Annotated in this window: 54 protein-coding genes, 4 tRNA genes and 1 other RNA gene (2 of these 59 cut by a window edge); 21 read left to right on the forward strand and 38 right to left on the reverse strand. The window is 77.5% G+C overall.

Annotation, left to right across the window (positions count from 1 at the left end):
• From AB8M62_RS02130 to AB8M62_RS02185, 12 genes are all read right to left on the reverse strand, one after another.
• Window positions 1-110, reverse strand: the start of a protein-coding gene (locus tag AB8M62_RS02130) for an acylphosphatase (protein ID WP_369068496.1). It extends 187 nt beyond the left edge of the window; 110 of the gene's 297 nt are visible here — the first part of the coding sequence; the start codon lies at window positions 108-110; its stop codon lies beyond the left edge, outside the window.
• Complete coding sequence (gene mutM, locus AB8M62_RS02135; RefSeq protein ID WP_369068497.1) at window positions 107-1,081, reverse strand: bifunctional DNA-formamidopyrimidine glycosylase/DNA-(apurinic or apyrimidinic site) lyase; 975 nt, start codon at window positions 1,079-1,081, stop codon at window positions 107-109. Before mutM ends, AB8M62_RS02130 begins: the two co-directional genes overlap by 4 nt.
• An 18-nt stretch (window positions 1,082-1,099) precedes the next feature.
• Window positions 1,100-1,855 (reverse strand): ribonuclease III, encoded by a 756-nt coding sequence (rnc, locus tag AB8M62_RS02140; protein ID WP_373694830.1) that lies wholly within the window; start codon window positions 1,853-1,855, stop codon window positions 1,100-1,102.
• Between the two features lie 16 nt (window positions 1,856-1,871).
• Window positions 1,872-2,075, reverse strand: coding sequence for a 50S ribosomal protein L32 (gene rpmF, locus AB8M62_RS02145; protein ID WP_369053995.1), 204 nt, complete (start codon window positions 2,073-2,075; stop codon window positions 1,872-1,874).
• A gap of 2 nt (window positions 2,076-2,077) precedes the next feature.
• On the reverse strand, window positions 2,078-2,659 hold the full coding sequence (locus tag AB8M62_RS02150) for a YceD family protein (RefSeq protein WP_373694838.1): 582 nt from the start codon (window positions 2,657-2,659) through the stop codon (window positions 2,078-2,080).
• 187 nt (window positions 2,660-2,846) lie between these two features.
• Entirely contained in the window at window positions 2,847-3,455 is a 609-nt protein-coding gene (locus AB8M62_RS02155; RefSeq protein WP_369053993.1) for an ATP synthase subunit B family protein, read from the reverse strand.
• A 72-nt stretch (window positions 3,456-3,527) separates the two neighbouring features.
• Window positions 3,528-4,055, reverse strand: coding sequence for a pantetheine-phosphate adenylyltransferase (gene coaD / locus AB8M62_RS02160; RefSeq protein ID WP_369068498.1), 528 nt, complete (start codon window positions 4,053-4,055; stop codon window positions 3,528-3,530).
• Window positions 4,056-4,064: 9 nt separating this feature from the next.
• Window positions 4,065-4,670: a 16S rRNA (guanine(966)-N(2))-methyltransferase RsmD gene (rsmD, locus tag AB8M62_RS02165; RefSeq protein ID WP_369068499.1), complete on the reverse strand. Its 606-nt coding sequence runs from the start codon at window positions 4,668-4,670 to the stop codon at window positions 4,065-4,067.
• Window positions 4,667-6,427 carry a DUF6297 family protein gene (locus AB8M62_RS02170; RefSeq protein WP_369068500.1) on the reverse strand — a complete coding sequence of 587 codons (1,761 nt, stop codon included), beginning with the start codon at window positions 6,425-6,427 and terminating at the stop codon, window positions 4,667-4,669. The genes rsmD and AB8M62_RS02170 overlap by 4 nt, the downstream gene beginning before the upstream one ends.
• Window positions 6,424-7,212 (reverse strand): ABC transporter ATP-binding protein, encoded by a 789-nt coding sequence (locus AB8M62_RS02175; protein WP_369068501.1) that lies wholly within the window; start codon window positions 7,210-7,212, stop codon window positions 6,424-6,426. Before AB8M62_RS02175 ends, AB8M62_RS02170 begins: the two co-directional genes overlap by 4 nt.
• Window positions 7,209-9,485: an ATP-dependent DNA helicase RecG gene (locus AB8M62_RS02180; RefSeq protein WP_369053988.1), complete on the reverse strand. Its 2,277-nt coding sequence runs from the start codon at window positions 9,483-9,485 to the stop codon at window positions 7,209-7,211. The genes AB8M62_RS02175 and AB8M62_RS02180 overlap by 4 nt, the downstream gene beginning before the upstream one ends.
• Before the next feature lie 41 nt (window positions 9,486-9,526).
• Entirely contained in the window at window positions 9,527-10,738 is a 1,212-nt protein-coding gene (locus AB8M62_RS02185) for a GGDEF domain-containing protein (protein ID WP_369068502.1), read from the reverse strand.
• A gap of 178 nt (window positions 10,739-10,916) precedes the next feature.
• On the opposite strand from AB8M62_RS02185, the gene rpmB reads away from it, so the two are divergent.
• On the forward strand, window positions 10,917-11,102 hold the full coding sequence (rpmB, locus tag AB8M62_RS02190; protein ID WP_012084282.1) for a 50S ribosomal protein L28: 186 nt from the start codon (window positions 10,917-10,919) through the stop codon (window positions 11,100-11,102).
• Window positions 11,103-11,177: 75 nt separating this feature from the next.
• Here rpmB and AB8M62_RS02195 read toward each other — a convergent pair whose 3' ends face one another.
• Complete coding sequence (locus AB8M62_RS02195) at window positions 11,178-12,182, reverse strand: thiamine-phosphate kinase (RefSeq protein ID WP_369054014.1); 1,005 nt, start codon at window positions 12,180-12,182, stop codon at window positions 11,178-11,180.
• Between the two features lie 8 nt (window positions 12,183-12,190).
• On the opposite strand from AB8M62_RS02195, the gene AB8M62_RS02200 reads away from it, so the two are divergent.
• Window positions 12,191-12,760 carry a DUF3515 family protein gene (locus tag AB8M62_RS02200; protein ID WP_369068503.1) on the forward strand — a complete coding sequence of 190 codons (570 nt, stop codon included), beginning with the start codon at window positions 12,191-12,193 and terminating at the stop codon, window positions 12,758-12,760.
• 9 nt (window positions 12,761-12,769) lie between these two features.
• Here AB8M62_RS02200 and AB8M62_RS02205 read toward each other — a convergent pair whose 3' ends face one another.
• Complete coding sequence (locus AB8M62_RS02205) at window positions 12,770-13,927, reverse strand: D-alanine--D-alanine ligase family protein (protein WP_369068504.1); 1,158 nt, start codon at window positions 13,925-13,927, stop codon at window positions 12,770-12,772.
• A gap of 37 nt (window positions 13,928-13,964) precedes the next feature.
• Here AB8M62_RS02205 and AB8M62_RS02210 point away from each other — a divergent pair, with 37 nt between their 5' ends.
• Window positions 13,965-15,194: a trans-sulfuration enzyme family protein gene (locus AB8M62_RS02210; RefSeq protein WP_373694831.1), complete on the forward strand. Its 1,230-nt coding sequence runs from the start codon at window positions 13,965-13,967 to the stop codon at window positions 15,192-15,194.
• 26 nt (window positions 15,195-15,220) lie between these two features.
• Here AB8M62_RS02210 and AB8M62_RS02215 read toward each other — a convergent pair whose 3' ends face one another.
• On the reverse strand, window positions 15,221-16,264 hold the full coding sequence (locus AB8M62_RS02215) for an NAD(P)H-dependent glycerol-3-phosphate dehydrogenase (RefSeq protein WP_369068505.1): 1,044 nt from the start codon (window positions 16,262-16,264) through the stop codon (window positions 15,221-15,223).
• 142 nt (window positions 16,265-16,406) lie between these two features.
• On the opposite strand from AB8M62_RS02215, the gene AB8M62_RS02220 reads away from it, so the two are divergent.
• Complete coding sequence (locus AB8M62_RS02220) at window positions 16,407-17,951, forward strand: helix-turn-helix domain-containing protein (RefSeq protein ID WP_369053979.1); 1,545 nt, start codon at window positions 16,407-16,409, stop codon at window positions 17,949-17,951.
• A gap of 65 nt (window positions 17,952-18,016) precedes the next feature.
• Here AB8M62_RS02220 and AB8M62_RS02225 read toward each other — a convergent pair whose 3' ends face one another.
• The 3 genes from AB8M62_RS02225 to leuC form a co-directional block, all read right to left on the reverse strand.
• Window positions 18,017-18,709, reverse strand: coding sequence for an HU family DNA-binding protein (locus tag AB8M62_RS02225; RefSeq protein WP_369053978.1), 693 nt, complete (start codon window positions 18,707-18,709; stop codon window positions 18,017-18,019).
• A 409-nt stretch (window positions 18,710-19,118) separates the two neighbouring features.
• On the reverse strand, window positions 19,119-19,724 hold the full coding sequence (gene leuD / locus AB8M62_RS02230; RefSeq protein WP_369053976.1) for a 3-isopropylmalate dehydratase small subunit: 606 nt from the start codon (window positions 19,722-19,724) through the stop codon (window positions 19,119-19,121).
• A 25-nt stretch (window positions 19,725-19,749) separates the two neighbouring features.
• A complete protein-coding gene (gene leuC / locus AB8M62_RS02235; RefSeq protein ID WP_369053975.1) occupies window positions 19,750-21,195 on the reverse strand; it encodes a 3-isopropylmalate dehydratase large subunit in 1,446 nt (481 codons plus the stop codon).
• Window positions 21,196-21,266: 71 nt separating this feature from the next.
• Between leuC and AB8M62_RS02240 the strand changes: the two genes are divergently transcribed.
• The gene (locus AB8M62_RS02240) at window positions 21,267-22,001 is read left to right on the forward strand and encodes an IclR family transcriptional regulator (protein WP_369053973.1); all 735 of its coding nucleotides are present in this window, start codon (window positions 21,267-21,269) and stop codon (window positions 21,999-22,001) included.
• A gap of 51 nt (window positions 22,002-22,052) precedes the next feature.
• Here AB8M62_RS02240 and AB8M62_RS02245 read toward each other — a convergent pair.
• From AB8M62_RS02245 to AB8M62_RS02280, 8 genes are all read right to left on the reverse strand, one after another.
• Window positions 22,053-22,125: transfer RNA gene (locus tag AB8M62_RS02245), tRNA-Glu, on the reverse strand.
• A 65-nt stretch (window positions 22,126-22,190) separates the two neighbouring features.
• Window positions 22,191-22,263, reverse strand: a tRNA-Glu gene (locus AB8M62_RS02250).
• 53 nt (window positions 22,264-22,316) lie between these two features.
• Window positions 22,317-22,388, reverse strand: a tRNA-Gln gene (locus AB8M62_RS02255).
• 142 nt (window positions 22,389-22,530) lie between these two features.
• The gene (gltX, locus tag AB8M62_RS02260; RefSeq protein ID WP_369053972.1) at window positions 22,531-24,036 is read right to left on the reverse strand and encodes a glutamate--tRNA ligase; all 1,506 of its coding nucleotides are present in this window, start codon (window positions 24,034-24,036) and stop codon (window positions 22,531-22,533) included.
• 75 nt (window positions 24,037-24,111) lie between these two features.
• Window positions 24,112-24,912, reverse strand: coding sequence for a fumarylacetoacetate hydrolase family protein (locus AB8M62_RS02265; protein WP_369068506.1), 801 nt, complete (start codon window positions 24,910-24,912; stop codon window positions 24,112-24,114).
• Window positions 24,913-24,952: 40 nt separating this feature from the next.
• Window positions 24,953-26,239 carry an Nramp family divalent metal transporter gene (locus AB8M62_RS02270; protein ID WP_373694832.1) on the reverse strand — a complete coding sequence of 429 codons (1,287 nt, stop codon included), beginning with the start codon at window positions 26,237-26,239 and terminating at the stop codon, window positions 24,953-24,955.
• Between the two features lie 49 nt (window positions 26,240-26,288).
• On the reverse strand, window positions 26,289-27,386 hold the full coding sequence (locus AB8M62_RS02275) for a branched-chain amino acid aminotransferase (protein ID WP_369068508.1): 1,098 nt from the start codon (window positions 27,384-27,386) through the stop codon (window positions 26,289-26,291).
• Between the two features lie 105 nt (window positions 27,387-27,491).
• A complete protein-coding gene (locus AB8M62_RS02280; protein ID WP_369068509.1) occupies window positions 27,492-28,547 on the reverse strand; it encodes a 3-isopropylmalate dehydrogenase in 1,056 nt (351 codons plus the stop codon).
• A gap of 82 nt (window positions 28,548-28,629) precedes the next feature.
• On the opposite strand from AB8M62_RS02280, the gene AB8M62_RS02285 reads away from it, so the two are divergent.
• Entirely contained in the window at window positions 28,630-29,238 is a 609-nt protein-coding gene (locus tag AB8M62_RS02285; protein WP_369068510.1) for a DUF6083 domain-containing protein, read from the forward strand.
• A gap of 10 nt (window positions 29,239-29,248) precedes the next feature.
• Here the strand turns inward: AB8M62_RS02285 and AB8M62_RS02290 are convergent, their stop codons facing one another.
• From AB8M62_RS02290 to rnpB, 3 genes are all read right to left on the reverse strand, one after another.
• Window positions 29,249-29,959, reverse strand: a complete 711-nt coding sequence (locus tag AB8M62_RS02290) for a hypothetical protein (RefSeq protein WP_369068511.1) — start codon at window positions 29,957-29,959, stop codon at window positions 29,249-29,251.
• Window positions 29,943-30,611: a sigma-70 family RNA polymerase sigma factor gene (locus tag AB8M62_RS02295; protein WP_369068512.1), complete on the reverse strand. Its 669-nt coding sequence runs from the start codon at window positions 30,609-30,611 to the stop codon at window positions 29,943-29,945. The genes AB8M62_RS02290 and AB8M62_RS02295 overlap by 17 nt, the downstream gene beginning before the upstream one ends.
• 278 nt (window positions 30,612-30,889) lie before the next feature.
• An RNA gene (rnpB, locus tag AB8M62_RS02300) (RNase P RNA component class A) lies at window positions 30,890-31,277 on the reverse strand.
• Window positions 31,278-31,342: 65 nt separating this feature from the next.
• Between rnpB and AB8M62_RS02305 the strand changes: the two genes are divergently transcribed.
• Together AB8M62_RS02305 and AB8M62_RS02310 are read left to right on the forward strand one after the other, a co-directional pair.
• Window positions 31,343-32,101: a YaaA family protein gene (locus AB8M62_RS02305; protein WP_369068514.1), complete on the forward strand. Its 759-nt coding sequence runs from the start codon at window positions 31,343-31,345 to the stop codon at window positions 32,099-32,101.
• A 19-nt stretch (window positions 32,102-32,120) separates the two neighbouring features.
• The gene (locus AB8M62_RS02310) at window positions 32,121-33,269 is read left to right on the forward strand and encodes an SLC13 family permease (protein WP_369068516.1); all 1,149 of its coding nucleotides are present in this window, start codon (window positions 32,121-32,123) and stop codon (window positions 33,267-33,269) included.
• 18 nt (window positions 33,270-33,287) lie between these two features.
• Here the strand turns inward: AB8M62_RS02310 and AB8M62_RS02315 are convergent, their stop codons facing one another.
• The 6 genes from AB8M62_RS02315 to AB8M62_RS02340 form a co-directional block, all read right to left on the reverse strand.
• Window positions 33,288-34,421 (reverse strand): bifunctional RNase H/acid phosphatase, encoded by a 1,134-nt coding sequence (locus tag AB8M62_RS02315; RefSeq protein ID WP_369068517.1) that lies wholly within the window; start codon window positions 34,419-34,421, stop codon window positions 33,288-33,290.
• On the reverse strand, window positions 34,418-35,161 hold the full coding sequence (locus AB8M62_RS02320; RefSeq protein ID WP_369053956.1) for a zinc ribbon domain-containing protein: 744 nt from the start codon (window positions 35,159-35,161) through the stop codon (window positions 34,418-34,420). The genes AB8M62_RS02315 and AB8M62_RS02320 overlap by 4 nt, the downstream gene beginning before the upstream one ends.
• A 9-nt stretch (window positions 35,162-35,170) precedes the next feature.
• Window positions 35,171-36,076, reverse strand: coding sequence for a Nif3-like dinuclear metal center hexameric protein (locus AB8M62_RS02325; RefSeq protein ID WP_369053954.1), 906 nt, complete (start codon window positions 36,074-36,076; stop codon window positions 35,171-35,173).
• A 74-nt stretch (window positions 36,077-36,150) separates the two neighbouring features.
• Window positions 36,151-36,223, reverse strand: a tRNA-Val gene (locus AB8M62_RS02330).
• Window positions 36,224-36,316: 93 nt separating this feature from the next.
• Window positions 36,317-36,772: a redoxin domain-containing protein gene (locus AB8M62_RS02335; RefSeq protein WP_369053953.1), complete on the reverse strand. Its 456-nt coding sequence runs from the start codon at window positions 36,770-36,772 to the stop codon at window positions 36,317-36,319.
• Between the two features lie 50 nt (window positions 36,773-36,822).
• Window positions 36,823-37,251 (reverse strand): DUF3052 domain-containing protein, encoded by a 429-nt coding sequence (locus AB8M62_RS02340; RefSeq protein WP_373694833.1) that lies wholly within the window; start codon window positions 37,249-37,251, stop codon window positions 36,823-36,825.
• Window positions 37,252-37,398: 147 nt separating this feature from the next.
• Between AB8M62_RS02340 and fdhD the strand changes: the two genes are divergently transcribed.
• From fdhD to AB8M62_RS02355, 3 genes are all read left to right on the forward strand, one after another.
• Complete coding sequence (fdhD, locus tag AB8M62_RS02345) at window positions 37,399-38,229, forward strand: formate dehydrogenase accessory sulfurtransferase FdhD (RefSeq protein ID WP_369053951.1); 831 nt, start codon at window positions 37,399-37,401, stop codon at window positions 38,227-38,229.
• 160 nt (window positions 38,230-38,389) lie between these two features.
• Window positions 38,390-41,095, forward strand: coding sequence for a pyruvate dehydrogenase (acetyl-transferring), homodimeric type (gene aceE, locus AB8M62_RS02350; protein ID WP_369068551.1), 2,706 nt, complete (start codon window positions 38,390-38,392; stop codon window positions 41,093-41,095).
• A 211-nt stretch (window positions 41,096-41,306) separates the two neighbouring features.
• On the forward strand, window positions 41,307-42,839 hold the full coding sequence (locus tag AB8M62_RS02355; RefSeq protein ID WP_369068518.1) for a diguanylate cyclase domain-containing protein: 1,533 nt from the start codon (window positions 41,307-41,309) through the stop codon (window positions 42,837-42,839).
• Between the two features lie 36 nt (window positions 42,840-42,875).
• On the opposite strand, the gene AB8M62_RS02360 is transcribed toward AB8M62_RS02355, so the two are convergent.
• Window positions 42,876-43,529, reverse strand: coding sequence for a hypothetical protein (locus AB8M62_RS02360; protein WP_369053948.1), 654 nt, complete (start codon window positions 43,527-43,529; stop codon window positions 42,876-42,878).
• 217 nt (window positions 43,530-43,746) lie between these two features.
• Here AB8M62_RS02360 and AB8M62_RS02365 point away from each other — a divergent pair, with 217 nt between their 5' ends.
• From AB8M62_RS02365 to AB8M62_RS02385, 5 genes are all read left to right on the forward strand, one after another.
• Entirely contained in the window at window positions 43,747-45,318 is a 1,572-nt protein-coding gene (locus AB8M62_RS02365) for a PucR family transcriptional regulator (protein ID WP_369068519.1), read from the forward strand.
• 78 nt (window positions 45,319-45,396) lie between these two features.
• The gene (locus AB8M62_RS02370; RefSeq protein ID WP_369068520.1) at window positions 45,397-46,398 is read left to right on the forward strand and encodes an ACP S-malonyltransferase; all 1,002 of its coding nucleotides are present in this window, start codon (window positions 45,397-45,399) and stop codon (window positions 46,396-46,398) included.
• Window positions 46,395-47,435, forward strand: a complete 1,041-nt coding sequence (locus AB8M62_RS02375; protein WP_369068521.1) for a beta-ketoacyl-ACP synthase III — start codon at window positions 46,395-46,397, stop codon at window positions 47,433-47,435. The genes AB8M62_RS02370 and AB8M62_RS02375 overlap by 4 nt, the downstream gene beginning before the upstream one ends.
• A gap of 146 nt (window positions 47,436-47,581) precedes the next feature.
• Window positions 47,582-47,827, forward strand: a complete 246-nt coding sequence (locus tag AB8M62_RS02380; RefSeq protein WP_369053942.1) for an acyl carrier protein — start codon at window positions 47,582-47,584, stop codon at window positions 47,825-47,827.
• A gap of 85 nt (window positions 47,828-47,912) precedes the next feature.
• Window positions 47,913-49,163, forward strand: coding sequence for a beta-ketoacyl-[acyl-carrier-protein] synthase family protein (locus AB8M62_RS02385; RefSeq protein ID WP_369068522.1), 1,251 nt, complete (start codon window positions 47,913-47,915; stop codon window positions 49,161-49,163).
• 164 nt (window positions 49,164-49,327) lie between these two features.
• On the opposite strand, the gene AB8M62_RS02390 is transcribed toward AB8M62_RS02385, so the two are convergent.
• On the reverse strand, window positions 49,328-49,840 hold the full coding sequence (locus tag AB8M62_RS02390) for a DUF3145 domain-containing protein (protein WP_369053939.1): 513 nt from the start codon (window positions 49,838-49,840) through the stop codon (window positions 49,328-49,330).
• 281 nt (window positions 49,841-50,121) lie between these two features.
• Here AB8M62_RS02390 and AB8M62_RS02395 point away from each other — a divergent pair, with 281 nt between their 5' ends.
• From AB8M62_RS02395 to ilvA, 4 genes are all read left to right on the forward strand, one after another.
• On the forward strand, window positions 50,122-50,547 hold the full coding sequence (locus AB8M62_RS02395; protein ID WP_369053937.1) for a hypothetical protein: 426 nt from the start codon (window positions 50,122-50,124) through the stop codon (window positions 50,545-50,547).
• Between the two features lie 79 nt (window positions 50,548-50,626).
• Window positions 50,627-51,271: a hypothetical protein gene (locus AB8M62_RS02400; protein ID WP_369068523.1), complete on the forward strand. Its 645-nt coding sequence runs from the start codon at window positions 50,627-50,629 to the stop codon at window positions 51,269-51,271.
• Window positions 51,272-51,501: 230 nt separating this feature from the next.
• Complete coding sequence (locus AB8M62_RS02405) at window positions 51,502-52,341, forward strand: aldo/keto reductase (protein WP_369053935.1); 840 nt, start codon at window positions 51,502-51,504, stop codon at window positions 52,339-52,341.
• A gap of 143 nt (window positions 52,342-52,484) precedes the next feature.
• A complete protein-coding gene (gene ilvA, locus AB8M62_RS02410; protein ID WP_369068524.1) occupies window positions 52,485-53,795 on the forward strand; it encodes a threonine ammonia-lyase IlvA in 1,311 nt (436 codons plus the stop codon).
• Window positions 53,796-53,891: 96 nt separating this feature from the next.
• Here ilvA and AB8M62_RS02415 read toward each other — a convergent pair whose 3' ends face one another.
• Window positions 53,892-55,382 carry an AAA-type ATPase lid domain-containing protein gene (locus AB8M62_RS02415; RefSeq protein ID WP_369068525.1) on the reverse strand — a complete coding sequence of 497 codons (1,491 nt, stop codon included), beginning with the start codon at window positions 55,380-55,382 and terminating at the stop codon, window positions 53,892-53,894.
• Between the two features lie 163 nt (window positions 55,383-55,545).
• Between AB8M62_RS02415 and AB8M62_RS02420 the strand changes: the two genes are divergently transcribed.
• A protein-coding gene (locus AB8M62_RS02420) for an amidohydrolase family protein (RefSeq protein WP_369068526.1) crosses the window boundary here: on the forward strand, window positions 55,546-56,108 show its 5' portion. The gene runs 463 nt beyond the window's last position; the window shows 563 of its 1,026 coding nt (coding positions 1-563); its start codon is at window positions 55,546-55,548; the stop codon falls past the right edge of the window.

A 56,108-nucleotide genomic window follows, 5' to 3' on the forward strand; every position in this document is an offset into this window, starting at 1 on the left:
GCCAGGCCGAGCTCCAGCGCCTGCGAGCGCACCCACCAGCGGAAGCCGACGCCCTGCACGGTCCCGGAGACGAAGACCGTCACGCGCTCGGCCGCGCCGTCGCCGCTCACGCGGTCCTGGCCCGGGCGCCGGTGCCGCGCGGGCGCGGCTGGCAGCCCGGGCAGGTGAAGGACGAGCGGTTCATGAAGGTGTCGCGGCGCACCGTCGACCCGCACCGCGGGCAGGGGCGGCCCGCCTGCCCGTAGACGGCCAGGGAGCGGTCGAAGTAGCCGCTGGCGCCGTTGACGTTGACGTACAGGGAGTCGAAGCTCGTGCCGCCCGCCGCCAGGGCGGCGCTCATCACCTCGCGCAGCCCGGCCAGCAGCAGGTCCACCTGGGCGCGGCGCAGGGTGCGGGTGGGCCGGGCGCCGTGCAGGCGGGCCCGCCACAGCGCCTCGTCGGCGTAGATGTTGCCCACGCCCGACAGCAGCGTCTGGTCCAGCAGGGCGCGCTTGACCTCGGTGGTGCGCGCGCGCAGCCGCCGGGCCAGGTCGGCGTCGTCGAAGGCCGGGTCCAGCGGGTCGCGGGCGATGTGCGTCACCGGCTGCGGCACCAGCGCCGCCCAGGGGGCGTCCGGGTGCTCGCAGCGGCCCGCGGGCGCCCCCGCCACGGCGGACGGGTCCTCGGCCAGCGGCACGACGGCGACACCGCCGAAGGTGCGCTGGTCCACGAAGCGCAGCTCGGGGCCGCCGTCGGTGAAGCGCCAGCGGGCGCGCAGGTGCTTCTCCTCGGGGGCGTCCTCGGCCTCCACGAGCAGCTGACCGCTCATGCCCAGGTGCACGACGAGGGCCTCCCCCGTCGGCCCGGCGCCGCCCGGCTCCCCCGGCCGCCCGGGCACGGCCAGGGGCAGCCACAGGTACTTGCCGCGCCGCGCGGCGTCGGCGAGGACGGTGCCCTCCAGGCGGGCGGCGGCGTCGGCGGGCCCGGCGGTGTGCCGGCGCACCACCCGCTCGCCCCGGAACTCCACGGAGCGGACCTCGCGGCCGGCGACCCAGCGGGCCACGCCCCGGCGCACGACCTCGACCTCGGGCAGCTCGGGCACGGCGCGTCGTCGGGCGCCTCAGCGCTCGGCGGGCTCGTCGCGCACGGAGCGCGCGGCCCCGGCCTCGCGCAGGCTGCTCACCGCGGCCGCGGCGGCCTGCTGCTCGGCCTCCTTCTTGCTGCGCCCGGCGCCCTCGCCCAGCGGGGTGCCGGCGACGACGGCCTCGGCGCGGAAGCTCTTGGCGTGGTCCGGACCGGAGTCGGTGACCACGTACGAGGGGGCGCCCAGGCCCGAGGACGCCGTCAGCTCCTGCAGGGCCGTCTTCCAGTCGGTGCCGGCCGCGCCCAGCCGCTCGGAGGCCTCCACGAGCGGGGTCACCAGCCGCAGCACGAACGCGCGCGCGGTGTCCAGGCCCAGCGACAGGTACGCGGCGCCGATGACCGCCTCGAGCGTGTCGGCGAGGATGGAGGACTTGTCCCGGCCGCCGGTGGTCTCCTCGCCCTTGCCCAGCCGGACCGAGTCGCCCAGCCGCAGGCCGCGGGCCACGTCGGCCAGGGCGCGCATGTTCACCACGGACGCCCGCAGCTTCGCCAGGCGCCCCTCGGGCACGTCGGGGAAGCGGCGGTACAGCTCGTCGGTGACGACCAGGCCCAGCACGGCGTCGCCGAGGAACTCCAGCCGCTCGTTCGTCGGCAGCCCCCCGTGCTCGTACGCGTACGAGCGGTGGGTGAAGGCCTGCACGAGCAGCTGGCGGTCGATCGACACGCCGAGGTCGGCCTCCAGCCGGTCGGCGTCCACGTGGTTGCGCACGCCGGCCGGCCGGGAGCCGACCACCTCCTCCGAGCTCAGCTCAGAGGTCCTTGACCTTGCGGCCCTTGTACTCCAGGTACAGCGGGGTGCCGGCCGAGTCGGTCACGACCCGGGCCTGGTGCGGGCGCGCGTAGACGGCCTGGCCGCGCTGGGTGCTGCGGACCAGCGTCTCCTCCGACGCCTTCCACTGCGCGCGGCGCGACCGCGTGTTGCTGCGGGACATCTTCCGCTTCGGGACGGCCACGGTCAGCTCTTCTCTCTCGATCCGGACGGGTTCTCGTCGGGCTGCTGCGCGAGCAGGCCCTCCAGGGCGGACCAGCGCGGGTCCGCCGGTCGGTCGGGGGACGGGGCCTGCTCGGAGACCCCGATCTCCCAGTCCTGCTGGCACACGCCGCCGCACTCCGGCTGGAACGGCAGCTCCAGCACGACGGCGTCGCGCACGGCGGGCTCGATGTCGACGAGCTCGCCGGCGGCGACCTCGCGGACCTCGTCCTCCTCGTCGGCGACCTCCGCGGGCGTGCGGCCGGGGTAGGCGAACAGCTCCTGCACCTCGACGGTGACCTCCTCGGTCACCTCGGTGAGGCAGCGCACGCACTCGCCCACGGCCGTCGCGCGCACCGTCCCCGAGACCAGCACCCCCTCCATCACGGCCTCCAGGCGGAGGTCGAGGTGGAGGTCGCTGCCCTCCGGCACGCCGATGACGGCGATGCCGAGGTCGGCGGGCGCGGGCACGGTGGCGGTGTACGTGCGCATCGACCCGGGACGCCGCCCCAGCTCGTGCGTGGACAGCACCAGCGGCGCGGACGGGTCGAGCCGACCCTCCTGCACCTTGCTCACGGAACCGTCCTCCAGACGACGACTGCGGGTGGCGCGCGGGACGCGCCAGTCGGCCCCGCCGCGCGCGGTGAGCACCACGGGCGTCGAGGCCGGGGTCAAGGGTAGCCGAGCAGGTGCCCGCTCACCCAATCGCCGCCGCGAGCACCCCCGCGGTCGCCGCCGCGAGCACCGCGGGGGCTCAGCGGGCAGGGCTGGCGCCCCCGGGCCGCGGGGCCGCCGGGGCGCCCCCCTCCGCGGCGGCCGCGGGCGCCGCGCCGGGTGCCGCACCGGGTGCCGCCGCGCCGTCGGCCGCCCCGGTGCCGCCGGCGGCGGGGTCCTCGCCCGGGGTGCGGACCTTCAGCCGCTCGCGGCCGCGGCGGGCCTGCTGCTGCAGGCGCTCCAGCTCCTCCTCGAAGTCGCCCAGCTTGCCGTCGCACCAGGCGTCGGCGTCCACGCGCAGCCGGTGGGCCTCCTCGCGGGCCGTGGTGACGATGTGCTCGGCGCGCTCGCGGGCCGCGCGGGTGACGGCCTGGGAGTCGGTGAGCTCCTCGGCGCGGGCGCGCGCCTCGGCCAGCACGTGGTCGGCCTGCTCGCGGGCCGCCTCGAGCACCTCGTCGCGCTGCGCCAGCACGTCACCGGCCTGCTGGACCTCCGCCGGCAGCAGCCGGCGCACCTCGGCGACCAGCCGCAGCACCTGCTCGCGGTCGACGACCACCGACGAGGACAGCGGGACCGCCCGGGCCCCCGACACGAGCGCGGCGAGCTCGCCGAGCTTCTCGTGCACCTCCACGACTACCTGCTTCCTCACGGACGACCGGGACCGGCCCATCCTGCCGTGCCGCCGCCCGCGGCGGGGCCCCGCCCACGCCCGGACGGGTGCTCAGCCGGCCGCGTCGTCCACGCCACCCAGGCGCCGCAGCAGCGGCCCGTGCACCGCGGCCGGGACGAGGTCGCGCACGTCGCCGCCGTGGCGGGCGACCTCCTTGACCAGGCTGGAGGACACGTGCTCGAAGCGCGGGTCGCCGACGACGAACACCGTCTCCACACCGGCCAGGTGCCGGTTCATCAGCGCCATCGGCAGCTCGTAGGCGTAGTCCGTGCCACCGCGCAGGCCCTTGACCACGACGTCGGCGCCGACCCGGCGGCAGTGCTCGACGAGCAGGCCGCCGGCGAACTCCTCCACCCGCACCCGGGCCGCTCGCGGGTCGCCGGAGGCCTCGAGCGCCTCGCGCACCAGGGCCACGCGCTCCGGCCCGTCGAACAGGCCGCGCTTGGCGGGGTTGGTGGCGACCCCGACGACGACCTCGTCGAACATCGCCGCGGCGCGCAGCACGACGTCGACGTGGCCGACGGTGACCGGGTCGAAGCTGCCGGGGCACACGCAGCGGCGGGCGGGAGGGGCGTCCACGCGCGGACCCTAGCCGCCCACCGGCCCGTCCCCGCCCGCTCCCCCGCCGTCGTCGTCGCCCGGGAGGTGAGCCGTCCACACCGCCGTCTCGCCGTAGCGGCGCTCGCGGCCGGGCTCCAGCGCGGCCGGCCAGCGCGGGCGCGGGGAGCGGCTGCTGCGCTCGACGACGACGGTCGAGCCGGGGGCCAGCAGGGGCGCCAGCGCGGCCAGGACGGCCGCCAGCTCGTCCTCGCCCAGGGGGTAGGGCGGGTCCAGGAGGGCCAGGTCGTACCGCTCCCCCGCCGCCGCCGCGGCGCCCAGGTGGCGCTCGACGCGGTCGGCGACGACCCGCACCCCCGGCAGCGCCAGGGCCGCGGCGTTGGCGCGCGCCACCTGCGCGGCCCGGCGGTCGGCCTCGACGAGCACGACGCGCTGCGCACCGCGGCTGGCGGCCTCCAGGCCCAGCGCGCCCGAGCCGGCGTACAGGTCGAGCACGCGCGCGCCCCGGACGGCGCCGGCAGCCTCCAGCGCGGAGAACAGCGCCTCGCGCACCCGGTCGCTCGTGGGCCGGGTGGTCTGCCCCGGCGGCACCTTCAGGCGCCGCCCGCCGGCCGCCCCGGCGACGATCCGCGTCACGCGGCGGCCCCGGCGCGCGGCTCGCGGGCCCGGGCGCGCGCGGCGGCGTAGCCCCAGCCGATCGCCACCGCGGCCAGCGTGGCGACCACCTGCCCCTCCACGACCAGGCCGACGGCGCCGCCGGCCAGCAGGGCCAGCAGCAGCGGCAGGGTCGCCAGGACCGCCAGGTCCGGGCCGGTGGAGACCGCGGCCACGGCGGCGGTGGGCACGGCGCCCATCGCCGTGACGACCTGCGGGCGCGACAGGTCGGGGTCCGGGCGCAGCGCCCCGCGCAGGGCCGCGGCCGCCCAGCCGGGCCCGGCCAGCGCCCCCAGCAGCGCCCACGCCCACCAGGCCGTGGGACCGCCCGCGGTGACCAGCCCCGACGTCGTCGCGGCCAGCGGCACGGCCAGCGCGCCCCACAGCGCGCACAGCGCGGCCACCGGCAGCAGCCGCACGAGGACGACGGCGCGGGCGTCCACCGGCAGGGCGCGCACCGCCGCGGGCACCAGGACCGCGCTGCGGGCCGGCTCGGACAGGGTGGTGGCGGCCGCGTACCCGGCCGCCCACAGCAGCAGCGCCACGACACCCGGGTGGGCGGAGGTGGCCGCCGCCACGACCAGCGGCACGAGGACCAGGACGGCGGCCGTCACGAGCCGGCGCGGCTGGCGGCGCAGCAGGAGCAGGTCGGCGGTCAGCACCGCCCCCAGCGGCCCGCGCACGCGCGGCGCCCGCCGCCCGGCCGGGCGGGCGGAGCGGACGCGGGGGGGACCGTCGGCGGCCAGCGCCCGACCCGTCTCGCGCAGGTCCAGCTGCAGCAGCGAGGCCGTCAGCCGGGTCAGGCGGGCCGAGCCGCGGCGCAGCGCCGCGGCCGGGGTGCCGGCCACGTCGCGGTGCGCGCGCCGGCCGGGACCGGCCAGGGCGACCAGCGCGGCCAGCGCCGCCGCGGCCGCCGGGACGGCCAGCGCGGCGGGCGGCACGGACGCCACCGGCACCGCGGCCGCCGCCGAGACGGCCAGGAGGACGACGAGCACCGCGGCGGCAGCGTCCAGGGCGGCCGCGCGCCGCAGCAGCCGCGGCGTGGATGCGCGCGCCGGGTGCCGCACGAGCACCGGCAGCAGCAGCGCCGCACCCCCGGCGGCCAGCGCAGCCCCCAGCACGGCCGCCCCCGCCACGGCGGCGACGACCGTCCCCGCGCCGGCCGTCCCGGTGGCGCCCAGGGCGACCGAGGCCGCCCACGCGCACGTCAGCGCCCCGGCGGCGGCCAGCGCGGCGGCGCGCCGGCGCACGACGGGCCGCAGCAGCGCCCCGCGCGCCACCGGCAGCGGCGTCCACCACGCCGTCGGGGCGGCGGGCAGGCTGACCGGCCCCAGCCGGCACAGCCCGGCCAGCAGCAGCAGGACGGCGGCGACGGCCAGCCCGGCGGCGGCCGCCACGGCGGAGGTGCTGGTCACCGGGCCGGGTCCGGCGGCCGGCTCGGCCAGACCCCGCTGCAGCGCCTGGCGCAGCGAGGAGCTGGCCCCCAGCAGCAGGAGCGTGGCGATGGCGACCTCCAGCACCGTCGTGTACATGTCGGTGACGGCGGTGCGCAACCCGCGCAGGGCGCGCGCGGGGCTCGCCTCGCGGACCAGGTCGCGGCGGGTGGGCAGCGCGGCGCCCGCGGCGGGACCGGGCAGGGCGGTCGCGGGGCCGGTCGCGGAGCCGGTCGCGGAGCCGGTCGCGGAGCCGGTCGCGGAGCCGGTCGCGGAGCCGGTCGCGGAGCCGGTGCGGGCGCTCACGCGACCGGGTCCGAGACCACGCGGGCGGCCTCCTCGGCGTCCACGACCCGGCAGCCGGCGGGCCCGCCGTCCCCGGCGTCCGCCGCGTCGTCGACGACGACGGCGCGGTCGGCCAGGCCGCGCAGCAGGACGGTGTCGTGGGTGGCCACGAGCAGCGCCGTGCCCGCGTCCCGCTCGGCGCGCAGCCGCTCCAGCAGGGCGGCGCGCCCGGGCGGGTCCAGGCGCTGCTCCGGCTCGTCGAGCAGCAGCAGCGCGCGCGGGCGCACGAGGGCGGCGGCCAGCAGCAGGCGGCGCTTCTGCCCGCTGGACAGCGACACGGGCAGCTGGTCGGCGGCCCCGGTCAGCCGCTGCGCGGCCAGCTCGGCGTCCACGACGGCGGCCACGTCGCGCACGCCGTGGCCGCGGGCGACCAGCTCCAGGTGCTCGGCCACCGACAGCTCGGCGAACCAGGCGTCCTCGTCGAAGACGCAGGCCACCCGGCGGCGGAAGGACGCCGAGCGCTCGTCGACGGGCTGCCCCTGGAGCAGGACCTGCCCGGCCAGCGGCTCCAGCAGGCCGGCGACCGCGCGCAGGACGGTGGACTTGCCCGCGCCGTTGGCGCCGACCAGGCACACCGCCTCCCCGGGCGCGACGTCCACGGTGACGGGGGCGCACACCGGCTCGGCGCTCCAGCCGACGGACAGCTCCCGCAGGCTCAGCAGCGGCCCCGTCCCCGACGCCCGGGACGACCCGGACGCCCCGGACGCCTCCGCCGCGCGGGCGGCGCGCGGGGCGCGGGTGCTCACGCGCGCTCCAGGAACCGCTCGGTGTCGCCGGAGACGCGCTCGGCGACGGCCGCGGCCAGCGCCGGGTGCCCGGTCAGCGCCGGGTCGCGCTCGACGAGCTCGGTGGCGTCGCGGCGGGCCTCGGCGATGACGTCGGCGTCGCGCAGCACGCTGAGCAGCTGCAGGGAGGTGCGCCGCCCGGACTGCGCGGCGCCCAGGACGTCGCCCTCGCGGCGCTGCTCCAGGTCGACCTGGGCCAGGGCGAACCCGTCGGTGGTGGCGGCCAGCGCCTTCAGGCGCTTCCCGGCCGCCGAGCCCTCCTCCACGCCGGTCAGCAGCAGGCACGTGCCGGGCAGGCCGCCGCGGCCGATGCGCCCGCGCAGCTGGTGCAGCTGGGAGATGCCGAAGCGGTCGGCGTCGACGACGACCATGACGGAGGCGGTGGGCACGTCGACGCCGACCTCGACGACGGTGGTGGCGACGACGACGTCCACCTCGCCGGCGGCGAAGCGGCGCATGACGTCCTCCTTCTCCGCGGCGGGCAGGCGCCCGTGCAGCACCTCGGTGCGCAGGCCGCTGGTCGCCGGGTGCTCGCGCACGGTGCGCACGACGTCGAGGACGGCCGCGGCGGGGCGCTGGGCGTCCCCGGCGGGCGGCTCCTCCTCCGGCGGCTCCTCCCACAGCGCGTCGGTGCCCGGCTCCAGGTCCCCCGCGGCCGGGTCCGCGGGGGCCGCCGGGGCGGCGGCGGGGCCGTCGTCGCCGGGCTCCTCGCCGATGCGCGGGCACACCACGTACGTCTGCCGGCCGCGCGCGGCCTCCTCGGCGACGCGCTCCCACACCCGGTCGACCCAGGAGGTGCGCTGCAGCGGCACCACGGTGGTGGTCACGGGGGCGCGCCCGGGCGGCAGCTCGTCCAGGACGGAGGTCTCCAGGTCCCCGAAGACGGTCATCGCGACGGTGCGCGGGATGGGGGTGGCGGTCATGACGAGCAGGTGGGCGGTGCGCCCGCCGCGCCGGCGCAGCGCGTCGCGCTGCTCGACGCCGAAGCGGTGCTGCTCGTCGACGACGACCAGACCCAGGTCGGCGAACCGCACGTGCTCCTGCAGCAGGGCGTGCGTGCCCACGACGATGCCCGCCTCGCCGCTCGCGGCGGCCAGCAGCGCCTCGCGCCGGGCCGCGGCCCCCAGCGAGCCGGTCAGCAGCACGACGCGGGTGCCGCGCTCGTCGCCGCCGAGCAGCCCGCCGCGGGCCAGGTCGCCCAGCGCGGCGGTCAGCGAGCGCAGGTGCTGGGAGGCCAGCACCTCGGTGGGGGCCAGCAGCGCGGCCTGGCCGCCGGAGTCGACCACCCGCAGCATCGCCCGCAGCGCCACGAGGGTCTTGCCGGCGCCGACGTCGCCCTGCAGCAGGCGCTGCATGGGGTGGTCGCGGGCCAGGTCGGCGGCGACCTCCTCGCCCACGCGCGCCTGCGCGGCCGTCAGCGGGTACGGCAGCCGCTCGTCGAAGGCGTCCAGCGCCCCGCCGGCGCGGCCGGGGCGGGCCACGGCGCGCTCGGCGGCCGCCTCGTGGCGCCGCTGCGCCAGGGCGGTCTGCAGGACGAAGGCCTCCTCGTAGCGCAGCCGCTGCTGCCCGGCCGCCAGGTGCTCGCGGGTGTCGGGGGCGTGCACGGCGCGCAGCGCGGCCAGCGGGCCCAGCAGGCCGTGGCGGGCCACGAGCTCGGGCGGCAGGACGTCGGGGATCCCGTCGGCGCGCTCGTCGAGGGGGTCCAGGACGGCGCGCACGGCCTTCTCGACCTTCCAGCTGGCCGCCTTGCCGGTGGCCGCGTACAGCGGCACGGGGCGGTCGACGACGACCCCGGCGTCGTCGACGCCGTCGGGCAGCGCCTGGTAGTCGGGCCGCGCGAGCTGCAGGGAGTGCCGGAAGCGCTCGACCTTGCCGGAGACGACGACGGTGCGCCCGGGCACGAGCTCGCGGCGGTGGTGGGCGAACTGGTTGACGTGGCGGGCGAAGAACGTCAGGCCGATCGGGGTGCGCCCGTCGGTGAGGGTGACCTGCAGCAGCGCGCCGGCCCGCGCGCGCATGGGCCGCGGGACGGCGACCTCCTGCACGCGCGCCACGACGGTGACCTGCTCACCGGCCTCCAGGTCACCGACGGGGGTGACCTGGCCGCGCTCGACGTAGCGGCGGGGCAGGTGCCACAGCAGGTCGCGCACGGTCGCCAGGCCCAGCTCCTCGGCCAGCAGCGCGGCCGTGCGCGCGCCCAGGCGGCTGGACAGCGGTGCGTCCAGCTCGTCCACGCGGGCAGGCTACTGCGGCGCGCCGACAGCCCCGGTGCGGCTCACCGGCGCTCGCGGGCGCTGACCGGCGGCGCGTCCGGCGCCGGCGCCGGGGCGGGCACGCGCGGAGCAGCGGGAGCGGCGGCGTCGGCGGTGTGCCCGGCGCGGGCGACCCGGTCGCGGCCGGCGCGCTTGGCGGCGTACAGGGCCTGGTCGGCGCGCGCGACGAGCTGGTGCGGGGCCGGCGGGTGCCCGGCGTCCCCGGGCACGCTGACGGCCAGGCCGACGCTCACGGTCGGGCGCAGCGCGTCGACGCCGTCGGCGGGGGCCAGCGGCGAGCGGGGCAGGCGCAGGGCGGCGACCCCGGCGCGGAAGCGCTCGGCCACCGCGTGCAGGGCGTCGGCGCGCAGCGGTCCGACGCCGGGCCCGTGCGGGTCGTGCTCGTCGTGGACGAGGACGACGGCCAGCTCGTCGCCGCCGTAGCGGGCCACGACGTCGCCGGTGCGGCACACCGCGCGCAGCTGGTCGGCGACGGCGCGCAGGACGGCGTCGCCGGTGGCGTGGCCGTCGACGTCGTTGACGCGCTTGAAGTGGTCCACGTCAGCGAGCAGGACGCCGCAGGCGCGCCCGGCGGCCAGGTGCTCGGTGAGCACGGCGTCGAAGACGCGGCGGGTGGCCAGCCCCGTCAGCGCGTCGGTGCCCGCGTCGTGGCGCAGCCGCTGCACCAGGCGGTCGGTGCGGTCGCGGGCGGCGGTGAGCATCGCGGTGACGACGGCGAAGGTGGCCAGGTGGGCGGGCACGTCGCGGGCCACCGCCGCGGTGCCCTCGAGCACCGCCAGCAGGGCCGCGTCGGCGAGGACGGCCTGCGCGGTCAGCAGCCAGGCCGCGGCGCGGCGCAGGTGGTAGGCGGCGTACAGCGCCGGCCAGCCCAGGTAGACCTGCGCGCCGAAGGAGGTGTCCTGCGTGAAGACGTCCAGCAGGAGGACGAGCAGGCCCGCGCCGGAGGCCAGCAGGACGGCCGCCCACCCGGGGCAGCGCTCGGGGCGGGCGACGGGCCAGGCGCTGGCCAGCGCCATCACCGCGGCCGCGCCGACGGTGGCGGCCCAGCCGCCGGGGCGCTGGCCGAGGACCTCGGGCGAGACGAGGCCGTTGACGACGGTGTAGACGGCGCCGCACAGCGCGAGGAGCCCGACGACGCGGGTGGCCGCCACGGGCTCGCGCGGGGTCCACCAGCGCGGGCGGCCGCCGGCGCGCGGGGTCGTGGGCTGGTCCACGTCCGTCCATCGGCAGGCGCGGGGCCCGGCTGCAGGGCCGGACGGGCGGTTCGCGGGCACGGTCGCGCCTCGGCTATGGTTGTCCGCGGTGTCCGGACGGCCGGGCACCGTCGCGTCGCCCGCCCGAGCGTTCGGGGGCCGGCGCGCACACCCCACCGATCGACCCCAGGAGTTCCCCGTGGCTGCCACCTGCGACGTCTGCGCCAAGGGCCCTGGCTTCGGCAAGAGCGTCTCGCACTCGCACCGGCGGACCAACCGGATGTGGCTCCCGAACATCCAGCGGATCCGGGCGACCGTCAACGGGTCCCCCAAGCGCCTCAACGTGTGCACCTCCTGCCTGAAGGCAGGCAAGGTCACCCGCTGACCCCTTGACCGGCCGAGGGCCGCTCCCCACCCGGGGGGCGGCCCTCGTCGCGTCCGGGACCGCCCGCCCCGCCGCTCACCCGCGGGCGAAGTGGTCCCAGCCGGAGCCGGGCCCGTCCCAGCGCCGCCCGTCGACGGTGACCGCCGGGGCGCCCGCGGCCGCGACCCGGCCGACGGCCCGGAAGCCGGCGGGCAGGGCGGTCCCGGGCGGGAAGCAGGCCAGCAGGGCGTGGTCCTCCCCGCCGGTGAGGACGAACCCGTCGGCGGTGGCGGCGTCCACCCCCGCGGTGGCGGCGAGCGCCGCGGACCAGGAGCCCAGCAGGCCGCCGCGCAGGTCCAGGTCGATCGCGGCGCCGCTGGCGGCGGCGGTGCGCCCGGCGTCGCGCAGCAGGCCGTCGCTGACGTCCATGAGGGCGCTGGCCCCGGCCCGCGCGGCGGCGGGACCGGCGGCCACGGGCGGGACCGGGCGCCGGTGGGCGCTCACGAGACCGGCGGCGGCGCCGTGTCCGGCGCCGTCCGGCCCGCCGGGCCCGTGCGCGCGCAGCAGGTGCCAGCCGGCCGCCGAGCGCCCCAGCTCCCCGGCGAGGGCGACGACGTCGCCGGGCCGCGCCCCCGAGCGCAGCACGGGCGCGCGCCCGCCCAGGTCGCCGAGGGCGGTGACGGAGACGACGACCTCGGCGGCGCCGGACAGGTCGCCGCCCACGACGACGGCGCCCAGCTCCCGGCAGGCGTCGGCGGCCCCCCGGGCGAAGTCCTCCACCCACGCCACCTCGACGTCTCCGGGCAGGCCGAGGGCGACGACCAGGCCGGTGCAGCGCGCGCCCATCGCGGCCACGTCGGCGACGTTCTGCGCGACGGCCTTCCAGCCGACGTCGGCGCCGCTGGACCAGTCGCGGCGGAAGTCGCGGTGCTCGACGAGGACGTCGGTCGTCACGACGACGCGCCCGTCGGGGGCGGCGACGACGGCGGCGTCGTCGCCGGGGCCGACGAGGGCCTCGCGCGGCAGCAGCGGCACGACCCGGTCCAGCAGGCCCTGCTCGTCGAGGTCCCCGACGAGCAGCGGCCCGGCGGGTGTCACGATGCCCTCCGATGACGTCCCCGGCCCCCGGCGGCGGCGCGCCCGGCCGGGCGGACGCCGCGAGCGCCCCGAGCACCCCGCCCGCACCGGCCCGCCTGCGCCTGTGGGTCGCGCTGGTCGTGCTCGCCGTGGCGGCGGGCGCGCTGTGGGCCTACCGCAGCGGCACCTCGGGCGTCCAGGCCGCCCCGGGCGCGGGCGCCCCGGAGTGCGCGGCGCTGCTGCAGGAGCTGCCGGCGAGCCTGGGCGTGCTCGGGCGCGTCCCGCAGGGCGCCGCGGGCGTGGCGGTGTGGGAGGGCCCCGGCGGCCGCGAGGTGGTCCTGCGCTGCGGCGCGCAGGTGCTGGGCCCCACGACGAAGGAGTGCGTGCCCGTCGGCCCGGACCCGGAGTCCTCGGTGGACTGGGTGGTGGACGCCCGCAGCGACCGGGCGGTGCGCTTCCTGACCTACGGGCGCGAGCCGGCCGTGGAGGTCACCGTCCGCTTCGGCGACGCGGGGGCCGCCGGCGCCAGCAGCGCCACGGCGCAGCTGGTGGACCTGGCCGGGCCGGTCGGCGCGGTCCGGCAGACGCGCACCTGCCTGTGAGCGCACCGCTCAGCGCAGCCCGGCGGGCCGGTGCAGGGCCTGCTGCAGCAGGCGGTCCACCAGCTCCTCGTAGGAGACGCCGGAGGCCGCCCACAGCTGCGGGAACATCGACGTCGGCGTGAACCCGGGCATCGTGTTGATCTCGTTGACGACGACCCGCGCGCCGCCGCCGCCGTCCGGGTCGCCGTCCGGGTCGACGTCGACGAACAGGTCGACGCGGGCCAGGCCCTCCGCGCCCATCGCGGCGAACACCTCGACGGCGGTGCGCCGCACGGCGTCGGTGACGTGGGCGGGCAGGTCGGCCGGGCAGCTGATCCGGACCGCGGCGGCGTCGAGGTACTTGGCCTCGAAGTCGTAGAAGGCGCGCCCGTCGACGACCTCGACCTCCCCGGGCAGGCTGGCGCTCACCGTCCCGTCGGGTTCCTGCAGGACGCCGACCTCGACCTCGCGGCCGGCCACCCGCGCCTCGACGAGGAACTTCGGGTCGTGCTCGAGCGCGGCCGCGACGGCGGCGTCCAGCTGACCGGGCTCGTCGACGCGGCTGATGCCGATGCTGGAGCCGGCGCGGGCGGGCTTGACGAAGACGGGCAGGCCCAGGGCGGCGACCTCGGCGCGGCAGGCCTCGCGGTCGGTCTCCCAGCGCCGGGCGGTGCCCCACCACCACGGGCCGACGCTCAGGCCGGCGCCGGCGAGCATGGTCTTCATGGCCTGCTTGTCCATCCCGGCGGCCGAGGCCAGCACGCCGGAGCCGACGTAGCGGGTGCCGGACATCTCCAGCAGGCCCTGCAGGGTGCCGTCCTCGCCGTAGGGGCCGTGCAGGAGGGGGAAGACGACGTCCACGGCCAGGTCGGCGGGGGTGGCGCGGGCGGCGGGCGCGTCGAGGCGGTGCAGGGCGCGCGCCTCGACGTCCTGGGCGAGGGCGACGCGCTCACCGGCGGCGGGCACCTCGGGCAGCTTGCCGTCGACGATGCGCAGGCGCTCGGGGTCGTCGTCGACGAGGACCCACTGCCCGCCGCGCGTGATGCCGACGGGCACGACGTCGTAGCGGGCGCGGTCGACGGCGGCGAGGACGCTCGCGGCCGTCACGCAGCTGATGGCGTGCTCGGAGGAGCGGCCGCCGAAGAGGACGGCGACGCGGGGCTTCGCGCTCGGGCCGGAGGGAGTCATCGCGGGGACCCTACCGGCGGTGTGGTTGTCTCCTGCCGTGCCACGACAGGAGCCACGACAGGACCCGCAGGACCCGCAGGACGTCCCCGGGCAGCGCCCGCTGTCCCCCGCCACCGTCGCGGTGGTCGCCGGCCGCCCGCCGCGCGCCCACGACGCCGAGCTGAACGTGGCCGTGTCGCTGTCGGCGACGTACGTGGGCGGCGGCTCGCTGGCCACCGGCGCCACGGACACCGGCGAGCCGCAGGGCCCGACCCTCGGCTACGGCCGCTTCGGCAACCCGACGTGGTCGGCGCTGGAGGAGGCGCTGGGCGCCCTGGAGGGCGGTGAGGCGCTGACGTTCGCCTCCGGGATGGCGGCCGTGGCCGCCGCGCTGCACCTGCTGCCGGCGACCGGCACCGTGCTGGTGCCGCACGGGGCGTACAACGGCACGCACTCGCTGACGGCGCTGCTGGCCGAGCAGGGCCGCGTCGCGGTGCGGCACGTGGACATCACCGACGTGGCCGGCGTGCGGGCGGTGCTGGCCGAGGTCGAGGGACCGGTCGCGCTGTGGCTGGAGTCGCCGACGAACCCGCTGCTGGAGGTCGCCGACATCGCGGCGCTGGCCGCGGCCGGGCGCGAGCGCGGCGCGGTCGTCGTGGTGGACAACACCTTCGCCACGCCGCTGCTGCAGCGGCCCCTGGAGCTGGGCGCCGACGTCGTCGTGCACGCGGTGACGAAGTTCCTCTCGGGCCACTCCGACGTGGTGATGGGGGCCGTGGTGGTGCCGGCGGGCTCGGCGCACCGCGACGCGCTGCTGCGGCACCGCACGCTGCACGGGGCGGTCCCCGGGCCGCTGGAGGCGTTCCTGGCGCTGCGCGGGCTGCGCACGCTGCCGCTGCGGCTGGAGCGCTCGCAGGCCAGCGCCGCGGAGCTGGCCCGGCGGCTGCGCGAGCACCCGGCGGTGACGCGGGTGCGCCACCCCTCGCTGCCGGAGGACCCCGGGCACGCGCTGGCGGCCCGGCAGATGGGCGGTTTCGGCGCGATCGTCTCGATCGAGGTGGCCGGCGGGGCGGCCGCGGCGGACGCCGTGGTGGACGCGGTGCGGCTGTGGGTGCCCGCCACGAGCCTGGGCGGGGTCGAGTCGCTGGTGGAGCGGCGCCGCCGGCACGCCGGGGAGCCGCGCGTGGTGCCCGAGGACCTGCTGCGCCTGTCGGTGGGCGTGGAGGACCTCGAGGACCTGTGGGCGGACCTGGCGCGGGCGCTGGACCGGGTGGCGCCGCGCGGCTGACGCCGGGACCGGCCGGTCCCGGCCGCTCAGGCGAGGGGCCAGGGCCCGTCGAGGGTGCGGGCGCGCGCCAGCAGCCGCCCGGCGGTCTCGGCGGGGGTGCTCTCGGCGCGCAGGACGGCGACGACCTCGCGGGTCAGCGGCAGGTCGACGCCGGCGCGCTCGGCGCGGCGCAGGACGGCCGGGGCGCTGGCCACGCCCTCGGCGGTGCCGCCCGCGGCGGCCAGCGCGGTCCCCAGGTCGGCGCCGCGGCCCAGGGCGGTGCCCACGCGGTGGTTGCGCGACAGCGGCGAGCCGCAGGTGGCGACGAGGTCGCCGACGCCGGCGAGCCCGGCGAACGTGGCCTCGCGGGCGCCGAGGGCGACGCCGAGGCGGGTGGTCTCGGCCAGGCCGCGGGTGAGGATGGCGGCGCGGGCGTTGGCGCCGTGCCCGGCGCCCTCGGTGACGCCGACGGCCAGGGCGACGACGTTCTTCAGGGCCCCGGCGACGTCGACGCCGGTGACGTCGGTGGACAGGTACGGGCGGAAGGCGGGAGCGGCGCAGGCGTCGGCGACGGCGGCGGCCACGGCCTCGTCGCGGCAGGCGACGACGGCGGCGGCGGGGTCGCGGCGGGCGATCTCGGCGGCGAGGTTGGGCCCGGAGACGGCCACGACGCGCTCGGGACCGGCGCCGGTGGCGTCGCGCACGACCTCGGTGCCGAACAGGCCGGTGCTGGTCTCGACGCCCTTGGCCAGGGAGACCAGCGGCACGGGCGGCAGCAGCTCGCGCCAGGCCGTCAGGTGCTCGCGCAGCCGCTGCAGGGGCAGGGCGAGGACGACGAGGTCGGCGCCGTCCAGGGCGCGCGCGACGTCGGCGGTGGCGTCGACGCGGCCGGGCAGCTCCACGTCGCCGAGGTAGGCGCTGTTGCGGTGCCGCCCGCGCACCTCCTCGGCGACCTCGGCGCGCCGGGCCCACACGACGACGTCGCGGCCGGCGTCGGCCAGGACGAGCGCGAAGGCGCTGCCCCACGACCCGGCGCCCAGGACCGCGACACGCGCGTGGGAGGGGCGGTGGTGGCGGGGAACAGGCGGCACGGCTGCCACGCTAGGACCAGGGAGGGCGTGCTCCGGCACCGGTCCACCGCGCCGCGGCCCCCACGGGCATCACGGTGAGTGACCAGCCGACACGCCGACGCGGGTGCCAGGATTATCTCAGATGTGAGATACGGTGGCGCGCATGGCAGTCTCCACCGAGCCCGTGAGCGACCACCTGACCGAGGTCGGCGCCCTCATCCGGGACGCCCGCCGCCACCGCGGACTGACCCAGACCCAGCTGGCCGAGCGCCTGAGCACCAGCCAGAGCGCCGTGCACCGCATGGAGTCCGGTCAGCAGAACGTCTCCATCGAGATGCTCCAGCGCATCGGCCACGCCCTGCAGGACGACATCGTCTCCCTCGGCCGCCCCGGCCCCACGCACCTGCGCGTGCACGGCGGGTGCCAGCTGTCGGGCAGCATCGCGGTGAAGTCCAGCAAGAACGCCGGCGTCGCCCTGCTGTGCGCCGCGCTGCTCAACCGCGGCCGCACCACGCTGCGCGGCGTCGCCCGCATCCTGGAGATCCACCGCATCCTCGACGTCCTCGCCAGCATCGGCGTGCGCTACGAGTGGGTCGACGAGTCCGACCTCGTCCTCGACGTCCCCGAGTCCCTCGACCTGGATGCGATGGACGGCGAGACCGCGCGCCGCACCCGCAGCATCATCATGATGCTGGGGCCCCTGCTGCACCGCCACGACACCTTCCAGCTGCCCTACGCCGGCGGCTGCGACCTGGGCACCCGCACCGTCGAGCCGCACATGGTGGCGCTGCGCCCGTTCGGGCTGAGCATCACCGCCACCACGGGCAACTACCACGCCGTCGTCGACCGCTCCGTGGCCCCGCGCCGCCCGGTCGTGCTGACCGAGCGCGGCGACACCGTGACCGAGAACGCCCTCATGGCCGCGGCCCGCCGCGACGGCGTGACGACCATCCGCAACGCCAGCCCGAACTACATGGTCCAGGACCTGTGCTTCTTCCTGGAGAAGCTCGGCGTGCGCATCGACGGCATCGGCACGACGACCCTCGTCGTGCACGGCGTGCCCGACATCGCCGTGGACGTGGACTACTCCCCCTCCGAGGACCCGGTCGAGGCGATGAGCCTGCTGACCGCGGCGATCGTCACCCACTCCGAGCTGACGGTGACGCGCGCGCCCATCGAGTTCCTCGAGATCGAGCTGGCGATCCTGGAGGAGATGGGGCTGCGCTACGAGCTGTCCCCGGAGTACCCGGCCGCCAACGGCCGCACGCGCCTGGTCGACATCACGGTGCACCCCTCGGCGCTCAAGGCACCGATCGACAAGGTGCACCCCATGCCGTTCCCCGGCCTGAACATCGACAACCTGCCGTTCTTCGCGGTCATCGCCGCGAGCGCGGAGGGCGCCACCACGGTGCACGACTGGGTGTACGACAACCGGGCCATCTACCTGACGGAGCTGAACCGGCTCGGGGCCAACGTGAAGCTGCTCGACCCGCACCGGGTCCTCGTCGAGGGCCCCACGCGCTGGTCGGGCGCGGAGGTGCTGTGCCCGCCGGCGCTGCGCCCGGCGGTCGTGCTGCTGCTGGCGATGCTCGCCGCCAAGGGCACCTCGGTGCTGCGCAACGTCGACATCATCGCCCGCGGGTACGAGCAGCTCGCCGAGCGCCTCGTGCCGCTGGGCGCGCAGATCGAGACGTTCCGCGACGCCTGAGCGGTTCCGCACGACGACGCCCCCCGGCCGTCCGGCCGGGGGGCGTCGTCGTGCGGGGCGGGCCCTCAAGCCTTCTTGGCGGCCCGCTTGGCCGGGGCGCGGCCGGTGGTCTGCTTGGCGGCGGTCGTGGCGGTGCCCGTCGCCGTCTTGGCCGCGGTCGTCTTCGCGGCCGTCGTCTTCGTGGCGGTCGTCTTCGCGGCCGTGGTCTTCGCGGCCGTGGTCTTCGCGGCGGGCGCGGTCTTCGCGGCCGTCGTCCTCGCGGCGGTGGTCTTCGCCGCGGTGCCCGTGGCCGTGGTGCGGGCGGCCGGTCGCGCGGCGGCCGTGCGGGCGGGCGGGCGGGTGGACGTGGCGGTGCTGGTGCGGCCCGTGGCGGCCCGCGCGGCGGGAGCGGCCTTCTGCGCCGCGGCGCCGGCGGCCGGGCGGGAGGCGGCGCCGGTGGCGACGCCCTTCTCCTTCAGCGAGGCCGTCCAGGCGCGCAGCGCCTTGGTGTCGGCGACGACCTCCTTGAAGGCGGTGCCGGGGCGGAACCGCGGCACGGACGTCTTCTTGATCTTGACGGCCTCGCCGGTGCGCGGGTTGCGGCCGGTGCGGGCGTTGCGCGCCTGCTTCTCGAAGGTGCCGAAGCCGCTGATGGCGACCTTCTCGCCCTTGGCGACGGCCAGGGTGATGGTGTCGACGAGCGCCTCCACGGCCGCGGTGGCCTGCTTGCGCCCCCCGAGCCGCTCCTCCAGCGCGTCGACCAGTTCCGACTTGTTCACGGGTGCTCCTCCTCAGCGAGTGCCCCGCAGCGCCGCGCCGTGCGGCGGGGCGGGCAGCGGTGCGTCCGGCAGGTTGTCCCGCAGGCCGTCCGGACGGGTGCTGCGAGGCCGAGCAGGAGCCCGACGCGGGCAACGGTACGACCGCCGATCACCGCCGTCCACCAGGGACACGGCGTCCGCGGGCGGCCAGTCCCGCTGCGCCGCAACCGGTGACGGGCACCGCGCGCCGCGCGGGCGGGGGCGCGCGCCGCCGTCCCGGCGCGCCGGCGGGCCCGTTGCCCCCCAACGACTGCCCGCCGCCCGGCGCGCGCACCCGTTGCGGCGCAACGGGTCCGGACGCGGCAGCGCCCCGGCTCCCGCCGTCGGGCGGGGACCGGGGCGCGAGGTCGCGGCCCTGCCGGGCCGGGCCTCAGCCGGCGGTGCGGGCCGGCAGGGTGCGCGGCTTCCAGGACGGCCGGGCGGCCTCGAACTCCTCCACGGCGTCGGCGTGGCGCAGCGTCAGGCTGATGTCGTCCAGGCCCTCCAGCAGGCGCCAGCGCACGTAGTCGTCGATCTCGAAGGGCGCGGTGAAGTCGTCCACCTGCACGGTGCGCTCGAGGAGGTCGACCGTCACCTCGGTGCCGGGGCGCGCCTCCAGCGCCTTCCAGATGAGCTCGACGTCCTCCTGGGAGACGACCCCGGTCAGCAGCCCCTGCTTGCCGGAGTTGCCGCGGAAGATGTCCGCGAAGCGGGGCGCCAGGACGACGCGGAACCCGTAGTCGCGCAGCGCCCAGACGGCGTGCTCGCGCGAGCTGCCGGTACCGAAGTCGCGGCCGGCCACGAGCACCGACCCGGAGCGGTAGGCGTCCTGGTTCAGGACGAACGACGGGTCGCCGCGCCAGGCGGCGAACAGCGCGTCCTCGAAGCCGGTCTTGGTGACCCGCTTGAGGTAGACGGCCGGGATGATCTGGTCGGTGTCGACGTCGGTGCGCCGCAGCGGGACCCCGACGCCGCGGTGGACGGTGAACTTCTCCACGGTGTGCTCCTCCTCGGGCGGGTGCTCAGGCGACGGGCTGCGGGGCGCCGGCCGCGGGCGCGGCCGGCGGTTCCAGGTCGGCGGGCGAGGACAGGGTGCCGCGCACGGCGGTGGCCGCGGCCACGAGCGGGCTGACGAGGTGGGTGCGCCCGCCCTTGCCCTGCCGGCCCTCGAAGTTGCGGTTCGAGGTGGAGGCGCACCGCTCGCCGGGGGCGAGCTGGTCGGGGTTCATGCCCAGGCACATGGAGCACCCGGCGTGGCGCCAGTCGGCGCCGAACTCCTTGAAGACCACGTCGATGCCCTCGGCCTCGGCCTGCAGCCGCACGCGGGCCGAGCCCGGCACGACCATGACGCGCACGCCCTCGGCCTTGGTGCGCCCGCGCAGGACGTCGGCGGCCGCGCGCAGGTCCTCGATGCGGCTGTTGGTGCACGAGCCGATGAACACGGTGTCCACGGCGATGTCGCGCATGGGGGTGCCGCCCTCGAGGCCCATGTACTCCAGCGCCCGCTCGACCGACTGGCGCGCGGCGTCGTCGCCGATGCTCCGCGGGTCCGGCACGGACCCGGACAGCGGGACGCCCTGGCCGGGGTTGGTGCCCCACGTGACGAAGGGCTCGATCTCCTCGCCCTGCAGGACGACCTCGGCGTCGAAGACCGCGTCGTCGTCGGTGCGCAGCGTGCGCCAGTGCGCCACGGCGGCGTCCCAGTCGGCGCCCGTGGGGGCGTGCGGGCGACCCTTCACGTACGCGAACGTCGTCTCGTCGGGGGCGACCATCCCGGCGCGCGCGCCGGCCTCGATCGACATGTTGCAGATCGTCATGCGGCCCTCCATCGACAGGGCCTCGATCGCCTCGCCGCGGTACTCCAGGACGTAGCCCTGCCCGCCGCCGGTGCCGATGCGGGCGATGACGGCCAGGATCACGTCCTTGGCCGTGGTGCCCGGCTTCAGCCGCCCGTTCACGGTGATCGCCATCGTCCGGAACGGCTTGAGCGGCAGGGTCTGGGTGGCCAGGACGTGCTCGACCTCGCTGGTGCCGATGCCCATGGCCAGCGACCCGAACGCGCCGTGGGTGGAGGTGTGCGAGTCCCCGCACACGACCGTCATGCCCGGCTGGGTGAGCCCGAGCTGCGGGCCGACGACGTGGACGATGCCCTGCTCGGCGTCGCCCAGGGAGTGCAGGCGGACGCCGAACTCGGCGCAGTTGCGGCGCAGCGTCTCGATCTGGGTGCGCGACGTCTTGTCGGCGATCGGCAGGTCGATGCCCGCCGTGGGGGTGTTGTGGTCCTCGGTGGCGATGGTGAGGTCGAGCCGGCGCACGGGGCGCCCGGCCAGCCGCAGCCCGTCGAAGGCCTGCGGGCTGGTGACCTCGTGCACGAGGTGGAGGTCGATGTAGAGCAGGTCCGGCTCCCCGTCCGCCCCGCGGCGGACGACGTGCTCGTCCCAGACCTTCTCGGCCAGTGTGCGTCCCATCGGTCCCCTCCGGTCCTCCCGCCCGCCGGGCGGTCCTTGCGTCTCACGTCCTGAGACGTCAGTATCGGTCCGTGGACAAGAGTAGCGGAGTCGGCGTGCTGGACAAGGCCGTGCGCGTCCTGGGGGCGCTGGAGGCGGGACCCGCCTCGCTGGCCCAGCTCGTCACCGCCACGGGGCTGGCCCGCCCCACGGCCCACCGGCTGGCCGTGGCGCTGGAGCACCACCGGCTCGTCGGGCGCGACCTGCAGGGCCGCTTCGTCCTCGGCGCCCGGCACGCCGAGCTGGCGGCCGCCGCCGGCGAGGACCGCCTCGTCGCCGTCGCCGGGCCCCTGCTGAGCGGTCTGCGCGACGCCACGGGCGAGAGCGCCCAGCTGTACCGCCGGCACGGCGACCACCGCGTGTGCATCGCGGCCGCCGACCGGCTGCACGGCCTGCGCGACACCGTCCCTGTGGGCGCCTCGATGACGATGGCCGCCGGTTCGGCCGCCCAGGTCCTGCTGGCCTGGGACGACCCGGAGCGGCTGTCGGTGGAGCTGCTGGGCGCCCGCTTCGACGCCGCCGCCCTGTCCGGGGTGCGCCGGCGCGGGTGGGCGCACTCCAGCGGTGAGCGCGAGCCGGGCCTGGCCTCCGTCAGCGCCCCCGTGCGCGGGCCCTCGGGGCGCGTGGTCGCGGCCGTGTCGGTCTCCGGGCCCGCCGAGCGCTTCGGCCGCCACCCCGGCCGCCGGCACGCCGACGCCGTGGTCGGCACCGCGGAGGCCTTCTCGGCCGCCCTGCGGCCCGCCGAGGCGGCGCCCGCGCGCCCGTGAGGCGCCCGGGGACGACGAAGGCCCCCGGTCGGTGACCGGGGGCCTGACGCGTAGCCCCGACGGGATTCGAACCCGCGCTACCGCCTTGAGAGGGCGGCGTGCTAGGCCGCTACACAACGGGGCCCCAGCGATCCGGTCCGCCGCAGCGGACCGGGCCAGCGGCCCCACCGGTGAGGTGGGGAGCTGGAGTAGCCCCGACGGGATTCGAACCCGCGCTACCGCCTTGAGAGGGCGGCGTGCTAGGCCGCTACACAACGGGGCCCTAGCTGCTCAGCGCACCGGTCGACGTTCCTCGGTGATCGGCGCTGCCGCGCGCTGGGGTACCAGGACTCGAACCTAGACTAACTGAACCAGAATCAGTCGTGCTGCCAATTACACCATACCCCATGGTGATCACCCGGCCGGCGGACCGCCCGGGCGAGGACGACTGTAGCCCAGCCGCGGCCCGCCGCCCAAATCCGCCCCCGCCGCGCGCGGGCGGGGGCGGACGAGGGCCGGAGCCGGGACGGCGCCGGTCCTCGGCGCCCCCTCAGCGCTGCTCGAGGACAGCGCGCAGCCGGCGCAGCCGCGCCAGCGAGGAGTCGCGGCCCAGGACCTCCATCGACTCGAACAGCGGCGGGGAGACCCGCCGGCCGGTCACCGCCGTGCGCACCGGCGCGAAGGCGAACTTCGGCTTGATCCCCAGCCCGTCGACGACCGCCGCGCGCAGCGCCGCCTCCACCCGCTCCGTCGTCCACTCCGGCAGCTCCTCCAGGGCCGTCAGCGCCGCGTCCACGACGGCGGGGGCCTCCGGCTTGAGCGCGGCCAGCGCGTCCTCCTCCAGGGCCACCTCCTCGTCGGCGGTGAAGAGGAAGCCGAGCATGCCCGGCGCCTGGCCCAGCAGCGTCATGCGCTCCTGCACGAGCGGGGCGGCCAGCGCCAGGCGCTCGCGCTGCTCGGGGGTCGGCTCCCCCTCCAGCACGCCGCCGGCCCGCAGGTACGGCAGCAGCCGCTCGCGGAAGTCCTCCGGCGCCAGCATCCGCAGGTGCTGGGCGTTGATCGCCTCGGCCTTGGCGACGTCGAAGCGGGCCGGCGAGGCGTTGACGTCGGCCACGTCGAAGGCGGCGACCATCTCCTGCACGGTGAAGACGTCGCGGTCCTCGGCGATGCCCCACCCGAGCAGGGCCAGGTAGTTCAGCAGGCCCTCGGGCACGAAACCGCGGTCGCGGTGGTGGAAGAGGTTGGACTCCGGGTCGCGCTTGGACAGCTTCTTGCTGCCCTCGCCCGTCACGTACGGCAGGTGCCCGAAGCGCGGGACCGCCTGCGCGACGCCGATGTCGACGAGCGCGTCGTACAGGGCCAGCTGCCGGCCGGTGGAGCTGAGCAGGTCCTCCCCGCGCAGCACGTGGGTGATGCCCATGAGGGCGTCGTCGACGGGGTTCACCAGCGTGTAGAGCGGCTCGCCGTTGGCGCGCACGAGGACCGGGTCGGGGAAGGAGCCGGCCTTGAACTCGATGCGCCCGCGCACGAGGTCGTCGAAGGAGTAGTCGCGGTCGGCGGGCACGCGCAGGCGCAGGGTGGGCTGCCGGCCCTGCGCGCGGAACGCCTCCACCTGCTCGGGCGCCAGGTCGCGGTCGTGGTTGTCGTAGCCGAGCGCCGTCGACCGGCCGGCCGCGCGGTGGCGCTCCTCGATCTCCTCGGCGGTGGAGTAGGACTCGTACAGGTGCCCGGCGGCCAGCAGGCGCTGCACCACGTCCGCGTACAGCTCGCGGCGCCGGCTCTGCCGGTACGGCGCGTGCGGGCCGCCGACCTCCGGGCCCTCGTCCCAGTCCAGGCCCAGCCAGCGCAGCGCGTCGAGGAGCTGCGCGTAGCTCTCCTCGCTGTCGCGCGCGGAGTCGGTGTCCTCGACGCGGAAGACGAACGTCCCGCCCGTGTGGCGCGCGTACGCCCAGTTGAACAGGGCCGTGCGGATCAGCCCGACGTGCGGGGTCCCGGTCGGCGAGGGGCAGAACCGCACGCGCACGGCGGTCGGGGCGGGAGCAGGCGTCTCAGTCATGGCCGGCCCAGGATAGGCCCGCCCCCGCGCCGGCGGCCGGGCGCGCGCCCGGGGGCCGGGCACCCCCGGGCGGGCTCAGCGCCCGGGCGCGACGAACGGGTTGGACAGCGTCCCGATCCCCTCGACCTCCACGTCCACGCGCTGCCCGGCACGCACCGGTCCGACGCCCGCGGGGGTCCCGGTCAGCAGCACGTCGCCGGGCAGCAGCGTCATGGCGCTGCTGACGTGGGCGATGATCGCCCCCAGGTCGTGGACCATCAGCGAGGTGCGCCCGTCCTGCACGAGGCGGGAGTCCTCGCCGTCCACCAGCCGGGTGGTGATGCGCACGTCAGCCGGGTCCAGCTCCGTCTCGATCCACGGGCCGATGGGGGTGAACCCGTCGGCGCCCTTGGCCCGCCACCACTGCTTGTCCGGGCCCTGCAGGCTGCGCGCCGTCACGTCGTTGGCGACGGTGAACCCGTAGACCACCTCGCGCCAGCGCTCGCGCGGCACGTCCTTGCAGATGCGGCGCACCACGACGGCCAGCTCGCCCTCGTAGTGCAGCTCCTCCCCCGCCCACGCCGGGACCACCACCGGGTCGCCCGGCCCGGCCACCGAGGTGTTGGGGACGGTGAAGACCAGCGGCTCGTCGGGGACCTCGTTGCCCAGCTCCTCGGCGTGCGCGGCGTAGTTGCGCCCGATCCCCAGGACCTTGCTGCGCGGGATGACCGGGGCCAGCAGGCGCGCGTCCTCCAGCGGCACCCGCTCCCCCGTCGGGTTCAGCGGCGTGTAGAGCGGGTCGCCGGAGACGACGAGCAGCTCCTCCTCGCCGGCCGGGCCCTCCACGACGGCGTAGCGCGGGTCGGACCCGCCGGCCGTGAACCTCGCGATGCGCATGGCGCCCACCCTAGTGACGGCGCCCGGGGGCGCCGCGCGCTCACCCCGCCAGGTCGGTGAGCTGGTCGACGAACAGCACGAGGAACAGCAGACCGCTGGCGGCCAGGGCGGCGTTGCTCACCGGGCCGCTGCGGTGCTCGCGCGGGGTGCGGGAGGAGTTGAGCAGCAGCAGGAGCGTCACCGCCAGGAACGGCAGGAAGAACGAGCCGAGCACCCCGTAGGCGACGATCAGCCCGAACGGCTCGTCGAGGAACAGCAGGGCGATCGGCGGGAACGTCAGCCACAGCAGGAACAGCCGGAACGGCGCGCTGCGCTCGGCGGTGCCGTCGGCCACGCGGGCGCTGGCCTCCTGCCCGGCCGGGGCGCGCAGGTTCGCCCAGAAGTCCGCCACCATCAGGCTCACCCCGTTCCACACGCCCAGCAGCGAGGAGAACGAGGTGGCGAAGAACCCCACGAGGAAGGCGGACGACAGGACGCCGCCGTAGCGCTCGCGCAGCAGCTCGTCGAGGTCCAGCAGCCCCGCGTCGCCGGAGGTGATGTCCGCGCCGACCGCGTGGACCAGCTCGGCGCCGACGACCACCATCGCCAGGACGAACACGCCCGTGGTCGCGTACGCCACCCGGTTGTCCCAGCGCATGACGCGCATCCACGTGCTGTCCCGCCAGCCCTTGGCGTTGATCCAGTACCCGTAGGCGGCCATCGTGATGGTCCCGCCGACCCCGCCGATCAGGCCGAGCGTGTAGACGGTGGACCCCTCCGGCAGGCCCTGGGCGAACCCGCCGGCCGCGCCCGGGACGCGGTCGACCAGCAGCAGGACCGCCAGCCCCACCACGACGACGAACATCACGCCGACGCAGACGGTCACGACCTTCTCGAACAGCGCGTACCGGCCCAGCCCCACCAGCAGCAGCCCGGCGACGCCGCAGCCGACCGCCCACGGCTTGAGGTCCCCGCCGAACAGCGCCGCCAGCGGCAGCGCCGAGGCCGTCATCGCCGAGGCGCCGTAGACGAAGCCCCACACCAGGACGTACACGCCGAAGTAGGCGGTCGTCCACGCCCCCAGCGAGCGCCACCCGGCGAACAGGGTCGAGCCCGTCGCCAGGTGGAAGCGGCCGACGGCCTCGGCCAGCACGATCTTCACGACGCAGCCGACGACCGCCGCCCACAGCAGCGCGTAGCCGAAGCGGCCGCCGGCCACCAGCGTGGCGACGAGGTCGCCGGCCCCGACACCCGTGGCGGCCACCACGATGCCGGGGCCGACCAGCCGCCAGCGGCGCGGGCGCGCCCCCGCGTCGACCTGCCCCGCCGGACCCTCCACCGCTCCCACGCTCGCTCCCCCCTCGGGCCGCGCCGGGCGCGGCGACGGTGCGGCCGGTTCAGACCAGGCGGGTCGTCCAGCCGTGCGGGTCGGCCGCGCGCCCGTACTGCACGTCGAGCAGCGTGCGCCGCACGGCCGTCGTCACCGGGCCGGCCACGTCGCCGTGCACGACCTCGCCCTCCGGCGACACCAGGCGCCCCACGGGGGTGACGACCGCGGCCGTGCCGCACGCGAACACCTCGGTGATGCGCCCGGAGGCGACGCCCTCGCGCCACTCGTCCACGCCGACGCGCCGCTCGACGACCTCGTGGCCGAGGTCCTTGGCCAGCTCCAGGATCGAGGCGCGGGTGATGCCCTCGAGGATCGTGCCGGTCAGCTCGGGCGTGACGATCGTGCCGTCGTCGTGGACGAAGAACAGGTTCATCCCGCCCAGCTCCTCCACCCAGCGGTGCTCCACAGCGTCGAGGAAGCACACCTGGTCGCAGCCGTGCGCGGCGGCCTCCTCCTGCGCGGCCAGCGAGGCGGCGTAGTTCCCGCCGCACTTGGCCGAGCCGGTGCCGCCCAGGGCGGCGCGGGTGTACTCCTGCGACAGCCAGATCGAGACGGGCTTCACGCCGCCGGTGAAGTACGAGCCGGCCGGGGAGGCGATGACGAGGAACTTCACCTCGCGCGCCGAGCGGACCCCCAGGAACGCCTCCGTGGCGACCATGAACGGTCGCAGGTACAGCGAGGACTCCCCGCCGCTGGGCACCCACTCCACGTCGGCGCGCACCAGCGAGGTGACGGCCTCCAGGAACATCTGCTCGGGGACCTCCGGGAGCGCCAGGCGCCGTGCCGAGCGCGCCATCCGGGCCGCGTTGGCGGCAGGGCGGAACGCCCACACCGACCCGTCCTCGCGGCGGTAGGCCTTCATGCCCTCGAAGACCTCCTGCGCGTAGTGCAGGACGGCCGCGGCCGGGTCGAGCGAGAGCGGGCCGTACGGGACGACGGCGGTGTCGTGCCAGCCGTCCTCCGGGGTCCACGTCGCGGTGGCCATGTGGTCGGTGAAGTGCTTGCCGAACCCGGGGGCGGCCAGCACCTGCGCGCGACGCTCCGCCGCTACCGGTGCCGCCGAGGCGGTCAGCGGGAACTTCACGGCGGTGGTCTCGGCGCTCATGCGCGTCGTCTCCTCGGCTGCGGGCGGGCGCGCCCCGTGCGGGCGCTCCCGGCACGGTACTCCGTCGCCCCGCGCCCGCCCCGGGTCCGAGCGGCGTCCCGCGGGTCAGCCGGCGGCGAGCTGCGCCAGCGCGTCGCCCACCTGCGGGGTGCTGCGCCGGGCCGGCACCTCGCCGGCCGCGCGGCGGGCCAGGTCGGCGCTGACGGCGGACTGCACGCGGGCGGCCGCCTGCGCCATCCCCAGGTGGTCCAGCAGCAGCGCCACCGACAGCACCGCGGCCGTCGGGTTGGCCAGCTGCTGCCCGGCGATGTCCGGGGCGGAGCCGTGCACGGGCTCGAACATGCTGGGGGCCGTGCGGTCGGGGTTGACGTTGCCGCTGGCGGCCAGCCCGATGCCGCCCGTCACCGCGGCCGCGAGGTCGGTGAGGATGTCGCCGAACAGGTTGTCGGTGACGACGACGTCGAACCGGGCCGGGTCGTTCACCAGGAAGATCGTCGCGGCGTCCACGTGCAGGTAGTCCACGGCCACCTCGGGGAACTCCGCGCCCACGGCCTCGACCGTGCGCCGCCACAGGTGCCCGGCGTGCACCAGCACGTTGTGCTTGTGCACCAGCGTGAGCTTGCGGCGCGGGCGCGCCTGCGCGCGGGCGAACGCGTCGCGCACGACCCGCTCGACGCCGTGCGCGGTGTTCACGCTGACCTCGGTGGCGATCTCGTGCGGGGTGCCCACGCGCAGCGCCCCGCCGTTGCCGACGTACGGGCCCTCGGTGCCCTCGCGCACGACGACGAAGTCCACCTCGCCCGGGTCGGCCAGCGGCGTCGGCACCCCGGGGTACAGCTTCGAGGGGCGCAGGTTCACGTAGTGGTCCAGCTCGAAGCGCAGCCGCAGCAGCAGACCGCGCTCCAGGACGCCGCTGGGCACCGACGGGTCGCCGACCGCGCCGAGCAGGATCGCGTCGTGCCCGCGCAGCTCGGCCAGCACGCCGTCGGGCAGCGTCTCGCCCGTGCGGTGGTACAGCCGCGCGCCCAGGTCGTACTCGGTGGTCTCCACCCGCGGGCCCGCGTCGCCGACGACGGCGCCCAGCACCTTCAGCGCCTCGGCGGTCACCTCCTGCCCGATGCCGTCGCCGGGGATGACCGCGAGCCGCAGGGTGTCCGCCATGCGCGCGAGCCTAGCCAGGCCCGCGCGGCCGGGCCCGCGCGCCGCCGGCCGCGCCGACCCGGCGGCGCGGCACGATGGGCCCGTGACCTCCGCGAGCACCGCCGGTCCCGCCCCGGTGTGCGAGTTCTGCGCCAGCGCCGACGACGTGGTGGTGCAGGAGCGCCTGGGGGTGCGGGTGGCCGTCTGCGCCGCGTGCACCGCCCGCTTCGCGGCGGCGCGCCCCGCCCCGCCGCCGGCCGAGGCGCCCGCGGCGGTGGGGCTGCCGCCCACGCTCGGCGAGCAGGCCGGGACCGTCCTGGCGCACGTGCGCCGGATGGCGCGGCTGGCGGCCGCCCGGCCGTGGACGGAGGAGGTGTGCGCGCGCTGCGGCGCGCTGGTGCACCGCTACCGCTCCGGTGACGGGGACGGGCGGGTGGACCTGGCGCGCGAGCCGGTGCTGGCGGCCGCGGTGCCGCCGGGGGCGCGCTGGGAGGTCGTGGACGGCCGGGCCGCGCCCGCCGCCGGCGACGACCCGGACCGGGTGGGCGCGCGCGTGCCGCACGCGCTGGTGTGCGCCGACGCCGAGGCGCCGGGCAACGCGCGCCTGCACCAGCTGTGGGCGGCCAACCGGCGCGGGCGCGACCGCCGCGACGACCCGTCCGGCGACCCGTCCGGCGTCCCGTCCGACGACCTGGACCCGTCCGGCGCCTGAGCGCGGCGGCTCAGCCCGCGACGGCGGGCGCCTCCGAGCGCAGCACGAGCGCGCCGTCCGCGTCGCGCACCTCCACCGCGGCGACGTCCTCGCGCAGCACGGCCGCGTTCAGCCGGCACTCCACGGGCACCCGGCTGCCCAGGAACGAACCCGACCCGGCCTCGGCGCCGTCCCCGCGCACCAGGACGACGGCGTACTCGCGGCCCGCGGGCAGGCCGGCGACGTCCAGGACGGTCTCGGTGCCCCACGTGTGGGCGACCAGGGCGACGTCGGCGCGCACTCCCTCGGGCTCGCCGAGGACCACCAGCTCCTCCACGGCGCCGAGGGTGCCCGGCGGGCCCTGCACGGGCCGGTCGGCGACCTCGCGGCCCACGGTCACCGCGCCCGCGCCGATCCCGGCGCCGACCACGACGGCCGCGGCGGCGCCGACCCAGCGCGAGGCCGTGCGCCGCCGGTGCAGCGCCCCGGTGGTGACGGCGTCCGCGCGGGGCGGGCCGCCGGGCAGCACCGGACCGGGCGGCGGCACGGGTTCGTCCCAGCCGGACCCGCGCGGCGGCAGCGCGGCGAGCACCTCGCGGTGCGCGCGCAGCTCCTCGGCCACCGACGGGTCGGCCGCGGCCAGCGCGTCCAGCTCCGCCGCCTCGGCGGGGCTCAGGTCGCCCGTGGCGGCGGCCCCGAGCAGCTCGGCGCGCCGGTCGCCCTCCTCAGCCACGCCGCTCACCCCCCTCCTCCAGCGTCCGGCGCAGCGCCTTGAGGGCGTGGTGCATGCGCGTGCGCAGCGTGGCGACCGGGACCCCGGTCACCGCGGACAGCTCCTGGTAGCCGGCACCGCGCAGGTGCACGGCCACGACGACCTGCCGGTGCTCGGGCGACAGCCGCGCCAGGGCCTCGTGCACGAGCAGGCGGTCGACGCTGGCGGCGGCCGGGTCGCGCACGACGCCCGGCACCACCCCGGGCAGCGTCGCGGCGGCGGGGGCGGCTCCCCCGGCGGGCTCGGCCGCCGTCGCCGGGTCCACCGGGCGGGGGCGGCGCTGGCGGGCCCGGTGGGCGTCGACGACGACGTTGCGGGCGATGGCGAACAGCCAGGTGCGCACCGACCCCTCGTCGCGCGCGTACCGCTCGCGGGCGCGCCAGGCCCGCACGAACGTCTCCTGCAGCGCGTCCTCGGCGGCCGCCCGGTCCCCCAGCGCGTTGACCGCGAAGGCGAGCAGGGGCCCGGCCTCCTCGCGGTAGGCGGCGTCGACGTCGAAGCCGCCCGCGCCGGATCCGGGGTCGGCGCCGGGGGTGCCGGAGGTCGTGCCGGGAGCGGTGCCGCGGACGTCGACGGCGCGCAGCGGGGCCCCGCGGCGGCCCCGCCACCCCGGACGGGCCACGGCCGCCACCTCCCCGCACGTCACCACCGCCACACCAGCACCTCGCGCTCCGGGCGGGCCCGCCCGACCGTACCGACACCCCGTCACGGGTGGGTACGCGAGGCGGGCGCGGCGCGTTCACGTCCGCCGCAGATCCACGCGCCGTGATGATGAACGCACGCAGGGTCCGGGTCGTACCCCCACCAGCGCGGGTCCCGGACGAGGCCCGGAGGGGAGGTCACGTCCGGGCCCGCGCACGCGGGAGAGCGCACCGGCGCAGCGCGCGCGGGGAGCGGGTGGGGACGAGCCGGCCTGTAAGCCGGATCCTGTGCCCGGCGCGCGAGCGCGCCGGCGGCGGCCATCCCTCTCGGACGTGCGTCACCGCACGCCTCCAGCGACCTACCCGGCAGCTCGGGCGGGCCGCCCTCGGACGCTGCCTGTCTGGTCTTGCTCCGGGTGGGGTTTGCCGAGCCGCACCGGTCACCCGGTGCGCTGGTGGTCTCTTGCACCACCGTTTCACCCTTGCCGCCCCGCTCGCGCGGGGGTAGGCGGTCTTCTCTCTGTGGCACTGTCCCGCGGGTCACCCCGGGTGGGCGTTGCCCACCACCCTGCCCTGTGGAGTCCGGACTTTCCTCGGCGGCCGGCACCCCGGGGGGCACCGGCCGACGCGACCGCCCGGCCGACTCGTCCGCCGCCGATGGTAGCGGCGGGCCCGCGCGGGCTCACAGCCGGCGTGGGTAGGGTCCCCGCCCGTGCTCGTGCTGCTGCCGCCCTCGGAGACCAAGTGGGCGGGCCCGGACCGCGGGCGCCCCGTCGCGCTGGAGCGCCTGTCGCACCCGGAGCTCACCGCGGCGCGCGCCACCGTCCTGGACGCCCTGGCGGCGGTCTCGGCCCGGCCCGACGCCGCCGCCGTCCTGGGGACCGGTCCGGCGCTGGCCGACGTCGTCGCCGCGAACACCACGCTGCGCGCGCGCCCGGCCGCCCCCGCGGCCCACGTGTACCGCGGCGTCCTGTTCGACGCGCTGGACCTGCCCTCCCTGCCGGCGGCCGCCGCCCGCCGCGTCCTCGTCGTCTCGGCCCTGTGGGGGCTGCTGCACCCGCGCGACCGGGTGCCCGGCTACCGGCTGTCGATGGGCACCGACCTGCCCGGCCCCGGGCCGCTGGCCCGGTTCTGGCGCCCGCACCTGGAGGGGGTGCTGCGCCCGGCCGGCGTCGTCCTGGACTGCCGCTCGGCCGCCTACGCCGCGGCGTGGGCGCCGGACCCGCAGACCGCCGCCCGGACGGCGGCCGTGCGCGTCACGCGCGGCGGGACGGTCGTCTCGCACGACGCCAAGCGCGTGCGCGGCCTCGTCGCCCGCCACCTGCTGACCCGGCCCGGGCGCCCGCCGCGCACCGTGGCCGCCCTGCGCGCGGCCGTCGCGGAGGCCTTCGCCGTCGAGCTGCTGCCCCCGGCCCGCCGCGGCGCGAGCTGGACGCTCGAGGTCGACGCCGCCGCCGTCGACGTCGCCTGAGCCGGGCCGGACGAGCGCGGTGTGGTGGCTCGCCGGCCTGGCCGGTGCCCTGTGCGTCCTGACCGGCGCCCTCAGCGGGCACGGCCTGGCGCAGGTCGCGGAGCGGGCCGGCCCGGTCCTGGGGTTCCTGCTCGCCGTCACCGTGGTGGCCGAGCTGGCCGACCGCGCCGGGGTCTTCGACGCCGCCGCGCGCCGGGCCGCGCGCGCCGGCCGCGGCCGCACCTGGCTGCTGTGGCTGCTCGTCGTCGCCCTCGGCACGGCCGCCACGGTCGTGCTGTCCCTGGACACCACCGCCGTCCTGCTGACCCCGGTGGTGCTGTCGCTGGCCGCGCAGCTGCGCCTGGACCCGCTGCCGTTCGCGTTCACGACCGTGTGGCTGGCCAACACCGCCTCGATGCTGCTGCCGGTCTCCAACCTGACGAACCTGCTGGCGCTGTCCACCCTGGACGACCTCGGCGCGGGCGGGGTGCGCGCCTTCGTCGGCCTGACGTGGGCGCCGTTCCTGGCGGGCGCCGGCACGGCCGTGGCCGTCCTGGCCCTGACCCAGCACCGGCGCCTGCGCGGGCGCTACGACGCCCCGCCGCCGGCCGCCCCCGTGGACCCCGTCTCGTTCCGCACGGCGCTCGTCGTGTGCTGCCTGCTGGCGCCGGCGTTCGTCAGCGGCGTCGAGCCCGTCGTCCCGGCGACCATCGCCGCGCTGGTGCTGGTGGCGGTGGCGGCCCGCCGCGACCAGGCGGCGCTGCGGCCCGCGCTGCTGCCGTGGCGCACGGTGGTGCTCGTCGCGGGGCTGTTCCTCGTCGTGCAGACGGCCCGCGAGCACGGGCTGGCGGACGCGCTGGCGCCCGTGGCGGGCGGCGGGGAGGGCTTCGCGGCGCACCTGCGGCTGGCGGCCACGTCGGCGGTGACCGCCAACCTCGTCGACAACCTGCCCGCCTACCTGGCCGTCGAGCCGCTCGCGGGCAGCCCCGCCCGGCTGGTGGCCGTCCTCGTCGGCGTCAACCTCGGCCCGCTGGTGACGCCGTGGGCGTCGCTGGCGACGCTGCTGTGGCTCGACCGCTGCCGCTCGCGCGGCGTCGAGGTCGGGCGGGCCCGGTTCGCTCTGCTGGGGCTGCTGGGCGCCCCGGCGTGCGTGCTGGCCGGGGTCGCGGCGCTGCAGCTGACGGCCTGAGCGGCCCGCGCCGCCCGCTCAGACGCGGTTGACGGCCAGGACCTCCGCGACGCCGTCGGGGCCGTAGCGCAGCAGCGTGCGCGAGGCCGGGTCGAGGTGGATGCGCCGCTGCAGCTGCGGCCCGGCACCCAGCGCGGAGCGCAGCAGCACCCGCAGCGGGTCCCCGTGGCTGACCAGCACGACCCGCCGGCCGGTCCAGCGCCGCAGCAGGTCCGCGCGCGCCGCCGCGACGCGCCGCTCCACCACCGCCAGCGACTCCCCGCCGGGGCAGGGGGTGTCGGGCGAGGCGTCCCAGGCGGCGTGCTCGGCGGGCCAGCGCTCGACGACCTCCGCGGCCGTCAGCCCGTCCCACTCGCCGAAGTCGGTCTCGTCCCACTGCGGGTCGACGACGACGTCGGCGCCCACAGCCGCGGCGACGGCGCGCGCGGTCTGCGTCGAGCGGCGCAGCGTGGAGGTGACGACCACGTCGGCGCCGGCGACCTCCGGGCTGGCCGCCGCGGCGGCGGCCTCGCGCAGGCCGCGCTCGGACAGCTCGGGGTCGGCGCCGTAGCGGCCGGACAGCCGCCGCTGCTCGGTCAGGGCGGTGGAGGCGTGCCGGACGAGCACGAGGGTCGTGCGCGGACCCCGCCCCTCCCCCGCCGGGGCGCTGGCCGGGGTGCTCGCGGCGGCCGGGCCGCCCGCCGGGCCGCTCGCGGCGGCCGGGGCGGCGGTCCCGCTCGCGCGCTGCCAGGGGCGGCCCGCGGCGGCGGCGTCCATCGCCTCGTTGGCCAGGCGGTCGGCGTGCGAGTTCTGCGCCCGCGGCACCCAGCGGTAGGACACCTGCCGGGCGGGCAGGACCTCCCGCGCCCGCTGCGCCAGGACCTTCATGTCGGCGTGCTTGACCTGCCAGCGGCCCGACATCTGCTCCACGACGAGCTTGGAGTCCATCCGGACCTCCACGCGCGCGCCCGGGTCGATCCCGGCGGCCGCCTCCAGCCCGGCCACCAGGCCGCGGTACTCGGCGACGTTGTTGGTGGCGCGCCCGATCGCCTCGGCGACCTCGGCCAGCACCTGGCCGGTGTCGGCGTCCTTGACGACCGCCCCGTAGCCGGCCGGGCCGGGGTTGCCGCGCGACCCGCCGTCGGCCTCGACGCGCAGCGCGCGGGCGCTCACAGCCCCGACTCGTCGGTGCGCACGAGGATGCGCCCGCACTCCTCGCAGAAGACGACCTCGTCGCTGGCGGCGGCGCGGGTGGCGGCCAGGTCGGAGGCGTTCAGCTCCAGCCGGCAGCCCTCGCAGCGGCGCGCGCGCAGCAGCGCCGCCCCCACGCCCCCGCGCGGAGCGCGGACCTTCTCGTACAGGGCGACCAGCGCGTCCTCGACCGTCATCGCGACGGCCTCGCGGCGGGCGACCACCGCGCGCTCCTCGCCGCTGATCTCCTCCAGGGCGGCGTCGCGGCGGCTGGTGACCTCCACGGCCCGCGCCTCCAGCTCGGCGTCCTGCCCGGCCAGCTCGGCGGCCGCGGCCTGCACCTGCTCCAGGCGCTCCATGACCTCCAGCTCCTCGTCCTCCAGCACCGACTGGCGCCGGGCCAGGGACTCCAGCTCGTGCTGCAGGCCCTGCAGGTCCTTGGCGCTGCCCTGCCCGGACTCCAGCCGCTTCGTGTTGCGGTCGGCGCGGTCGCGCACCTGCTGCACGGCGGCCTCGGCGCGGGCCACGTCGCGCTCGGCGTCACCGACGAGGGTGCGGGCGGCCACGAGGCGGTCGCCCACCGTCCGGCGCTCGGCCAGCACGGCGTCGAGCTCGGCCTGCTCCGGCAGGGTCGCGCGCCGGTGCGCGAGCTGGGCCAGGCGGGTGTCGAGGCTCTGCAGGTCCAGCAGGCGCTGCTGGTCGATCGCCGGGGCCTTGGGCATGCGGCCGGGTCACTCTCCTCGGCTGGGGACGCGCGCCGTCCAGGGGTCGGTGCGCGTGGTGGACACGTGGGCGTCCACGGTACGGCCGCTCGCGGCGACGGCCGCCACCAGCCGGTCGGCGGCCCCGGCCAGCCACGGCCACTCGCTGGCCCAGTGGGCCACGTCGACCAGGTGCGGCGTCCCCGCCTCGCCACCGCCCTCGAAGGCCGCGCGCTCGCGGGCCTCCGAGGCCGGGTGGTGGCGCAGGTCCGCGGTGACGAAGACGTCCGCGCCGCTGGCGCGCACCCGCTCGAACAGGCTGTCCCCGGAGCCCCCGCACACGGCGACGCGCTGGACGGGAGCGTCGGGGTCGCCGGCCACCCGCACGCCCTGCTCGGTCTCCGGCAGCGCCTCGGCGACGCGGGCGGCGAAGTCGGCCAGGCGCTCGGGCGCGGCCAGGCGGCCGACGCGGCCGATGCCCAGGTCCGGCCGGTCCGGTTCCTGCGGCAGCGGCTCCAGCGGCTCCAGGTCGTCCAGGTCCAGCACCCGCGCGAGCGCGTCGGAGACCCCGGGACCGCCCGCGTCGGCGTTGGTGTGGGCGACGTACAGGGCGCAGCCGGCCCGCACGAGGCGGTGCACGAGGCGGCCCTTGGGGGTGGTGGCGGCCACCGAGCTGACCGGGCGCAGCAGCAGCGGGTGGTGCACCAGCAGCAGGTCCGCGCCGCGCTCGAGGGCCTCGTCGACGACGGCCTCGACGGGGTCCACGGCCAGCAGGACGCGGCGCACGGGCTGGGCGGGGTCGCCGCAGACCAGGCCGACGGCGTCCCACGGCTGCGCCCAGCGCAGCGGGTGGACGCTCTCCAGGTGGTCCACCACGTCGGCCAGCGACGGCGCGGCGGGGGGCTCGGCGGGACCGGGCGGCGTCGGCGTGTCCACGCCGGGACCCTAGCGGCGGGCCCTCCGGCGGGCAGGTGCGGTGAACGGGTGTCGTGAACGCGTGCGGTGGCGGGTGGGCCCGGCCGGTCTCGAACCGACGACACCCGCGGTGTAAGCGCGGTGCTCTACCAGCTGAGCTACGGGCCCCGGCCCCGGTGCGGCCGGGGCGTGCCCACGGTAGTCGCCCCCGCCGCCGCCCACCCGGTCCCCGGCGCGGCCCGTCCGGGTCCCGGCCGGCGCTCAGCCGCGCGCGCCGCCGGCCAGCGCGTCGCGCACGGCGTCCAGGTGCTCGCCCACGGCGCGGGCGCTGCCGCGCTCGCCGTGCAGCACCCAGCGCGCGCGCCCGTCCACGACGAGCAGCGAGGTGCGCCGGGCCACGCCCAGCTCGTCGTCGAAGGCGCCCAGCGCGCGGCAGGCGCTCCCGTGCGGCCAGAAGTCCGACAGCAGGGGGAAGCGCGCGCCGTGCTCCTCGCCCCACGCCCGCAGGACGGGCACGGGGTCGCAGGAGAGCACCGCGAGCTGGACGCCGGCGGCCTCGAACCGGGTGGCGGCGCCCACGAGGGTGCCGAGCTCGGCGGTGCAGTGCGTGGAGAACGCGCCGGGCACGAGCACCAGCAGCGCCGGGCCGTCCTCCCACAGCTCCCCCGGGCGCAGGAGCGCGCCGAACTGGTCGCGCACCGGCACCCCGCCGGCCACGGGGTCCCCGGGCGCGAGCGCCCGGCCCGGGCCCGCGGGTGCGCCAGGGGTCAGCGGCGGCCGTTCTTCGGGGTCGTCATCCGGGTCCCGGCCCAGTTGCCCGAGGCGCTCACGCTGGACGTCGCGTGCAGCCCGGCCGTGGGCGCGGACTCGTCGATGTCCCCGGCGTCGACGTACCCGGGGCGGCCCTTCTTGGGCGTCAGGAGCCAGATGACCCCGCCCTCGGCCAGGTTGGTCCCGGCGTCCACGAGCGCGTCCACCAGGTCGCCGTCCCCGTCCCGGTACCAGCACAGCGCGACGTCGGCCACGTCGTCGGCGTCCTCGTCGAGCAGCTCGCTGCCGACGAGCTGCTCGACCGCGGCGCGGAAGTCCTCGTCGACCCCCTCGTCCCAGCCGAACTCCTGCACCAGCTGGCCGGGCTTGAAGCCCAGCTTGGCCACTGCGGCGGTGTCTGCCGCAGGGTCCGTGGTCGCACCCACGTGCTGTCCTGCCTCCCTCTCGTGGTGCCGCGCTGCGCGGCACCGCCCCCACCGGCGCTCGTCGCCGGTGCTCGTGACCTCCTAGTGCAGCGGAGGAAGGGGCAGGTGCGCAAGGCGTGACGCGCTGCGACGTGGCAGCCTGCGGGTGTGGGACGGGTCACGACGCGCACGCGCACCGAGCGGCTGGACGTCGCGGCGGGCACCCGCACCGCGCGCGCGGACACCCTGGCGGTCGAGGAACCGCTGCAGGTGGAGGTGGACGGCGAGCAGCTGACCGTGACGATGCGCACACCCGGCGACGACGTCGACCTCGTGCTGGGCTTCCTGCACGCCGAGGGGCTGCTGCGCAGCGCGGACGACGTCGTGGGCGTGCAGCACTGCAGCGCGCCGGGGCCGGACGGGCTGCCCACCTTCAACCTCGTCCGGGTGGCCGCCGCCCCCGGCTCGCGCCTGGCCGGCGAGCGCGTGCCGCGCCCGTTCACCACGACGTCGGCGTGCGGGGTGTGCGGTTCGCTCAGCGTCGACGACGTCATGGCGCGCCTGCCGCACGAGGGCCCGGCCGACGACCCCGTCGAGGTGGACCTGGACGTGCTGGCGGGCCTGCCCGGGGCGCTGCGCGCGGCGCAGGCGGCGTTCGAGCGCACCGGCGGCCTGCACGCGGCGGGCCTGTTCAGCGCCGACGGGGAGCTGCTGTGCCTGCGCGAGGACGTCGGCCGGCACAACGCCGTGGACAAGGTGGTCGGCTGGGCGCTGCGCGAGGGGCTGCTGCCGCTGCGCGGGCGGGTCCTCGTCGTCAGCGGCCGCGCCTCCTTCGAGCTGGTGCAGAAGGCCGCGATGGCCGGCGTGCCCGTCCTGGCGGCCGTCTCGGCGCCCTCCTCGCTGGCGGTGTCGCTGGCGCGCGGGGCCGGGATGACGCTGGTCGGCTTCCTGCGCCCGCCCACCGGCAACGTCTACGCCGGCGGCCACCGGCTGCGCTGAGGCGCCCGGGGCGGGGGGAGCCGGGGGAGGTGGCCCGCGCCGGCTCGGAATAGCCTGGGGGGGTGCCCGCTGACCGCGGGCTCCTCGACCCAGCGGGAGGACCACCACCGTGGCCAGACGCGACGACGCGGGGAACGGCCCCGCCGGGCTCGGCCCCATCATGAACGGGCTGCCGAGCCAGCTGCCCGACATCGACCCCGAGGAGACCTCGGAGTGGCTCGCGTCACTGGACGCGGTCGTCGACGAGCGCGGGCAGAACCGGGCGCGCTACCTCATGCTCCAGCTGCTGCAGCGCGCCCGCGAGAAGCAGGTGGGCGTCCCCAGCCTCACCGCCACCGACTACATCAACACCATCGGCCCCGAGCAGGAGCCGTGGTTCCCCGGTGACGAGGAGGTCGAGCGCCGCTACCGCGCCTGGATCCGCTGGAACGCGGCGGTCATGGTGCACCGCGCGCAGCGGCCGGACATCGGTGTCGGCGGTCACATCTCCACGTACGCCTCGTCGGCGACGCTGTACGAGGTCGGCTTCAACCACTTCTTCCGCGGCAAGGACCACGCCGGCGGCGGCGATCAGGTCTTCATCCAGGGCCACGCCTCCCCCGGCGTGTACGCGCGCGCCTTCCTCGAGGGCCGGCTGTCCGCCGAGCAGCTGGACGGCTTCCGCCAGGAGGTCTCGGCCGCGCCGAACGGGCTGTCCTCGTACCCGCACCCGCGGCTCATGCCGGACTTCTGGGAGTTCCCGACCGTCTCGATGGGCCTGGGCCCGGCGAACGCGATCTACCAGGCGCAGTTCAACAAGTACCTGCACAACCGCGGCCTGCGCGACACCTCGCAGCAGCACGTGTGGGCGTTCCTGGGCGACGGGGAGATGGACGAGCCGGAGTCGCGCGGGTTCGCGCAGCTGGCCGCCTACGAGGAGCTGGACAACCTCACCTTCGTCGTCAACTGCAACCTGCAGCGCCTCGACGGCCCGGTCCGCGGCAACGGCAAGATCATCCAGGAGCTGGAGGCGTTCTTCCGCGGCGCGGGCTGGAACGTCATCAAGGTCCTGTGGGGCCGCGACTGGGACCCGCTGCTGGCGGCGGACTCCCAGGGCGCGCTCGTGAACCTCATGAACGCCACCCCCGACGGGGACTACCAGACGTACAAGGCCGAGAACGGCAAGTTCGTCCGCGACCACTTCTTCGGCCGCGACGAGCGCACGGCCAGGCTCGTCGCCGACATGAGCGACGACGAGATCTGGAGCCTCAAGCGCGGCGGGCACGACTACCGCAAGGTCTACGCGGCGTACAAGGCGGCGCTGGCGCACACCGGCCAGCCCACGGTGGTCCTCGCCAAGACGATCAAGGGCTACGGCCTGGGCCCGCACTTCGCCGGCCGCAACGCCACGCACCAGATGAAGAAGCTCACGCTGGAGGACCTGAAGCTCCTGCGCGACTCCCAGCGCATCCCGATCTCCGACGAGGAGCTCGAGCGCGACCCGTACCGCCCGCCGTACTACCACCCGGGCGAGTCCGACGAGGCCGTGCAGTACCTGCGCAAGCGCCGCGCCGACCTCGGCGGCCCGGTGCCGCAGCGGCGCGTGCAGCACGCCCCCGTGCACCTGCCCGGCGACGAGGCCTACAAGGTCGCCGCCAAGGGGTCGGGCAAGCAGGAGGTCGCCACGACGATGGCGTTCGTCCGCCTGCTCAAGGACCTCATGCGGGACAAGGAGTTCGGCAAGCGGATCGTGCCGATCATCCCGGACGAGGCGCGCACCTTCGGGATGGACTCCCTCTTCCCGACGCTGAAGATCTACAACCCGCACGGGCAGAACTACACGTCGGTCGACCGCGACCTGATGCTGTCGTACAAGGAGTCCGAGCAGGGGCAGATCCTGCACGTGGGCATCAACGAGGGCGGCTCGATGGCCGCCTTCACGGCCGCCGGCACGTCCTACGCCACGCAGGGCGAGCCGATGATCCCGATCTACATCTTCTACTCGATGTTCGGGTTCCAGCGGACCGGCGACAACATCTGGGCGGCCGGCGACCAGATGGCCCGCGGCTTCATGATCGGCGCGACGGCGGGGCGCACCACCCTGACGGGCGAGGGCCTGCAGCACGCCGACGGGCACTCGCTGCTGCTGGCCTCGACGAACCCGGCGGTCGTCTCCTACGACCCGGCGTACGCGTACGAGATCGGGCACATCGTCAAGGACGGCCTGCGCCGCATGTACGGCGAGAAGCCCGAGAACCTCATGTACTACCTGACCGTCTACAACGAGCCGGCCCTGCAGCCGGCCGAGCCGGCGGACGTGGACGTCGAGGGCATCGTGCGCGGTCTGCACCGCGTCTCGCAGGGCTCCGGCGACGGCCCCCGCACCCAGCTGCTCGCCTCGGGCGTCGGGGTGGCGTGGGCGCTGGAGGCCCAGCAGCTGCTGCGCGACGACTTCGGCGTCGTGGCGGACGTGTGGTCGGTGACGAGCTGGAACGAGCTGCGCCGCGACGGCCTGGCCTGCGACGAGCACGCGTTCCTCAACCCCGGCGACGAGTCGAGGGTGCCGTTCATCACGCAGAGGCTCAAGGACGCCCCCGGCCCCGTCGTCGCGGTCAGCGACTGGATGCGCGCGGTGCCCGACCAGGTGCGCCAGTGGGTGCCGGGCGAGTTCGCCTCCCTGGGCGCCGACGGGTTCGGCCTGTCCGACACCCGCGCGGCCGCGCGCCGGTACTTCCACATCGACGGCCCGTCGGTGGCCGTGCGGGCGCTGGAGATGCTGGCGAAGAAGGGCGAGGTCGACTGGCGCGCGCCGGGCCAGGCGATCGAGAAGTACCGCCTGCACGACGTGCGCGCCGGCCGCAGCGGCAACGCCGGCGGGGAGGCCTGAGCGCCTCCCCCACCGCCGCGCGAGGCCCCGCACCCGTCCCGGGTGCGGGGCCTCGCCCGTGCGGGGTCCCCCGTCCGGCCGATGCAGGCGGGCCGCCGCGACGACGACACCTGCAGCGGGGACGTCGTCCGGCGAGGGCCGGACCCCCCGAGGACCGCCGGACCGCTCGAGCGCACGGGCCCGGTGCTGGGCGGTCGGTCGAGGTGGTCCCGTGCCCGTCCCCGCCGTGCGCTCGTCGGTGAGCGCGCTCTCGCGCTGCTGGCGCCGTCCCGCCGGGCTGGTGGAGCAGACGCGCTGGCTGTTCTGCCTGCTCGCGGTGGCGTCCACGCTGCTGCTCGTCCCGGCCCTGCTGGACCGGCGCTGCCCGGTGGCCGCGACGACCGCGCTGGTGGCGCTGAGCGGCCTGGTCACCGGGTGGGTGCGCCGCTACCGCCGGCGACGCACCGGCCTGGCCCAGGACCTGGTGGAGACGGGCCTCTTCGCGCTCGCCACGGCCTCCGCCGCGGTGCCCGCCATGGTCCTGGGCGCCGCCTTCCCGGCGCTGTGGGCGCGGTCGGTCTACGGGACCGGCCGTCAGGTCGCCCGTCACGCGCTGCTGCTGCCGGCCGCGCTGGCCGGCGCGCTGCCGCTGTGGTCGCTCTTCCCCCGCCACGACAGCGGCGTCGACGCGGCCGCCGTGCTCGGCTCGCTGCCCGTGCTGCTCCTGACCGCCGCGGGTGCCCGGCACCTGGCCGTCGGTCTGTTCGCCCGCGAGCGCTCCCAGCAGCGCGACGCCGTCGTCAACGACCTGGGCCTGCGCCTCCTGGCGGCCGGCACGGTGGGAGAGGTGCACCGCGCCGCCCTGGCCGCCGGGGCCGAGCTCTGCCGGCTGACCCCCGGCCTGTGGACCGTCCTCGTCACCGCCGAGCCGGACGGGGCCCGGCTGGAGCAGAGCGCCGGTGACCTGCGCACCCCCCTGCCGCCCGTGCTGCGCCACGTCGACCTGCCCGCGACGACCGGTCCCGTCGGTCCCGGATCGGCTCCCCTGCCGGTGCGGCCGGGTCCGGTGCTGGCGGCGGCGGTCGGCGAGGGAGCCGTGTGGCACGCGTACCGGGTGCCGGGGACGGAGCGCGGCTGGCTGCTCGTCGGCGTCGCCGGGCGCGGGGCGGCCGAGGCGGTCCCGGGCGTGCGCGCGGTCCTGCACCTGGCCGCGCTGGCGGCGCAGTCCGCCCGCAGGCACCGGGACCTGGCGCAGCTGGCGCGCACCGACGCCCTGACGGGTCTGGCCAACCGGGCCGCCTTCACGACGGCCCTGGAGGAGTGCGAGCGCGACGGCGTCCCGGTCGGCGTCGTCTACGTCGACCTCGACCGGTTCAAGGAGGTCAACGACACGCACGGGCACGCCGTGGGCGACGGGCTGCTGCGAGCGGTTGCCGGCCGGCTGCGCACCGCGGTCCGGGCGGGCGACCTGTGCGCCCGTCTCGGCGGGGACGAGTTCACGCTGCTGCTGCTCGACCCCGCGCCGGGCGAGGTGGAGGCGCTGCACCGGCGGGTCGCCGGTGCCCTGACCGGGACGGTGCGGGTGGCGGGCGCGACGCTCGCGCTGTCGGCCAGCAGCGGTGCCGCCCGGAGCGGGCACGGCGAGAGCGCCGAGGCCGTGGTGCACCGGGCCGACGAGGCCATGTACCGGGCCAAGCACGCCGCGGTGGGCCGCGGCGGGGACGGCGCGCCGGTCACGGCCGCGCGCACCGGCTCACCGGGCTGAGGCCGGCCGGGCCCGGGCACCGCCGGAGGACCGCCGTCAGCGGCGGTCGCGGTCGGCGCGGCCGATGGCCTCCTCCAGCTCGCCGCTCAGCTGCGCGACGCGCCCCTGGTCGGGGTGGTCGCCCAGCGCCTTCAGGTGCCGGCGGGCCTCGGCGAGGCGGCCGGCGTCGATGGCGGCGGCCACCAGGTGCCGGCCGGCCTCGAGGTCGTGCTCGCGCGGGCGCCAGTGCCCGACGCCGAGGCTGAGCGCCTCGTCGTTCATCCCGGCCTCGCGCAGCACCTGCAGCGCCTGCGCCAGCGCGGTGCCGGAGGTGTCGCGCTCGGCGGCGATGCCCAGGCGCCGCAGGGCCGCCTCGCGGTCGTCGGCCAGGGACAGCCGCCCGAGCACGAGCAGCGGGCGCCAGGCGCGCGGGCTCTGGGCGAGCTCCTCGGCCAGCGCCCAGACGGCGTTGTCGGCGGCCGTGCGGGCGTCCTCGGGGCTGGCGTCGCCCTCGTGGGCCTCGGAGGCGCGCGTGCGGACCGTCTCGACCAGGGTGTCGAAGGCCTCGCGGTCGTTGGGGTCCTCGTGCAGGCGCTCGCGCAGCACGGACTCGCGCACGGGCGCCGCGGCGGGGGCGGGGCGGCGGCGGGAGCGCCGGGGCGGTCGGTCGGGCGCGGACCCGCGCCGGCGCCAGCGGTCGAGCAGTCCCATGCCTGTCCTCTCGTCCCCTCTCGGCACGGTGCCCCGTCGGCTCCGCGCGGTCCTCGCGAGGACCTGCCCGCGTGGGGACGCCGCACCGGCACCCTAGCCCAGGGGGTCCGCGGCGGCCCGTCCCCGCGACGGGGGGCGGGGCGCGGGCGCGGGCCGGGGCGCGGCCCGGGACGCGGCGGGGGCGCCCGCCCACCCGGTCGCTGCGTAGTGTCGGGACGTGCCCGCCGACGAGCCCGACGCCGAGCCCACCGGGGAGGCCACCGCGGGGGCCGTCGGCAGGACCACCGACGAGGCCGCCGACGGGCCCGCCGCCGAGGCCACCGACGAGCCCGGTGCCGGGCCCGACGGCGGGCCCGCCGCGGAGCCGGCCCGGAGCGCCGCCCGGTCCGAGCCGTCGCCGGCGACCGTGCGGCGCCTGGAGGCCGCGGCCGGGCACTTCGCCTCCTCGATCGCGGCGGCGATGGAGGAGCGCCTGCCCTGGTACGGCGCCCTGCCGGCCGACGAGCGCTCCTGGGTGGGGCTGGTGGCCCAGGCCGGGTTCACCGACTTCATCCGCTGGCTCAGCGACCCCGACCCGGACCTGCTGGCGGGCACCGCCGTGTTCGGCACCGCGCCGCGGGAGCTGACCCGCACCGTGACGCTGCAGCAGACGGTGGAGCTGGTGCGCACGGCCATCACCGTCGTCGAGGAGGGCGTGGACGACGTGCTGCGCGCCAGCACCGACCCGGCGCTCCCGGCCGGTGCGGCGGGCGCCGCGGGGTCCGCGGGGTCCGCGGGGTCCGCGGCGGGGGCCCCGGTCGACGCCGCGGAGCTGGTCGCGGTGCGCCAGGCGCTGCTGCGCTACTCGCGCGAGGTCGCCTTCGCCGCCGCGGCCGTCTACGCGCGGGCCGCCGAGTCGCGCGGGGCGTGGGACGCGCGGCTGGAGGCGCTCGTGGTGGACGCCGTGCTGCGCGGGGACGGCGAGGAGGTCATCGCCTCCCGCGCGGCCGCGCTGGGCTGGACGCTGGACGCCGCCACGGCCGTCGTGATCGGCGCCTCGGGCGACGTGGCGGCCGCCGGGGTCGTGCCGCGGGTGCGGCGGGTGGCGCGCGCCGCGGGCGGTGAGGCGCTGGTCGGCGTGCAGGGCGAGCGGCTGGTGGTCGTCCTGTCCGGGGTGCCGGACGCGCTGGCGACGGCGGCGCGGCTGGCGGAGTCGGAGTTCGGCGCGGGCCCGGTGGTGGTCGGTCCCACGGTGGCCTCGCTGCCGGTGGCGGCCCGCTCGGCGCGCGCGGCGCTGGCGGGCGCCGTGGCGGCGCGCGCCTGGCCGGAGGCGCCGCGGCCGGTGCTGGCCGACGACCTGCTGCCCGAGCGCGCGCTGTCGGGGGACGCGACGGCGCGCCGCGCGCTGGTGGACCGGGCCTACCGGCCGCTGGCGGCGGCGGGCGGCGCGCTGCTGGAGACGCTGACGGCCTACCTGGCCTCCGGCGGGTCGCTGGAGGCGTGCGCGCGCGAGCTGTTCGTGCACGCCAACACGGTGCGCTACCGGCTGCGGCGCGTCGGGGAGGTGTGCGGGTGGACGCCGACCGTCCCGCGCGAGCGCTGGGTGCTGCAGACGGCGGTGGCGCTGGGCCGGCTCGCGGAGCCGCCCGCGGCCGCCGCGCCGGCCCCGCCACCGGCCGCGGTGCCACCGGCGCGGGAGGAGCCGCGGGCTGCGGCGGTGGCCGCACCGGCCCGCCCGGCGGTGACGCGGGGCGCACGTTCGCTCACCCGACGTGGGGGCAGACCGGCCGCCGACGGCCCCGGTCTGTAGGTTTCCCACAAAGCGGGGCGGTGAAGTCGGTGAGCGTCGTGACCGCCCCCGGCCCGCCGTCCGGGGGAGGCTTCTCCGGTGCTCGTCATCGTCTTCCCCGGCCAGGGGTCGCAGGCCCCCGGGTTCCTCGCGCCGTGGCTGGAGCTGCCCGGCGCCGCCGACCGGCTGCGCTGGGCCTCCGCCGTCGTCGGCAGCGACCTCGTGGCGCACGGGACGGTCTCCGACGCCGACACCCTGCGCGACACGGCGGTCGCCCAGCCCCTCATCGTCGCCGGCGGCCTGCTGGCCCTGCGCGAGCTGTTCGCCTCCCCCGCCGAGCTGGCCGCGGCGGCGGGGGCGGTCGCGGGCCACTCCGTCGGCGAGCTGACGGCCGCGGCGGCGGCCGGGGCCCTGAGCCCCGAGCAGGCCCTCGTCCTGGTGCGCGAGCGCGGGCGGGCGATGGCCGCGGCGGCCGCGCAGCGCCCCACCGGCATGTCGGCCGTCCTGGGCGGCGACCCCGAGGAGGTCGCCGCCGCGCTGGCCCGGCACGGGCTGACCGCGGCCAACGCCAACGGCGGCGGGCAGGTCGTGGCGGCGGGGACGCTGGAGGCCCTCGAGGCGCTGCGCGCCGAGCCGCCCGCGAAGGCGCGCGTGGTGCCGCTGCAGGTGGCCGGTGCCTTCCACACCGAGCACATGGCCCCGGCCGTGGGGACGCTGGAGGCGCTGGCAGCGGGGCTGGAGCCGGGCACGGCGGCCGTGCCGGTGGCCGCCAACGCCGACGGCGCGCTGGTCACCGACGGCCGCGAGCTGCTGCGCCGGCTGGTGGCGCAGGTCAGCCGGCCCGTGCGCTGGGACCTGTGCACGGAGGCGTTCGCGCGCCTGGGCGTCACCGCGCTCGTGGAGCTGGCGCCCGCCGGCACCCTGGTCAACCTGGCCAAGCGGCAGCTGAAGGGCGTGGAGACGCTCGCGCTGCGCACGCCGGAGGACCTCGAGAGGGCCCGTACGCTCGTCGCCGACCACGGCGGCGCCATGGCGACCGCCCCGACGCAGCAGCAGACGCAGCAGCAGACGCAGCAGACACCGCAGGAGGTGGGCCCGTGACGGTCCGGATCACGACCGCCCCGACGCGCGAGGCGCGGATCCTGGGCTTCGGCGCCCACCGCCCGCCGCGCGTCATCGACAACGCCGAGGTGTGCACCTGGATCGACTCCTCCGACGAGTGGATCCAGCAGCGCACCGGCATCCGCACCCGCCGCTGGGCCGCGGAGGACGTCTCGGTCGTCGACATGAGCGAGGACGCCTCCGCCAAGGCGCTGGCCGCGGCGGGGCTGACCGGCTCCGACGTCGACGCGGTCGTGCTCGCGACCGTCTCGTACCCGTACCAGACGCCCGCGGCGGCCGCCGTGCTCGCCGACCGCCTGGGCGCGACCCCGGCCGCGGCGTTCGACGTCTCGGCCGGCTGCGCGGGCTTCTGCCACGGCGTGGCGCTGGCCAGCGACCTGGTGCGCGGCGGCACCGCCGAGCACGTGCTCGTCGTCGGGGTGGACAAGCTGTCCGACTTCACCGACAAGCACGACCGCTCCACGGCGTTCCTGTTCGCCGACGGCGCGGGCGCCGCGGTCGTCGGCCCGTCCGCCGAGCCGGGCATCGGCCCGACGGTGTGGGGCTCCGACGGCGGCCAGGCCGACGCGATCCGCTCCAAGCACTCCTGGCTGGACCTGCGCCAGCCGGCCGCCGTGGACCCGGTGGCCGCCGAGGCCGCCGCGCAGGACCCGGCCCGCTGGCCGTACCTGGAGCAGCAGGGCCAGTCGGTCTTCCGCTGGGCCGTGTGGCAGATGGCGCCGGTGGCCCAGCAGGCGCTGGACGCGGCGGGGATCACCGCCGACCAGCTGGACGTCTTCGTGCCCCACCAGGCCAACGCGCGCATCATCGACGCGATGGTCAAGCAGCTGAAGCTGCCGGAGTCGGTGCACGTGGCCCGCGACATCGTCGACATGGGCAACACGTCGGCGGCCTCGGTGCCGCTGGCCGTGGAGCGCGCGGTGGCCGACGGGCACGCCCCCTCGGGCGGGCTGGCGCTGTTCATCGGCTACGGCGCGGGCCTGTCGTACGCCGCGCAGGTGGTGCGCCTGCCGTGAGGACCGGCCGCGCCCCCGGCGGGGGCGCGGCGCGCGGACCGGCCCGCCCCACCGGGGACGGGCCGCAGACCTGGGGCCGCGGGCCCCGCGCCCAGGACGAGGTGGGCGCCGGAGGTGCCGGCGCCCGGACGACGAAGGAGCGACGCATGGCCAGTGAGCAGGAGATCCTCAGCGGTCTCGCCGAGATCGTGAACGAGGAGACGGGCCTGCCCACCGACAGCGTGCAGGCCGACAAGTCCTTCACCGACGACCTGGACATCGACTCGCTGTCGATGATGACGATCGTCGTGAACTGCGAGGAGAAGTTCGGCGTCCGCATCCCCGACGAGGACGTGAAGAACCTGCGCACCGTCGGCGACGCCGTCGCCTACATCTCCCAGGCCCAGGGCTGAGCCCGCCGCCGGCCGGCCCGCGAGGGCCGGCCGGCACCCCCACCGCGACCGGCACCCGCCACCGCTTCGAAGGAGTTGACCGACCATGACCACGACCGCTCGCCGCGTCGTCGTCACCGGACTGGGAGCGACGACACCGCTGGGTGGCGATGTCGCCTCGACGTGGGAGGCCGTGCTGGCCGGGCGTTCCGGCGCCCGCACCCTGCAGGGCCCCTGGACCTCCGAGTTCGACCTGCCGATCACCTTCGGCGCGCAGGCCGCCGTCCCGGCCGAGGACGTCCTGGAGCGCCGCGAGGTCAAGCGCCTCGACCCCTCGCAGCAGTTCGCCGTCATCGCCGCGCGCGAGGCGTGGGCCGACGCCGGCACCCCCGAGGTGGACCCGCTGCGCCTGGCCTCCGTGGTCGCCACCGGCATCGGCGGCATCTGGACGCTGCTGACGGCCTACGACACGCTCAGGGAGAAGGGCGCGCGCCGCGTCCTGCCGCTGACCGTGCCGATGCTCATGGGCAACGGGCCCACGTCGGCGATCAGCCTGGAGTTCACCGCCCGCGCCGGTGCGCACACGCCCGTCAGCGCCTGCGCCTCGGGCGCCGAGGCGCTGGCCTACGGCGCGGACATGATCCGCTCCGGGCGCGCGGACATGGTCATCGCCGGCGGCACCGAGGCGGCGATCCACCCGCTGCCCATCGCCTCCTTCGCGGCCATGCACGCCCTGTCGCGGCGCAACGAGGACCCGGCGCGCGCCTCGCGCCCCTTCGACACCCAGCGCGACGGGTTCGTGCTCGGCGAGGGCGCGGGCATCGTGGTGCTGGAGTCCGAGGAGCACGCCCGCGCGCGCGGCGCGCGCGTGCACGCCGAGCTGCTGGGCGCGGGCTTGTCCGCCGACGCCCACCACGTGGCGGCGCCGGAGCCGGCGGGCGCGGGCGTCAGCCGCGCGGTGAAGGACGCCCTGGCGGCCGCGGACCTGGCCCCCGGCGACCTGGCGCACGTCAACGCGCACGCCACCTCCACCCCGGCCGGTGACGTGGCCGAGGACCGCGGCCTGCGGCTGGCCCTGGGGCCGGCGGCGGACGGGATCGCGGTCTCGGCGACCAAGTCGATGACCGGGCACCTGCTGGGCGCGGCCGGCGCCGTGGAGAGCATCCTGACGATCCTGGCGCTGCGCGAGCGGCTGGCCCCGCCGACGATCAACGTGGACGACCTCGACCCCGAGGTGACGCTGGACGTCGTGCGCAAGGACCCGCGGCCGCTGTCGGGCGAGGGCCCGCTCATCGGGCTGAACAACGCCTTCGGCTTCGGCGGGCACAACGTGAGCCTGGTGCTGCGCTCGGTCTGAGCCGGCCGGCGGTCCGCGACGGAGGCCCGCGCCCCTTCCCCGGGGCGCGGGCCTCCGCGCGTCCGGGCCCGCGTTCCGCGACCGCGCCGGCCCGGTGGTGGCGGCCCCCCGCACCGGGGCCGCCGGGCTCAGCCGACCTGTCGGCCGACCTCTCAGCCGACCTCTCAGCCGACTTGGTGCAGCCAGCGCACGGGGGTGTCGTCCCCGGCGTGGCGGAACGCCTCCAGCTCGCGGTCCCAGGCCTCGCCGACGGCCAGCTCCAGCGCGCGGCGGGCGGCGGCCGGGTCGGCGTGCGGGCCGGAGAGCAGGTCGAGGGCGGCGTGGACGCGGTCCTCGGGGACCTGCACGTTGCCGTGCACGTCGGTGACGGCGTGGAAGATGCCCAGGGACGGCGTGTGGCTCCAGCGGCCGCCGTCGCAGCCCTGGCTGGGCTCCTCGGTGACCTCGAAGCGCAGGTGCGACCACCCGCGCAGCGCGGAGGCGAGCCGGGCGCCCGTGCCCTGCGGCGCCTGCCAGCTCAGCTCGGCGCGCAGGCAGCCCGCGGCCACCGGCTGCAGCGTCCAGTCCAGGGACGCGCGCACGCCGAGGACCCCGCCCGCTGCCCACTCGATGTGGGGCACCAGCGCGCGCGGTGCGGAGTGCACGAAGAGCACGCCGCGGGTGGTCGCACCGGACATGCCGTTCTCCTCTGCGTCGGTGGGGGACGTCTTCCCCTACGGCCCCACGGCGACAGGTCGACCAGCTGTGTCCATCAGTGACGTGCCAACTACACGGCGTACTCCTCGTACGGGGACATCATGCCCCAGACGTCGCTCACCGTCCACGTCCGTGCACGAGATCTCCACGCCCGGACCGCCGGGGACGGCCACCGCGACGGCGCCGGACCGCGGCTCAAGGTCGCGTCCCGCGCTGCCGAGGACCCACCGAGACCGCCGGCACGACGAGAGGACGACCCGCTGTGGACGACCAGCACACCGCCGCGCCCGCGGCCCGCGCCGCGGGCGAGGTCTCGGAGGTCATCCGCCCGGCCGCCATCGTGCCCGAGGAGGCGGCCCGCTCCGTCCTCGTCGAGCTCGCGCTGCGGGACGTGACCAACGGTGGTGTCTGGCAGGCCGGCCCGTCGCTGTGGACGCGCTGGGACCGCCCGTGGAACGGGCCGGACAACGCCGCCGGTGCCGAGCTCATCGGCCGCGTCCACGTCGCCTACGGCACCCCGACCAAGTACGAGATCACCATCTACCGCGTGACGGTGACGCTGTTCGGCAGCCAGCTCGGCTGGAGCGTGGAGTCGCTGTGCGACGAGGCCCTCGGGCACGGCGGGCTGCGGCTGGCCGACCTGCCGCGCGCCACGCTGGCCGTCCCGCCGCCGCCCTTCCGCGGCTGAGGCGCCGCCCGTCCGCCCCGCTCCCGCCCGTCAGCCGGTGCCGTCGGGCGGTGCCGCCGGGCGGTGGCACCATCGAGCGGTGCCCGAGGAACCCGCCGCCAGGCGCCACCACCGGCCCGCCATGCCCGGCGACGACGCGCTCGTCGCCCTCGCCGGGGGCGTGGACCCCTCGGCGCTGCAGGAGGCCGCGCACGCCGCCGCCAGCGCCCTCGTGCACGGGGCCCGCTCGGCGCAGGACGCCGAGGTGACCCGCCGCGTCGTCACCCTCGCCCAGGACGAGGGCCTGGAGGTCATCGCCGACCTGTGGGCCGACGCGCCCGCCGACTCCCTGGCCGGGGCCCTGTGGCGCCTGTACGCGCTGCGCACGTGGGTGCAGCGCGCGCCCGTGGCCGTCTCGCGCCAGTACGCCGAGGGCCGCCGCTTCGCGCCCGTCCTGGAGGTCGTCGCCGGTGTGGCCGACCCGCCGGGACCGGAGGAGGTCGTCGCCGTCGTCGACGCCGTCCTGACCGGCGTCTCGCGCGGCGACTTCGCCGTGACCCTGGAGCGCGCGGCCGCCTTCTGCCGCCTGGTGGCCGTCGGCCGCGCCCACCACGCCGACGACCCCCGCTTCGGCGGGGCCCCTGGGCCCGCCGGCGAGCTGACCCGCTCCGCCGCCCGCCTCGTGCGCACCGCCGAGCAGCTGGAGACCGTCGCCCAGCGCTGGCGCGCCGGCGAGCTGGGCTGAGGTCCCCGCCGGGCCGGGCCGGGACCCCGCCGGGGCTGACGCCGGCGCCGGACGGGGTTACGGTGGGTGCGGGCGCCGGGCCGCGGCAGCCCCGGGTTCCATTGACAGCCGCTACGAGCGGCCGTGCGCCGTGAGGCGCTCCCGGTCCGGCGCTCACCAGCTCCCCGCCGCTCAGCGCGCGGGACGCACCCGACCTGCGCGCCCCGGAGCCGCTGGCTAGCCTCGCGGGCATGAGCGCAGCAGTTCCCCAGATCCTCCTGAACAACGGGGTCAGCGTCCCCCAGCTCGGCTTCGGCGTCTGGCAGGTCGGCGACGACGAGGTGGTCCCCGCCGTCGAGACCGCCCTCGAGACCGGCTACCGGCACATCGACACGGCCGCCATCTACGGCAACGAGCGCGGTGTGGGCCGCGCGATCGCCGGGTCCGGGCTGCCCCGCGACGAGCTGTTCGTCACCACCAAGCTGTGGAACGCCGAGCAGGGCTACGACACGACCCTGCGCGCCTTCGACGCGAGCCTGGAGAAGCTGGGCCTCGACCACGTCGACCTGTACCTGATCCACTGGCCGCTGCCGGTCAAGGACGCCTACGTCGACACCTGGAAGGCGTTCGAGAAGATCTACGCCGACGGGCGCGCCCGGGCGATCGGCGTGTCGAACTTCGAGCCGCACCACCTGAACCGGCTGCTGGCCGAGACGACGGTCGTGCCGGCCGTCAACCAGATCGAGCTGCACCCCTTCCTGCAGCAGCGCGAGCTGCGCGAGGAGAACGCCAAGCACCAGATCGTCACCGAGGCGTACAGCCCGCTGTCCTCGGGCAAGGGCGTCATCGACGACCCGACGGTCCGCGCCATCGCCGACCGCCTGGGCCGCACCCCCGCGCAGGTCGTGCTGCGCTGGCACGTCGAGATCGGCAACCTCGTCATCCCCAAGTCGGTGACGCCGGAGCGCATCCGCGAGAACTTCGCGCTGTTCGACTTCGAGCTGGCCGAGGCCGACCTCGACCAGCTCGCCGGGCTGGAGCGCGACGGCCGCGTCGGCAGCCACCCGGACCAGATGACCATCGGCGCCTGAGCGGCGCGCACCCGGACGGCCGGGTCCGGGCGGGGAGCTCCCCGCTCGGACCCGGCCGTCGCGCGTCCCGGGCGGTGGGCGGGCACCGGCCGCGGCGCGCACCCGTGCACGTGCGGGCCCGCCGGCGCGCGACACTGGCCCCCATGACGGTCCACGCCCCCACCGGCGCCCCCACCGGCGCGCTCCCCGCCGCGCTGCCCGAGGACGGCGCGCGGGCGGTCGAGGAGGCCGCGCGGCGCCTGGCGGGCGTCGTCGCCACCACCCCGCTGGAGCCGAGCGCGCGCCTGTCGGCCGCCACCGGCGCGCGGGTGCGGCTCAAGCGCGAGGACCTGCAGGTCGTGCGCTCGTACAAGGTCCGCGGCGCCTACAACCTCATCGCCCAGCTCGGCGAGCGCGAGCGCGCGCGCGGCGTCGTGTGCGCGAGCGCCGGCAACCACGGCCAGGGCGTCGCGTACGCGTGCGCCGCGCTGGGTGTGCCGGGGCGGGTGTACCTGCCGCGCACGACGCCGCGGCAGAAGCGCGACCGCATCGCGGCCCTGGGCGGCGAGCACGTGGAGACCCTCGTGGTGGGCGACACCTACGACGACTCCGCGGCCGCCGCGGCGGCGTGGGCGGAGGGCACCGGCGCCACGCTCGTGCCGGCCTTCGACCACCCGCGCACGATGGCCGGGCAGGGCACGGTGGCGCTGGAGGTCGTCGAGCAGCTGGCCGCGCTGGGCGAGGACCCGCCGGACGTGCTCGTCGTGCCCGTCGGCGGCGGCGGGCTGATCGCCGGGATGCTGTCGTGGCTGACCCGCCGGCACCCGGGGGTGCGGGTCGTGGGCGCCGAGCCGCTGGGGGCGCCGTCGATGGCCGCGGCCGTGCGCGCGGGCGGGCCGGTGCTGCTGGACAGCGTCGACACGTTCGTCGACGGCGCGTCGGTGCGCCGGGTGGGCGCGGCCACGCACCCGGTGGTCGCGGCCGCGGGCGCGGAGCTGGTCACCGTCCCGGAGGGCGCGGTGTGCGTGGAGATGCTCGCGATGTACCAGACCGACGGGATCATCGCCGAGCCGGCGGGCGCGCTGGCCACGGCCGCGCTGCTGCAGGGGCTGGGCGTGCGGGAGGGCGACAGCGTCGTCTGCGTGGTCTCCGGCGGCAACAACGACGTCAGCCGGTACGCGGAGATCGTCGAGCGGGCCCTGGTGCATGAGGGCCGCAAGCACTACTTCCTCGTGGAGTTCCCGCAGGAGCCGGGCGCGCTGCGCCGGTTCCTCGACGAGGTGCTCGGCCCGGACGACGACATCACGCACTTCGAGTACGTCAAGCGCAACAACCGCGAGTTCGGCCCGGCGCTGGTGGGCATCGAGGTGCCCTCCCCCGACGACCTGCCGGGGCTGCTGCAGCGCATGGAGGCCGCTCCCCCGACGTTCGAGCGCATCACCGGCGACGAGCCGCTGTACCGCTACCTGCTCTGAGGCCCGCCCGCGCGACCCGTCCGTCCCACCCCTCCCGTCCGTCCCGGCGGAGCGCGGAGAGCCGGGTTCGCGCGGGGACGGCCGGGCGGGAGGGGTTCAGCGCGGCAGGACGACGCCGTACTGGGCCAGCTTGCGGTAGACGGTCGCGCGGGACAGGCCGAGCGACGCGGCTGCGGCGGCCACGCTGGTGCCGGGCGCGGTGAGGGCGCGCACGATCTCGTCGCGCTCGAGCCGCTCCAGGCGGGTGAGGACGCGGCCGCCGGTGGTGAGCACGTCGGGCGGCAGGTGCTGCAGGTCCACGAGGTCGGTGCGGGCGCTGGCGCGCCGGACGGCCTCCTCCAGCGCGCCGACCCCGCCGGGCCAGGGGTGGGCGCCGAGGGCGCGCGCGGCGGCGGGTGTGAACCGCACCGCGCGCCGCCCGCCCCGGGAGGCGAAGCGCTCGGCCAGCGGCAGGACGTCCTCGGGCCGCTCGCGCAGCGGCGGCGCGGTGACGACCCCGCCGACGAGGGCGAGCAGCGGGGCGGGCAGCTCGTCGACCTCACCGGCCACCAGCACCAGCGGCGGGCCGCCGGGCCGGGGACCCGCCGCCGGGGTGGCGAGGGACGCGGCCACGGCGGCGGCGACCTCGTCGGCCGCCCACGCGGGCAGCCGCTCGGCCCCGCGCAGGACGACGCGCGCGCCGGCGCGCAGCTCCGGGGTCCAGGCGGCCAGCCAGCCGGCCGTCTCCGCCGGCGCGGGCACGACCGCGCGCAGGACCCGCCGACCCGCGGCGCCGGTGCGCGCCGCCCGCGCGGCCAGGGCACCGCGGCCCGCGCCCGGCTCCCCCGTCACGGCCAGAACCCGGCCGGCGGCGGCGACGGCGGTGGCGGCGTCCACGGCGGCGCGCCAGGCGGCCGAGACGCACACGTCGGCCGCGGGCGCCGGCTGCTCGGCCTCGACGTGGAAGACGCGGCCCCGGGAGCCGCCGGGCGCTCCGGGCGCGGACGCCCCGGCCCCGGCGGAGCGGGCGAGCATGAGCGCGCTGGTGCTGCCGGCGGCCGCCTGGGCCAGCGCCAGCAGCAGCCCGGAGGCGGCGCCGGACCACGTGGTGAGGTTGACGCTGCCGACGACGTCGCCCGTGCAGGGGTCCAGGACGGGGGCGGCGGCGCACGTCCAGCGCTGCAGGGCGGCGCACCAGTGCTCCTCGCCGCGCACCAGCGCGGGGCGGCGGTCGGCCAGGGCCAGGCCCAGGCCGGTGGTGCCGGCGTGCTCCTCGGCGTAGGAGAAGCCGGGCGCCAGGTGCACGGCGTCCAGGTCGCGGCGCATGCCGTCCTCGTCGTGCAGGCGCAGCAGCACCAGCCCGGAGCTGTCGGTGATCATCAGGCTGACGGGCTCACCGGCCAGGGTGCCGCCCAGCGAGCGGAGCACCTCCTCACCGCAGGTGTAGAACAGCGAGCCGGTGTCCAGGTCGCCGGTGAAGACGGGCTCGACGTCCTCGGGCGAGACGCCGTAGCGCTCGCAGCGGCGCCAGGAGGCCCGCACGGTGTCGACGGCGCCACCCGCGGCGCCCTGGACCGTCCCGGCCGTGTCCCGCCCCGCGTCCCGCACCGCCGACCTCCCCGTCGCCGCACCCGCGCCGTCCCAGCGTAGGCGGCGGCGGACGGCGGGGCGTCTCAAAGTGAGACACGCACCCCCTCCCCCGGCGGCGGTGCGTCGCGCACCGTGGGCGGCGAGGGGCGAGGAGGCCCCCTGCGTGCAACGAGGAGGTCGCATGTACAGCAAGGACGGCGTCGACTACTTCATCGTCGACGCGCACGTGGCCCTGTGGGACGCCCGGCCGGAGAACCAGCGCAACGTGCACGGCAAGCAGTTCATCGACTGCTTCTACGACTACCACCGCAACCTCAGCCCGGCGGGCGAGCTGTGGTCGTACGAGGAGTACCTCTACCAGGGCGGCGAGCGCCTGGTGAAGGACCTCTTCGAGGACGGCTACGTCGACCACGCGATCTTCCAGCCCGCGCGGCTGGGCGAGTTCTACCACCGCGGGTTCGGGCAGACGGAGGAGGCGTGGGCGGTCACGCAGGCCCACCCGGGCAGGCTGACGTACAACCACTGGTTCGACCCGCGCGACGGCGAGCGGGGCCTGGAGCAGCTGGAGCGCGACGCCGAGCGGTTCGGCCTGCGCGGCGTGAAGCTGTACACCGCGGACTGGCACGGCGACTCGCGCGGCTGGCGGCTGGACGACCCGTGGAGCTACCGGTACCTGGAGCGCGCCCGCGCCCTGGGGATCACGAACATCCACGTGCACAAGGGCCCCACGATCCGGCCGCTGGA

Origin of the sequence: Kineococcus terrestris, from assembly GCF_041020755.1 — a bacterium.
In the GTDB taxonomy this organism is placed as follows: Bacteria; Actinomycetota; Actinomycetes; order Actinomycetales; family Kineococcaceae; genus Kineococcus; species Kineococcus terrestris.

Excerpts from the sequence above, each read along its gene's own strand:
- AB8M62_RS02390 (WP_369053939.1), bottom strand. The coding sequence starts at position 49,840 with ATGTCCGGTGCGACCACCCGCGGCGTGCTCTTCGTGCACTCCGCACCG.
- AB8M62_RS02405 (WP_369053935.1), top strand. The coding sequence starts at position 51,502 with ATGAGCGCAGCAGTTCCCCAGATCCTCCTGAACAACGGGGTCAGCGTC.
- AB8M62_RS02385 (WP_369068522.1), top strand. The coding sequence starts at position 47,913 with ATGACCACGACCGCTCGCCGCGTCGTCGTCACCGGACTGGGAGCGACG.
- AB8M62_RS02265 (WP_369068506.1), bottom strand. The coding sequence starts at position 24,912 with ATGCGCATCGCGAGGTTCACGGCCGGCGGGTCCGACCCGCGCTACGCC.
- AB8M62_RS02220 (WP_369053979.1), top strand. The coding sequence starts at position 16,407 with ATGGCAGTCTCCACCGAGCCCGTGAGCGACCACCTGACCGAGGTCGGC.
- AB8M62_RS02200 (WP_369068503.1), top strand. The coding sequence starts at position 12,191 with ATGACGTCCCCGGCCCCCGGCGGCGGCGCGCCCGGCCGGGCGGACGCC.
- AB8M62_RS02205 (WP_369068504.1), bottom strand. The coding sequence starts at position 13,927 with ATGACTCCCTCCGGCCCGAGCGCGAAGCCCCGCGTCGCCGTCCTCTTC.
- AB8M62_RS02360 (WP_369053948.1), bottom strand. The coding sequence starts at position 43,529 with ATGGGACTGCTCGACCGCTGGCGCCGGCGCGGGTCCGCGCCCGACCGA.
- AB8M62_RS02275 (WP_369068508.1), bottom strand. The coding sequence starts at position 27,386 with ATGAGCGCCGAGACCACCGCCGTGAAGTTCCCGCTGACCGCCTCGGCG.
- AB8M62_RS02380 (WP_369053942.1), top strand. The coding sequence starts at position 47,582 with ATGGCCAGTGAGCAGGAGATCCTCAGCGGTCTCGCCGAGATCGTGAAC.
- gltX (WP_369053972.1), bottom strand. The coding sequence starts at position 24,036 with ATGACTGAGACGCCTGCTCCCGCCCCGACCGCCGTGCGCGTGCGGTTC.
- ilvA (WP_369068524.1), top strand. The coding sequence starts at position 52,485 with ATGACGGTCCACGCCCCCACCGGCGCCCCCACCGGCGCGCTCCCCGCC.
- AB8M62_RS02320 (WP_369053956.1), bottom strand. The coding sequence starts at position 35,161 with ATGCCCAAGGCCCCGGCGATCGACCAGCAGCGCCTGCTGGACCTGCAG.
- AB8M62_RS02280 (WP_369068509.1), bottom strand. The coding sequence starts at position 28,547 with ATGGCGGACACCCTGCGGCTCGCGGTCATCCCCGGCGACGGCATCGGG.
- aceE (WP_369068551.1), top strand. The coding sequence starts at position 38,390 with ATGAACGGGCTGCCGAGCCAGCTGCCCGACATCGACCCCGAGGAGACC.
- leuC (WP_369053975.1), bottom strand. The coding sequence starts at position 21,195 with ATGGGACGCACACTGGCCGAGAAGGTCTGGGACGAGCACGTCGTCCGC.